Raw genomic sequence first — 57,671 nt, 5'->3', positions numbered from 1 at the left:
TAGTCCCGTCTTGCCTCATACTTTGGGTTAAAGGCTCGGCTTTCAGTTTAGTGCGAGCATGAAAAAGTGTGTACTACTTTCAAGTAGATATGAAGGTAGCCCAGTTTTTATGTGATTTAAGTGAGTATAATTGTAATCCAAAAGCCTTTCCTCAAATTTTTGAGGAAAGGCTTTTTCATTTTAAGCGGGAAGGTTATTCATTTGAAAAGATTTATTAACAAGTTTGTTAAGAAAAAAATCACTAAACCATGGGCACTTCCTGATAATACGCGTGTGTATTGTATTGGTGATATTCATGGTCGAGATGATTTGTTAAAAAACATTCATGATGAAATTCTGGCTGATGCTAGCGATTATTCGGGTAAGGTGGTTGTTATTTATTTGGGGGATTATATAGATCGAGGTCTGCATTCTAAAAAGGTGATTGATCTTTTATTGAGTAAACCATTACCTGATTTTGAATCTATTTATCTACGTGGTAATCATGAGCAAGTATTATTAGATTTTTTGTATGTTGATGCTAATATTGCTACTCAATGGTTTAGTTATGGTGGCCAATCAACGGTATTAAGTTATGGAGTCTCGATGCAGGGGATTCCTTTTGGTGAAAAACTAATCCAGTTACAGCAAGATTTAGCGGATAAAATTCCTACTGAGCATATGTCTTTTTATAATTACCTCCAATATTCTTATGAGGTGGGGGATTACTTTTTTGTACATGCGGGAGTTAAGCCCAAAGTGGCATTAAAGCGTCAATCAGAATTAGTGAAGATGTGGATTCGAGAGGAATTTTTGAATTCTAATTACCGCTTTGAAAAAATGATTGTTCATGGTCATTCGGTTGTTGATGAGCCTGCTGTATTACCGAACAGAATTGGTATTGATACCGGTGCTTATGTCAGCGGTGTATTGACGTGTTTAGTGTTAGAGGGTGAGGATAAGCGGTTTCTGGCAACTACTTCATCTTGATCGCTTGTGTTGTTTGCTATGTAAGAAAAACATAACTTTATCCGAGACTAATGGCTTGTATAATAAAACTTGTATTTAGGAAATCAGGAATTAAAGTAATGCCTACAGTAATAAAACAGCTGGGTTTCATAACTGAAGAAGAATACCTGGTGAGTGAATTAAATAGTGAAGTAAAGCATGAGTATGTTGATGGTCAGGTTATTGCGATGGCAGGTGCGAGTCCTGATCATGGGCGAATTTCAGGTAATATATTTGGAGAATTCCGTACCCACTTAAAAAATACTTCTTGTGAGCCCTTTATCTCTGACATGAAGGTAAAAACGTCATCAGAACAGTTTCGTTATCCCGATGTATTGGTGGTATGTGATAAAGGCTTTATTAATAATGGTTACGTTACTCAGTCGCCTATCATTATAGTTGAAGTGCTGTCCCGATCTACTCGAAAGATAGATGAAAAAGATAAGCTTATAGAATATATCAATATTCCAACGCTAAAGGAGTATGTTCTTATTGAGCAAGATTATGCCGATATTACGGTATATCGTGAAAGTGATGATTGGCGTACAACACACTACTTTTTAGGTGAAAATATATACTTTGAGTCTATTGAGTTTACACTCTCCGTAGAAGAAATTTATCACCGTGTAGAAAATGAGGATGTAGTCAAGTTTTTGGAAAGCAAGGAAGATTAAGGCTATAGTTGGCTTATGAATTATTTTGTTTTGAATTGAATGATTGAGCAAATCCAGCCCCAAGTATAGCGGCATAGATTACTGCAATAGCGGGAATTTGCAGGCTAAAATCAACAAATGCATGGGCAGCGACTAAAACAGTACTTGAGAAACCAATTGCTGGATATATCCAGTTTCGTTGCCTATTCCATATCCCTGTTAAACACTGCAACGTTATTAGAAAAATACTCAGGAATAAGGCGCTTGCCGCTGGAATTCCTAGTTCAAAGAGGTTTTCTAAATAAGTATTGTGTGCCTTGTCATAATTTCCACGTATCTCTTTTGTGCGATACAAGCGAAAAGAGTTTTCATAGGAGCCATAGCCATATCCGAGATAGGGGTTATTTGCAATTCCCTGTAATGTCGCGCTATATACTTTAGGGCGCTCGGCTTTTTCGACTGAAATTTGTCCCATTCGCTCCATTAATTTATCGCTGCTGATACTAAAAAGCGTTATAGCCATTAGAATGACAGCAAAAACAGCGTAACTTAATGACCTGCTTTTTAGTTTTTTGCTGATACTTAATATGCTGAATAGGGTGATAATTGCTAATGTAGTACTCAGGAATCCGCCTCTGGAATGTGTTAAAAATAAGGCGGTGCCGACAGTGAAAAACATAAAAACTGGAAGCCAGGCACGCGTGATAAGAGCCTCTATAAAGAGTTGTTTACCATAGTTGCTATTTAAACCGTATGTTGCACTTTGCTTAAATTGGTGCAGAATATTCGGTATTAAGCAAAGTAGGGAGAGACCTGCGTAGGTAGCATATGAATTTCTGTTAATAATGGTGCTGGTGACATCTTTTTGGTACGAGGTCTTTTCAAACCAAAGTATTTTATTAAAATCACCTAGGTAGATGACTAGTCCATAGGCTGCGTAGACAAAGCCCGCTACCGCAAGCCAGTTAAATAACTTTTGTGCGTTTTCGAATTTCTGGCAGTAATACATGGCAAGTATAAAAACCAAGCCATATGCAAGCAGTCGCATGCTAGCTGTAATAGTTTGTTCTGGAGCGAGGCTAATTCTTGCTGGAATTTCAGTTTCTAAGGCTTGTGCTGTCATTTGCCAAAGCGGATGTCCCCAGCTTTCAGGAATTAGGGTACTGGTTTGAATATAGGCCCAGAGTAGGGTGCTAATAAATAAAATAAAGGGGACTTTTATTCTTGCAAAGTGCAGTTGCATTCTCTTCTCTTTTAGAAAGTAGGAAATGCACCAGCTAATGGTGACTAATGCAATGAGCAAGCTCAGTAAACTCCATGACCAGGGGCGGTTGCTACCAAAGGGTAGAGGGGAAAGTACAAGTAGGGTAAGAAGGGCGTAGAAGGGCATTTTTGCTGCAGATGTTTTATGTTAGTGAGTAATTGGTTTGTTTGGTTCGGTCTGGTCATTAAGATTACCACTATACCAGTGAACGCTATTGGTTTGGAGGGAAATTATACCGATAAATAGTATTATAAGTCAGTGACTAAAGTGATATTGATATTAAGTTGTTATTCCTGAATTCAGGACTCTTAATAGTGTGTAACAAAGCTATTAATATTGTTCAGTAGTAAAATACAGTTTCCTACTTGAATTCAGTCAATTTATACAGATATTCGCAGATATGGCTATTAGCTCAACAATCAATAAAGTTTCGCTTAATATTGCAGATATGGATAGGCATTATTATCACAGTCATGAATTAACTGTGGCACAACACCCGTCTGAAACAGAAATTCGCTTTATGATACGGCTAATAGCGTTTATGGCAAATGCTGGTGAACAGCTTTGTTTTACAAAAGGATTAAGTAGCGATGATGAACCTGAACTCTGGCAAAAGTCGCTCACTGATGATATTGAGCTATGGATTGATTTAGGCCAGCCTGATGAAAAAAGGATTCGTAAGGCGTGTGGGCGTGCTCAGCAAGTCATTATCTACACTTATGATGAGCGTAAGGCAAAGGTCTGGTGGGAACAACAGCAAGATAAATTACAACGCTTTAGCAATCTTAAAGTTGTACATGTTAACGCAAAGGGTGTGGACTGCATGGTAAAACGTACGATGCAATTGCAATGCAATATTCAGGATGGAGACGTCTATTTAAATGATGATAGTTCTAGCCATAGCATTACGCTGGACAGACTTTTTGGTTATTGAGTATGCGCAATGATTAAATGGCAATGGTCATTATTTGATGAACTTTCCTTGCACGACTTATACGAAGTCTTAAAAGTACGCCAGGCTGTATTTGTGGTTGAGCAGGGTTGTGCTTACCAGGATGTCGATGAACTGGATCAAGTTGCGTGGCACTTAATTGGATGGCATGAGGATGCAGGTTTTAAAAAAATTGTTGCCTATTTGCGGGTAGTCTATCCTGAAGAAAAATTTTCAGAGCCATCCATTGGTCGAGTCCTTGTTACACCTGAATTACGCAAATCAGGTTTAGGAAAAAAGCTTATTGCTGAAGCAATAGTCCGCATTTCTGATGAGTATCCAGATTCAGCTATTAGAATTTCTGCGCAGAAGTATTTGGAAGTGTTTTACTCAGACTTTGGCTTTACAACTGTTTCTAGTATCTATGAAGAAGATGGGATCCCGCATATTGAAATGTTAAGGTCTTGAGTAGCTCTCTTTGGTTACAAATTTCAGCGACCACCTGGTCATTTCATAAGTCTCGAATTCATTTATTTTCCATTCGCAAGGTTAAAACCTTCGCCTTTCAAGCGAACAGATTTATTCAAATGTTTTACTTAAGAATTAACATAATTATACCCGAAACTTTGTGTAGCCTGCATGAAACTTGCGTAATGCAGGAATAGCAGTGCATCCACTTTCCCGTATTCCGCAAGCTTCATACAGGCCACATTCTGATGATTTTAAAATAGAATAGGGTGAGCCTAAATAACAGGGCTATTCGCCATGTACCCGGAGTTTAAGTCGCCAAGCTTTCAAACCTACCCGTCTTTCAGCGGGTGGTTGTTTAGTTAGCTATTGAACTAAACTTCCCATATCTTAACAACATCAGTGGCAAAAGTAACAAATTCAATAAGGTTGAGGATACCAACCCGCCTATAATAATAGCCGCCATAGGCCCCATGATTTCCAGTCCGGGGTTATCACTGTTAAACGCTATGGGTGCCATCGCTAGTGCTGTTACTAATGCTGTCATAAGTATTGAAGGTAAACGCTCTTGCGCACCTTTTAGCGCGGTCGCTAAATTCCAGGGTAGGCCCTCTTGCTCAACCAGGTACTGGTAATGTGAGAGCAACATTATGCTATTGCGCACAGTAATTCCGAATAAGGTTATAAAGCCGATAATAGACCCAACCGATAGGGTTGCATCCATTATAATAACGGCGATCATACCGCCGATCAGTGAAAAAGGGATATTTAGTAAGGCAATTCCGACATGACGCAGATTCTGGATGGCGATATAAATAAAAATCAGCACGCCTATACTTGCGAGTAATGCATGTAAGATTAGGTCTTGTTTTGCTTGTGCCTGCTCCACTGCTGCGCCGGTAAATTCCGGGAAGATATTGTCTGCGAAACCAATATTATCTGTGACCTGGGCTTTTAGTTCCTGCAAAAAACTAGCCATATCACGGCCCACAACATTACAGGTTATGCTTTGTCGACGCTGGGCATTTTGATGCAGGATATTGTAACGCCCTGCATGGTGTTGAATATCAACCAATTCACTCAGGTTGATTAATTTTCCTGCCAGAGTTCTTATGGGTAGTTGGCCGATTAATTCTGGCTGCTGGCGAAAATCAGGGCTAAGAGTGACACTGATATTATAGTTACGATTACCCTGTAAATGTTTGCCCACTATTTGCCCGGCATAGGCAGCCTGGATGCTTTGCAGTATTTCTGACTCCTGTACTCCCCAGAATTTTAGTTTTGCCTGATTGATATGTATTTGTATCAATGGCGTACCAGGAGGTGAGCGTAATTGTATATCAGCCGCTCCGGGTATAGACTGCATTAACGTTGCTACTTGCTGTGCTTTTATATCCAGTAGGTTTAAATTATTGCCATACAGATTAACCACGACAGGGGAAGTGTAACCAGAAATGGTCTCATCAACTCGCTCTATTAAAAAGGTATTGGCTTCATATAATAAACCTGGAAAATCTGCCAGGATTTCACGTAGCTGTTGTAATACTTCTTGCTGTTCAGCTCCTGAGAGAGGTTTAAGGCGAACTTCATATTCACTGTAATGGCTGCCATAGGTGTCAGCACCTCGCTCTGCACGTCCGGCCCATTGTGAAACGGATTCAATCTGAGGAATTTGCTTGAACTGTTGCGTTATCAGCATTCCCTGACGTATGGATTCTTGTAGCGATGTACCCGGTATACTGGTGGTGTGGACTATATAATGTCCTTCGCGTAATTCTGGCAGGAATTTATGTCCCAGTGTTGCAAAGCGCATCAACGCAAGTGTTGAAATAATAAGACAGGCAATGATAATTAGTTTGAAATGCGCTGATATGGCCGTTAATAAACGAGTGTATATCGGGTTTAGATAGGCAATGACTGGAGGTGTGCCTGTAAGCTGTGTGTCTTTACTTAATAAGACATAACAGAGCGCAGGTGTGAGAGTCAAAGCCACCAGTAAAGACATTAAAATGGCTAATATATAAGAATACCCTAACGGCGCAAACAATCGTCCAGCAACACCTTCCAGAGTGAGTAACGGGATGAATACCAGCGCTACAATAAAGCTGGCATAGACCACAGAACTGCGCACTTCCATAGAAGCGTCATAGACTATTTTTCTGGTCGGTAACGGCTTGGCTAATAAGCGATTTTCACGTAGACGGCGGAAAATATTTTCGGTATCGATAATCGCATCATCGACAACCTCACCCAGTGCAATGGCCAGGCCGCCAAGTACCATGATATTCAGATTAATTTCCAGCTCTAGCAAAACCAATACTGCGCTGATTAAAGACAGAGGAATGGCAATGGCGGAAATAAACGCTGTGCGTAAGTTGTATAAGAACAGATATAAAATAATCAATACAAATAAGCCACCAAGTAGTAAATGACTAGAAAGATTGCTCAGCGAGGTTTGAATATAGTCAGCAGGTTTGAATAGGTGCGCATAAAAGTCGATCTGCTGTTCTGTGAATAAAGCATCAAATTCGCTTAAGGCGCTTTCTAGCGCATTGGAAACGGTGAGGGTATTGGCATCAAATTGACCAATCACCATCATCACAATGCCAGGGTTACCCATAATCTGGGCAGCACCTATAGGGGGTTCTGCAGCGTACTGAATAGTCGCTATTTCAGCTAACAAAAGTGTCAGTTGATTGCTGGATTTTAGAATGCTTTGCCCTAGTTGTTCAGGTGTTGTCGCTAGGCCGGTAACTTGCAAGGTAAAGCGTTGATTGTTGTTTTCTATAAACCCGCCCCCTTGATAGTCGCTATTTTGCGAGACGGCTGCAATCACTTCGGAAATGGCAATATTGTGGCGCTTGAGTTTAACGGGATCCAGCTGAATTTGTATTTGCCTGATCTCGCCACCAAAGATATTCACATCAGCTACGCCAGGTACTGACAATAAACGTGGAACAAGTAATGTATCGACTATATCCCGGAGTTGCATCAGGTCTTTATTTGCCGAGCTAATCCCAATAGTTAGCACAGTCGCTGATGATGAAGTGAGGGGGACAGGAATAGGTGTGTGAACACTTCCGGGCAATTGCGTTGCAACACTGGAAAGGCGTTCGGTGACTAATTGCCGGTTACGATAGATATCACTGTGTTCATCAAAAATAGCCGTGACAATAGACAGCCCTTGTATGGATTCTGATCGTGTAAGCTGTAAATCCATTAAACCGCTGAGAGATATTTCAATCGGCTGAGTTACTATTACTTCAACTTGTTCAGCTGAAAAACCCGGAGACTCGGTTTGAATAATGATTTGCTTGGGGGAAAATTCAGGGAATACATCTAGCCCGGCATTCGCAAAACGATAACTACCATAGATTAATATTAATACAGCGAGAGCAATCACAACGCCATAGAAGCGTATGGAAAATCTAACTAAATGTGCAAGCATAAGGAAGTCAGGTGGTTGGACGAAGCCGCTATCGCGGAGAAAAACAGCGCATCCCTTAAATTTAAAGTGTAACCTCATTGCCTGTTATATGCATAACAGGTAACTTGTAAGCTCATCCAACTAACAATAATGAGGTTACACTGTTATGACACCATCGATAGAGCTTAAATTCAACCATTATTATATCCAGCACTGTAAGCATTTAAAGCTTAAGGGACTGCAACCCAAAACCATTGACGCTTATTCACGCGCTATTCGCCGTATCGGGGAACACTTTCAGGGGCATCTGGATAACTTAACGCAAGATCAACTGGTGGATTATTTTCATGCTCTTTTAAGCCGCCTTTCCTGGAGTGCCGTGAAACTAGATCTCTATGGTCTCAAGTTTTTCTATACACATGTGCTACAAAAGCCGTGGGTTGATGTGCTAATGATTAAACCACCACGATGTACGCGTATACCCGATATTGTCACTGTGGTTGAAGCACAACAACTGTTTATGTCGACCCGTAATCTAAGCTATCGAGTTTTTTATTTTACGATTTACAGTCTAGGTTTACGTTTGGGCGAGGGCTTAAGCCTGAAAGTAGGTGATATTGATGCGACACGCATGCGGGTACATATTCGCAATGCCAAAGGCAATAAGGATCGGCTTGTGCCTTTGCCTGTGAATACCTTGAAGGTGTTGCGTAAGTTTTGGGCTGTGCATAAAAATCCAGTGCTGGTATTTCCCAACCGTGCCCGGGGTCTAAAAGGTGCACATCTTGCTGAATCCCCCCTTGATCGCGGTGGCATCCAGAAGACAATCCGTCTTGTGACGCAAGAAATGGGACTAAAAAAAAGATTTCCTGCCACTCGCTGCGCCACAGTTACGCCACTCACCTGTTAGAAGCCGGGGTTGATTTAGTTGAGTTGCAGAAGATTCTGGGCCATACCAGTTTAGTAACCACGGCTCGCTATACGCATTTGACCGATATTACCGATGAGAATGCAGAGCTGCACATTAATCAGTTAGTCAATGACTTTTCTATTCACTGGGGGCAGATTTCATGATAACCCTAGCTGCAGTGATTGATCAATTTCAGTCTGACTTTTTAAGCGAGTATCAATCTCGTTTACGCTCCAATCAGATCAGTGCATTACATGCCATGAAGAGCTGTCGGACACAGCTGAGTCCTGTGATGCAGGTTAACTGTGCAGACTGTGACTATCAAACCTTTGTGCCTCATTCCTGTGGCCAGCGTAACTGCCCGCATTGTCAACATCATGAGAGTCAACAATGGATTGAACGACAGGTACAAAAACAAGTCCCTGCTGATTATTTTATGAATACCTTTACCTTACCTGCGCAGTTAAGGTCGTTAGCCAGGCAGCATCCGCGGTTACTTTACAGTATGATGTTTGACTGTGCCTGGGCGACTTTACAGAGTTTTAGTAAAAATGATAAGCAGTTGCAAGGCGATGCCGGGGCGATTGCTGTCTTACATACACACTCACGCGAATTAAATTATCATCCGCATATTCATGTCATTATGCCTGCGGCAATCGTGGATAAAATCAAGAAGCTCTGGCGCACTAAGGAAGGCAAATACCTGTTTCATCATAAAGCACTAGCAAAAGTATTTCGTGCAAAGATGCTAGCGCGTATGAACGAAGAAAAGTTGCCATTTCCCACAGCTATTCCGGAAAAATGGGTGGTCGATTGTAAGTTTGTCGGTGCAGGCGATAAAGCATTGATATATCTGGGTCGATACCTGTATCGTGGTGTGATTCGTGAACAGGATATCTTATCCTGCCAAAATGGCAAAGTAACCTACCGTTATCAAGACAGCAAAACCAAACGCTATCAAACCAAAACGGTATCGGGGGCTAAATTTCTGTGGCTGGTGCTGCAACATGTTTTGCCTAAAGGCTTTCGTCGTGCGCGCAATTATGGCTTTTTACATCCGAATAGCAAGGGTGTTATTAAGTTGATTCACTCCCTGCTAAAGTTTGACCCGACGAAGATATTGCGTGCACTCAAAGTACGGCCGGCATTCAGTTGCAAATGTTGTGGCGGGGCGATGGTTGTTGGGCGTCGGCAAATACCCAGGGTGGAAATAATGTTTCAGCCTTTGCCAACTTAACAATTGGAATCACTAGCGCTTATGTAAATTTAAACACTTCGACCCAGGCTATCAGCGGATTAAATGCTGAGGGAGTTGCTTGGGCTAAAATCGGAGATTAAGGCAGAATTTTGCTCCGATACTTGGACTTTGAGAGTTGACTGCAATGGACAACGCTCAAAGTTCAGTTAAACAGGTAAAAACAGAGGTTCGATTCATCAGTCGGGCTGATCAACAAAAAGCTATTTTCATAGAGCGCATTAAATGAATTCCTACTATCGTGCCGGGCTTGTCCAACAAACGGTTCAGATTGTGGCTCGCTTCGCGATCACAATCTAACCTTATTCGTTATCAATGGTTTGAGTTGTAAGTCAGCCTTGGATTTAGAAAGTAACATTGTTTATTTACCATGAAGGGCATGGAGAACTTGAAGGCCGGTTTTTTTACCTAATGAGTATTGCGAGTTTTGATTGCATAATTGATTTTCTTATTTCTTTCTTCATTTGCTTCATGCCCTTCATGGTAATAAAAAGTTTCCTGATTACGTACAACTCTCAGCCATAAGAGAATAAAACATTAAAAACAGTATATTAAAAAACTCGTCATTCCCGAAGTCTTTTATCGGGAATCTATGCTTAACCTACGAGATTCCTGCTAAAAGCATGCAGGAATGACGGCTACGCACTTAAGACGGGACACCGTAGGCTGGGTTACGTTATCTGCGCTTCGCTAGATAAGCTAACCCAGCCTACATTGCTTTGTCCCGTTTTAAAATGGTAGTTGGAATGACGGAGTCTAGCTGAGAGTTGTGGGTAATCAAGAAAAGTTTTGCTGATTATCAATCGTCATCATCGTCTTCAGCCGGAATCTGGCTGCGGAATTCCTCTGATAAAAGCATTTGTGCACCAATACTAACGAGTTTGTCACCTTGCTGTAATTCTTTGTGGATAAAATAAGCGTCAGAGTGGATGAGTTTTTTCTGGGTGATCTTGATACGTTTGAACTGTTCATCATCTAATTGCAGATAAACATAAGCCTGACCTAGATGCCACACTAAAGCTGATGCTGGAATAATAACGCCTGTAGCTTCTGCTGCATTTAATGGTAGCCAGGCAGTTACACGTTGAAAATGCTCTTTTACAGGCGGGTCACCCAGATAAAAATATGTCGCGCCTGCTTGTTGTAGGTTATTTTCATTAATAGGTGCAGCAGAGACTAAGCTAGCAGTCTCTGCTTTTTCGCGTAAGCCAAGAGGCTGGATAAAAATACGGTTACTGGGTGTTTGGATTTGCGGCGGCAGGCTAACAAGATACAATCCGTGGTCAAGCGTTTTTAGCATATTTTTAGACGGGCTAGCTGAGCTTAAGTACCAGTCACTTAAAATACGCCCCCATTTTACTTGTGCATATAAGAGGATATTATTACTTTGTAGTTGCGCAGCATTAAACGTAGTCTGATCAATTTTTAGCAGCGTTTGTTGTTCGTGCAATTTACGCGTGGAAACGGCTTTATCTCGCTGTAGATGTTGTAAACGCAGTACATTTTTCTGGCTACGCTGCAATTTAATCTGCGCTGTTTGCTGCTTAGCTTTAGCCAGAAAATAGTCTTTGCGCAGATTGATTAATGTACTGAGGTCTACCCGAACAGCAAAGGTTTCTATTTCGGGGTTGTTCTGAGTAAACTGTAATTCCAGGGTTTTTATGCCTGTTGCAATCTGGGTGGCTTCATCAATAACTACGCCAGTATAGGAGTGTTGAATAGCGTCATCATCTGCTAAACCGGGTTGACAAATCAAAGCAAGAAGCAGGAAAAATATGCTAAGAATTGGCAATGGATTAAACATGATGACTTTATAAGGGTTGGGCTGATTATTTGATATGTAATTTATTATAAAGTATTCGGACTATTATCCTAGAAAAATCAGTTGCTCACGGTTTCTAGCACAAGCTATTGATCCCACAGCACTTCCAAGAAATACCCACACACCTAAGGGTGAATCTAAGATTTTTTGAAATCACTGTGAAACCAATATCTTGCACTATAATTCCGCGCTCAACTGATTTTTCTAGGATTATTAGAGGTCAAATGAATAATTTAGGATAAAATATGCGCACTAACAATAATTAAAAAAACAAAGGTGAGACAAGTATGAGCCAGAATCCTGAAGACCTAAAATACGCGGTAACCCACGAATGGGTAAAGTTAGAAGATGACAATATAATAAAAGTGGGCATTACAGATTTTGCACAGGAAGAGTTAGGTGACCTTGTTTATATTGAATTACCAGAAGTGGGCCGTAATTTAGCAATCGAAGAACAGTGTGCCGTTGTTGAGTCGGTTAAGACAGCATCGGATTTATTTAGCCCTGTCGCGGGTGAAGTGATTGCCATTAATGAATCATTGGCTGATGCACCGGAACAGGTTAATGAAGATGCTTTCAATACCTGGTTATTTAGCTTAAAAATTAAAAATGTGGATGATTTAGACAGATTGCTTGATGCTGAGGGTTATGAGCAAGCAATATCCTAAACTTATACTTCGCACGGCCACGTTTGCGTAGCTAGTTATGCGCCTGTTTCACCGCCCCAGTATCAAGTACGGGGCAGGCTTTGTTCTCAACAAAAATCGACTGGTTATAAAATCGGCAACCGTCACAGCGCGAAGTATAATAGCTAATCACTCTTTCTAGGTGCCTTAGATAAAAACTATCCACATTATCTGTGGATAACACTGTTGATAGTTTGCAACAAACATTGTTAAAGGACTGTAATGAATATAGTTTTATTAAATTGACCAAATAATATACATTCATAAAAATCAAAGACTTAAATGCAGCTTAGTCTTTGTGATAACAGAAAATATTAATATAATTTTACTTGACAGGAGTTTGTGGAAAATGGCGGGACAACAAGCAAAAGGTTTAAAACGCATTGTTAATGCATTCTTTTTTTCAATCGCTGGATTTAAAGCAATCTGGAAGCATGAAGAAGCCTTTAGACAAGAGGTGCTTTTACTCTTAGTGGCAGCTCCCATCGCACTGTGGATAACGGATAATAATATTGAGCAGGTGTTACTGATAGGTAGCGTAGTCGGGGTATTATTAGTAGAACTTTTAAATTCAGCTGTTGAAGCAGCAATTGACAGAATTGGCTTTGAGCACCATGAACTTTCAGGGAGAGCAAAAGATATCGGTTCTGCAGCAGTTATGTTATCGTTAACTTTGGCAGCCTTTACATGGGCGCTAATTTTAATTTAATTTGGAAATAATATATGAGTGCATTGATTTGTGGGTCTATGGCCTACGATACAATTATGGTTTTTCACGATAAGTTTAAAAACCATATTCTTCCAGAAAAAGTACATATGTTAAATGTGTCTTTTCTTGTTCCCGCAATCCGCAGAGAGTTTGGCGGATGTGCTGGAAATATTGCGTATAATTTAAAATTATTAGGTGAACAGCCTAAAATTATGGCAACGGTAGGTCATGATTTCGAACCTTATGCGCAATGGTTGAGTCAATGTAAAATCTCATGTGAATATATCAGCAAACTGGATGCTCATTATACCGGGCAGGCTTATATCACTACCGATGAGGATGATAACCAGATTACTGCTTTTCACCCGGGCGCGATGAATGATTCACATACTAATTCAGTGCCTCAGGATACAGATATAGAAGTGGGGATTGTTTCACCTGATGGAAAGCTAGGTATGCAACAGCATGCGCAAGAATTTGTAGAGGCAGGCATTCCTTTTATATTTGATCCTGGTCAGGGCATGCCTATGTTCAGTGGTGAAGAGTTAGTGGAATTATTAGGCTTAGCAACCTGGGCAACCTTTAATGACTATGAATCTGAACTTATGCAGGATCGCACCGGTTTAACTTTGGAGCAAATAGCCGAACAAGTTGAAGCATTGGTTATTACATTAGGCGGGGAAGGCTCTAAGATTTATACTCAGGGGCAATGTATCGATATTCCCTCTGCGAAGGCAAAACAATTAAGTGACCCTACTGGTTGCGGAGATGCTTATCGCGCAGGGTTGTTGTTTGGTATTATGAATGAATATGACTGGCCAACAACAGGGCGTATTGCTTCTTTACTGGGCTCAATGAAAATTGAGCATCATGGCACGCAGAATCATAGTTTTACTATGGAGCAATTTAAAGCGCGTTATCAAGATAGTTTTGGTGAGTCGTTTTAGTCATTGATATTGAGCTTCAATACCGTAGGCTGAGTTAGATTTTTTTTGCGCAGCAATAAAAATGTAACCCAGAAGATTTGCGTATAGACCAAAATTCTGGGTTACGTTATCTACGCTTTGCTTGCTAATCTAACCCAGCCTACAAAGTAATTTATTGATTATGATGAGTTAGCAAACAATTAATATGTTGAATAGCGGTACAACAAAATATATCAATCCAGTCAGATTTTCTACTTCATTGACTGTGATAGCACTCACTCTGCTGTGCATTTCTGTCGCTGTGGCGCATGGTGTTGATGCCAATACCATGCAGTTCCTACAAGCTAATCAAGGTGTTGCTTTAGGTCCGTTTATGTATATCGGTGCCAAGCATATGCTCACCGGTTATGATCATCTATTATTCCTACTCGGGGTGGTTTTCTTTTTATTCCGTACCCGGGATATCTTGATTTATGTTAGTTTATTTACTCTGGGCCATAGCTTAACGCTGTTTTTCGGTGTTCTGGATAATCTATCCGTCAATGCATATTTAATTGATGCAATTATAGGCTTGTCTGTGGTTTATAAGGGCTTCGATAATCTAGGTGGTTTTCAACGACTGTTTGCCAGGCAACCCAATACCAAAATAGCGGTACTGATTTTTGGTTTGTTTCACGGCCTGGGTTTAGCGACCAAGTTACAGGATTTTGATTTGCCTCAGCAAGACCTGTGGAAAAACTTACTGGCTTTTAATGTGGGTGTGGAAATTGGTCAATTTCTGGCTTTATTATTTATTGTCATACTTCTGAATTTCTGGCGACGCTTTAATAGTTATTTAAGTTTTGCTGTACTTACCAATACTTTGTTAATGGCGGCAGGGCTGGTATTGTTTGGCTATCAAATGACGGGGTACTTAGGTAACGCGCAATAAATAACCCACCCATATTGCGTAGGATTTTTGTTTGTCTTTAAGGCGTAGAAATAGGCGCATAGCTAGTTACGTAACTATTTCTACAACGCAGAAGACGGACAAAAAGACCAGCAAGATGGGTGGGTTATTTATTGCGCGTTACCTTTTACTAATAACACAAGACTTATGACTGAAGTAATTGTACCTGTTCAATCCCTGAAGACACTGATTATCAGCATTGTCTGTGCAATTCTGTTGGCTTTATTTATCTTGATTGCATTTGTCGGACCTGCTGAATATGGCATAGATCCAACAGGCCTGGGCAAGAAACTAGGCTTAACTGCATTAGCCCAGACACCACAGGACAATACCAAAGCTGTGATCTCATGTCCGGTAGGGGAAAATCAATCAGACTGGCAGGATATTGTTATCATTACAGTCCCTGCAAAATCCGGCCTGGAATATAAATTTCATATACAGCAGGGTGATGAAATCGCCTATGCATGGCTAAGCGATGGTTCGGACTTATATTTTGATTTTCATGGCGAACCCGCAGGCGATAAGACAGGCTATTTTAAATCGTATCGCGAGAGTACAGCGAGTCACTCAAACGGCTTATTGACGACACCATTTTCGGGAACGCATGGCTGGTACTGGAGAAATGATACCAATAAGGCAGTCCAGATAACATTAAAGACTAAAGGCCAGTATCAAATTAAAGGCTTGATTTAGCAATGCTTGGGTACTTAGGTAACGCGCAATAAATACCCCACCCATATTGCGCAGGATTTTTGTTTGTCTTCAAGGCGTAGAAACAGGCGCATAGCTAGCTACGTAACTATTTCTACAACGCTGAAGACGGATAAAAAGACTAGCAAGATGGGGGGGTATTTGTTGCGAGTTGCCTTAGTGGGTGTGATTAAAAGTGCAGTAATCGTAACAAGCAAAGTTGTAGAGCGGACTTTAGTCCGCTATATTTCAGCATGAATTGCGGACTGAAGTCCGCTCTACAATAATGCAATTCATATTTACGTCACTTTTAATCACACCCATGCTAAGTAGGCTGGCTAAAGCCTACGCCCCATTTTTATGATAGAATCAGTTTTTTTCACCGGCTGCAGTTTGTGAGTGCAGTAAAAAACCCTTATAGAGAGAAATAATGGCAGGACATAGTAAGTGGGCGAATATTAAGCACCGTAAAGCAGGCCAGGATGCAAAACGGGGAAAATTATTTACCAAAGTCATACGTGAGATTTCGGTAGCGGCAAAATCAGGCGTTGCTGATCCTGCAAGTAATCCCAGCTTACGGTCTGCGATTGATAAAGCTCTAGGCGCAAATATGAAGCGCGATACTATCGATAATACGGTTAAAAAAGCAACCGGGGCTATGGATGGTGTTAATTATGAAGAAGTACGCTATGAGGGCTATGGATCGGGTGGTATTGCCGTATTGGTTGATTGTTTAACAGATAACCGTAACCGCACAGTTGCCGAAGTACGTCATGCTTTTACGAAAGCCGGTGGTAATCTTGGAACCGATGGATCGGTTGCCTATATGTTTAATAAGGTCGGTATTATTAGCTATGCTAGTGGTATCGATGAAGATGCCTTAATGGAAGCTGCTTTAGAAGCAGGTGCTGAAGATGTCATCACCAATGATGATGGCTCTGCTGATGTGATGACCGCGTGGGAAGACTATTTGAATGTTAAGGAAGCGATGGTCGTTGCAGGGTATGAACCGGAAGGTGGCGAAGTAACCATGCAGGCAGAAATTTTAAACCAGCTTGACGTTAATGATGCTGAAAAAATATTGCGTTTAGTCGATGTATTAGAAGATCTGGATGATGTACAAAGTGTCTATACTAATGCTGATATTAGTGAAGAAGTGATGATGCAACTTGAAGATGCATTATAAGTGAGCAGAATTTTAGGCATCGATCCGGGTTCACGCTTAACAGGGTTTGGTGTGATAGACACAACAGCCACTGGCTATCAATATGTAGCCAGTGGCTGTTTGCGTATTAAAGGAGATGATTTTCCTCTGCGCTTAAAGCAGATTTTTGCTGGCATTAGCGATATAGTTGAAGAACATCAGCCGACGGAAATGGCGATTGAACAAGTGTTTATGCATAAGAATGCAGATTCCGCTTTAAAATTAGGTCAGGCGCGTGGCGCGGCTATTTGTGCTGTACAGCTATTTGATATTCCAGTATTTGAGTATGCAGCACGTCAGGTCAAACAAGCAGTGGTAGGTAAGGGTTCAGCGGACAAATTACAGGTGCAGCATATGGTAAAAATTTTGCTAGGTATTACGGGTGAATTACAGATAGATGCCAGTGATGCGCTAGGCATCAGCCTATGTCATGCAAATTTTCAACAAACACAAAGACGAATAAATCAGGGCGTGCCTTCATGATTGGATTTATACGCGGTAAATTAGTCAGCAAAAAGCCGCCATTGCTGGTGTTAGATGTGCAGGGTGTGGGCTATGAAATAGAAGCCCCGATGACCACCTTTTATAATCTTCCGGCTATGGATGAAACCGTGCATTTACATACCCATTTAGTGGTACGCGAAGATGCGCATATTCTGTTTGGCTTTTCGACTGAATCGGATAGATTGATGTTCCGTACGCTTATTAAAGTAAATGGCGTAGGCCCAAAATTAGCATTAACCATATTATCAGGGCAAAGCGCAGATGAGTTTCATCGTTGTATTCATGATAATGATACGGCTACTTTAATTCGCCTACCGGGTGTCGGTAAGAAGACAGCCGAGCGTTTGATTATAGAAATGCGCGATAAATTACCCACACTGGATGAAAGCACAAGTGGGAATAATAATGTAGAGCAGGGCAGCGGTCTAACAAGAAGCAGTGCAAAACAAGAAGCCATTAGTGCTTTATGTGCTTTAGGGTACAAAGCGCAAGATGCCAGTAAAATGGTGCAGGGGATCGCGCAAGAAGATAAAAGTTGTGAAGATATTATTCGCCTGGCTTTGCAGGGAAAAACCTAGTTCAAAATGTGCGCGTTATAATTGAAGCTGAAAGGGGCGCGGATCTTTAGTCCGCTCTTTAAAATGCAGGCTAAAGACCTGCGCCCCATATAATGCGAAACAGTTATTCCGTGCGTGTTCCTTAATAAAAAAATTAAAAGATGGCACGTAGACGATATCATAAGAAAAGAAAACTCCCCGAAGATCCTGTAAAAGTCACTATAGAAGCTTTCACCCATGATGGCCGGGGTGTTGCTCATGTCGATGGTAAAGCGGTATTTATAGATGAAGCTTTGCCAGGAGAAGAACTGGAGTTTATTTATACCGATAGCCGCAAAGACTATGCTGAGGGCAAAGTGGAAACCTTGCTTACCGAATCACCGGATCGGGGAGAAGCGGCTTGTGCACATTTTGGCCGTTGTGGTGGTTGTAGCTTTCAGCATGTTAAAGATGAGCAGCAGATTGTTATAAAGCAAGGATTATTAGCCGAGCAATTTCAGCGCATAGGCAAAGTTGCTATTTCAGAATACTGGGAGCCGTTAATAGGTCCACACTGGGGCTATCGCCGCAAAGCACGTATGGGGGTTAAATATGTGGCAAAAAAAGGCCGCGTATTAGTTGGCTTTAGAGAGCGGCGCAATCAATTTCTAGCGGAAATAGAAAGTTGTAAAGTATTGCACCCTATCATCGGTGAGAAACTGATGGATTTATCGGCAATGATAGGCCAATTAAGCATTAAAGATAAAATTCCACAAATCGAAGTTGCCATAGGCGATCAGGACTGTGTGCTTGCTTTTCGCGTGCTGGAACCCGCAACGGATGAAGATAAAGAAATTATGCGTGCCTTTGGACATCAGCACAACATCTCGATGTGCCTGCAATCCAAAGGTCCGGATACCATCGTGCCGATTGATGGCGAACCGGAAGTGATTCCAACCTACTCATTACCGGATCAGGGCATAACTTTTCGCTTTAAACCGGCTATGTTTACCCAGGTAAATTATGAAATTAATCGTCTGATGGTCAACCGGGTCATGCAGGAGATGGATTTTAATGAGCAGGATAGAGTGTTGGATTTATTTTGTGGGCTAGGCAACTTTACTTTACCTATTGCGACCAAAGCAGGGCATGTCGTAGGTGTTGAGGGCGATCAGCCACTAGTCAATCATGCGAAAGAAAATGCATTATTGAATAATCTAAGCAATGTTGAATTTTTTGCGGCTGACTTAAGTAAAGATGTCAGTGATCAAGCCTGGGCAAGACAAAAGTATAATAAAGTGATGTTAGATCCGTCACGAGCAGGCGCATCCGACGTGTTGCATAATCTGAAAAAATGGGAGCCGGAACTGGTGATGTATGTTTCCTGTAATCCCTCGACTTTAGCTAGGGATGCCGGGATTCTGGTGAATGAATTAGGCTACACTTTAGTTAAAGCAGGCGTAATGGATATGTTCCCGCAAACAGGGCATGTTGAATCGATAGCTTTATTTAAAAAATAAAGTTCGCGAGATAAGGAGTTGTAGGGCGTGGCTTTAGCCCGCCTTCAATAAGATTCTATGCAAGCTTGTGCTGAGCCAGTTCCTGTATTTCGCAAGCTCCATACGGAATACATTTAAAACGCTAAACTTCATGTCCTTCATGGTAGAAAGCCGCAACCGTCACCGCGCGAAGTATATACGCCTGTGCGCGAATTAACTTAGAAAAATCAGTTGAGTGCGAATTTATAGTGCAAGATATTGAATTAATATAATACTTTCAAAAAATTTTAGCTTCACCCATAGGTTAAGCGGACATTTTTTGGAAGTGCGGTGGAATCAAAAGCTTGTGCTAGAAATCGTGAGCAACTGATTTTTCTAGGATTAAGAACCCGGCGGGCTAAAGCCGCGCCCTACAATAGAATCTTGAGGAACGATTAGCATGCTAGCTGATACTTTACCCCAACGTTATATCGAAATATGTATCACAACTCAGACGCTGAACCTTATTGAAAATAATACAGTACTACAGAGCTATCCGGTTTCAACCGCTAAAAATGGGGTAGGCCAGGCAATGGGCTCGGAATGCACACCATTAGGCTGGCATAAAATCCGCGCCAGAATTGGCGATAATCAGCCTTTAAACAGTGTTTTTGTTGGTAGACGGGCTACCGGAGAAATATATAGACCTGAAATAAGCCGGCAATACCCTGACCGAGACTGGATCTTAAGCCGGATACTCTGGCTAGGTGGGCTGGAAGCTGGATTTAATCGTTATGGCAAGGTTGATAGCACATGGCGCTATATTTATATTCATGGTTGCCCGGATCAGTTAATGCAAGGTAAACCAGAATCACACGGTTGTATCAGAATGGCGAACGCTGATGTTTGCTTATTGTTTGATCAGATTAAACCGGGTGAAATAGTTTATATTCATGCTTGAACAATTTGACCCAAACAGTTAACTTCAGACCACCTGAACTCTAGGATAATAACTTGATACCAATGATTAACATGTAGGTTGGCGCTGAGTATGCGAAGCCCAACAATCACTGTGCAATATCATGTTGGGCTTCGCATACTCAGCGCCAACCTACGCGCGTTAGTGTCATCTAATTATCTTGTGAAAACGGTAAGCTTTTGATTTCTTTATGTCGAGGTCAGGTGTTCTGAACTTGTGGCTGGATTTAATTTCTATGTACAGGGGTACACTATAATTATGAACCTAACTTCTATAATTTAAGGATCGTAGTTATCAGGCAAACAATATCTATGGCAAAGCCAAACAAGTCCAGCGATAACTCAAGTTAAAGTTTCCAGGTCATAAATGTGTTCACGAAAAAATATCTATAATTTTCAATTCGGGACCTGATCCTATTTTTTGTATGTTATCGCTTTAATCGGTGCTTTCAGCTAGAGGATATGATACCCCGGCTGGGGTATATTGCAGTAAGAACCCCTCCCATGCCTGGGAGGTTATTGAAAATAGATGAAGGTTATGGGTAATCAGGAAGATCTTTGTTGGAGGTAAAAAGTAAAGCAAGTATAATTATGGATGAATGGTGAGCGTTCTACCCTCCCCAATCTCAATTTTTTAAAGGGGTTGTGAACAGTTACGATGAATGTATTTTTAGCTTTCATGCATTAATAATACAATTATGAATATATTAAAAATAGAGTTAATAGGTGATTATCATGAATATTGATGAGATGTCAGTCGAGGTTTTGGGGTTGAAACCACATGATCGAGCAACACTAGCCGAAGTAATTTGGGAAAGCCTTGAAGCCCCATTTAAATTACCAAAAGATATATCAGATGACGAAGCAATTATTTTATCAAAAATTAGAGATAGAGAGATTGAGTTTGGGAAAGTCACTCCAATTTCACACAATGAACTAATGAATAACCTAAGAAGTGAGAGTTGAATATCATCCTATAATTGAAGAAGAATTAAGGAATATAATTAAATATTATGATCAATGTTCTTCGGGATTAGGTTCAGAATTTTTAAATGAGTTTGAAAAACAGATAATAAAAATATCTTCAATGCCAGATATGTGGGTTATGGTTGAAGCTGGTATACAACGTTCTTTAATGGAACGTTTTCCGTATGTGATTTATTTTCGAGTCATTGATAATGAAATACTTAGAGTTACTGTTGTTAAGCATCAACGTAGACATCCTAGTTTTGGTAGAGATAGAAAATAATGCGGTTAACTTGGCGCGTCATCGAACCTAAAAAATGCTTGCACTCGGAAAAAATAAAGCTGCGTCGCTTCGCTCTGCAACTTTCATTTTCCGGTGAAGTAGGCGTTATGTGTAAATGATCATGCCTGAATTTGGGCTAGGAGCATTTTCAACAGGTACGCTTATTGGGCTTATGCTCGGGGCTTATCTTGGCCATGCATTTGCCATTCGTAGAGGAAAGATACAATCTAGGCACAATGCAGCCATAGAACTTAAAAAGGCATTTCGCCGTTGTACCTTACAAATAGAAAATGGTGAAAATCCAACCATTATGGTTTCTGCTGAATATCATAAGCAACATGAAGCCGCGATGGATTACTCAGCAACTCTTAATGGCAGAGCTTTAAAAAAATTTAATCGTTCGGTCAACGAATATACTGAGTGGTTCAAGGTGGTTTGTAATCGTACAGCGGCTCAAACACTATATGAGCAAGATGATCCTGAGTATTTAAAAATCAAAAATAAAGACCCTCTAGAATTAATCAATGGCATGCTTAAATATGCAAACACATAGCAAACGCATCAAAGATCAGCCGCAAAAAACACGCGGCTTGGACTTCCTTACGCTGCGCTTCAGTCAGCCCTTTATGCGGACGTTATGTGCAGAACCAAAATTGGAGGTTGGTGTGAATTCAAGGTTAATCCCTATAACAACAGCTATCGTATCATTAGCTGTTGCTGTATTTTTCATTGTTTATTTCGATAGCCTTTGGCGCTGGGTAATTGCTAGCCCAGTTTTAGTATTTGTTACTTGGCCTTCCATTAAAATAGGGTAAGCGCTCAACGAAGCACGTACTTGCCCTATTCAGGCGTATCTGATTTTTTAATATTCCAGGGCAACAAAGCCTCCACTTTATCAACCGTATCAGCATAAGGTAAAGCAGTGAGAACCTGCTTAAGATATGCATAAGGCTCCAGCCCATTTGCTTTAGCTGTTTCTATCAGGCTGTAATGTATTGCACTGGCACGAGCACCCGCAGGGGTATCAGAAAATAACCAGGCTTTGCGCCCTATCACAAACGGGCGAATCGCATTTTCTGCCAGGATGTTGCTAATATTGAGTTCACCATGGGTGCAATACACATTGAGTTTTTCCCACTGGTTACTCAGGTAAGTCATTGCCTTTCCTGTCAGGCTATCTTTAGGTACTTTATGCTGGTTTTCTTCCAGATAGGCTTTGAGCTGGCTCAATACAGGAATGCTCTTCTCCTGGCGCTGCTGATATTTTTCATCCACTGACAGGTCTTTAATTTCTCGCTCAATGACATACAGTTTATTGATCAGGCTCAGCGCTTTACCTGCTTTTGAGGGTTTGTTATTTTGTCCCTTTTTGCGTTTAGGCTGTGCATTCTGGGCATCTTTAAAATAACGACGCGCATGATCCCAGCACCCCAGCTGGGTGATGCTGTTTTTTTGGCACACGGCATTGTACCCCGCATAGCCATCGGTTTGCAGATAGCCACTAAAGCCGTCAAGCAGGCGCATGGGGACGTCTCCACTACGAGAGGGATCGTATTCAAACAGGATGCTTTTTTCACCCGGTGGCCCGCCAAGCGTCACCCACATATATTTATCTGAGGTCGCTGGCCGCCCCGGTTCTTTTAATACCTGAACCCGCGTTTCATCAGCGAGTATGACTGCCCCTGTGTGTTGATGCTCTCGCATCAGATTAATCAGGGGCTGAAGTTGTTTAGCCAGTGCGATCATCCAGTTTGCTAATGTCGCTCTGGAGATGTCACCCCCATAACGAGACAAGATGCCTTCTTGCCGATATAAAGGTAAGCCGTCAGCATACTTGGCGATAATAACAAAGCACATTAAACTGATGCTTCCCATTGCTCTGGCAATAGGGTGTCTGGGCATTTGTGCGGCTTTAACCTGGCGTTGTTTTTCGCCTTCAATCTGTTTGATAAAGACCGCTTTTTCCTGCATGTATTCAAGAACACGTACTTTAGCAGGAATAATATCCAGCTCTTCTTTCACTTTAGTAAAGAAAGTATCAATAGCACCTTCTTTTTCTTCATCGGTTAAATAAATAAAAATTTGCTCGCGGGGTAACTTATCCGAAAAGGGTTTGCGTCCCGGCTTTTTCTTCGTGCCAGTAGAACTTGTCTGCTTATCGCCCTCAGGTGCTTCATCAGCTTCCTGGTCTAATTCCTCGCTGCTATCTGCTTCATTCTCTGCTTCATCAAACAAAGAGGATTGATGAGATTGTTCACTCGATGACCCAAAGCGTTTTATTTTAGATAAGCGTAGTACCTCTTCCAGAATAAGGATGCGTTTTTTCTGTTCGGAAATCACCCCAGACTTAACTTCAATCACACGCGTCAGTTCATCAATAGCCTCTTCTTTTTCAAGCAACAAAGCAACACTCTCCGACAGCAAAGAACCGGCTTTATCTTGTTGTTTTATATTTGAAATATCGGCTAAAATCATGGCTTTATTATAGCATTTATAGTGGCAATAATGAACACAAAAACAGCTAAAAAACAGACTCATATTGAAGTTTTTTATGACCCTTCATCGCGCTAATATCAAAGCCATCCAGCAACCAGTTTAACGGCTGTCCTGTTAAGGTTAATGTCTCTTCATCACCTTTAGGCCACTTAAATTTGTCTTCTACCAATGACTTGTAATAAAGGACAAAACCATTATCTTCCCAGAACAGACATTTAATCTTATTCCGCTGTTTATTCGTAAAGGCATAGAGAGCCCCCTCAAAAGGATTATGCCCTAACTCACATTCAACAATCGCCGATAGCCCTCGGTGTGACTTACGAAAATCAATGGGACGCCGATACAGATACACCTCCGTTAAAGACAGGGATGGACGCATAACAACCGTCACCGCAACAGCTCAAGCAGTGGTTGAATACACGACATAGTGTCCTGCGTAATACCTTCCAGACGTGTGCCATCATTAAATCGTAAGGATAATCCAATAGCTAGATCCGGTGAGATACCCTCGTCAACCCGAATGCGCGTAAATCCTGTAGGGGAAGTAGTAGGCTTTACAGTCGATTTACGTTTCCAGTAGCCGAACTTTTGCGGGCATAAATCATGTTGCCGACAATAAGCTGCCTGTGATTGGCCTGATGCCTGCCAGTGCTCTATGTGAATAGGCCAGAAAGTCTTTTCCTGTATTTTTTCTAACGCTGCCATTTAAAATTCCCCGTGGTATTTAACAATGGGGATAGTTTGGCATTAATCTGAGTTGCCGTGAAGTACGCTGACTATTGAGCGCTTACAAAATAGGTTTGTTCTCATCACAAAAAGACGTTGATAAAATGACGGGAGCCGATAAGCTTTATGATGATTCAACAGTGTCTGAGCATAATGAGTCTGATCGTGTTTGGGGGGGAATTAGCGCCGATAAAATTAATACCTAAATCCTGCAAGCATTATACATAATAATCCACAAAACTCCTTATTAAACAATGATATAATATCATTTTCCTGATTTCACTATCTCATTGTTTTAATGAAGCCCTCTAAAGTATCAAAATCCTCATCTCACGTAAGAAACCGTACCCGAACGGTAAAAATGACATCTACAGCACATGGATTGACAAGCCAGGCGGGACTGATTCCCGTCGTGAAATATTTAGACAGGATAGGTTTTGAAAAAACCGTAAAACAAAGCGTTCCACATCGGCGGGGTGAAAATGCAGACCATCACTTATCTGATGTGGTTCTATTGACGTTGGTTGGCATGATGGGGGGAGCAACATCAATGGCAAAGGTGACGACCGTATGGGCAGATAGCGTACTGCGCAAAGTAGCTGGCTGGATAAAGATTCCTGTTGAAACCACAATTTTACGGATCTTTAAAGAAGTAAGTGATAGGCAGATAAGCCAGTTTGAAACGCTCACGCATACTTTGCGTGGTCAACACTGGCGGCGATTGCTTCGTTCCGGAAAATCGAAAACTGGCATACAATCCGTCCAGTGGGTCGATGTCGATTCAACTGTGGACACCGTTTGTGGTCGACAAGAAGGAAGTGCCAAAGGCTTCAACCCCAAAAAGAAAGGTGCCCGTTCATACCATCCACAACTCGCTTTTCTAGCGGAAACAAAAGAAATTTTACAAGCCTGGTTCCGGACAGGCAATGCCTTTACAAGCAATGGTGTTGTAGAATTTACCAAACAGTTACTTGCACACTTGCCCAATCGGATGCGCATTATTTTTCGCGGTGACAGTGGTTATTTTGTCGGTGATTTGCTTGAATTTCTCGATACCAGAGGGCATGGGTATCTAATAAAGGTTAAACTTAAGAATTTGAACGCATTGCTGGCCAAACAGGCCTGGACAGCCATACAAGGCCGACCCGGTTGGGAGCAGAGCGAGTTTCAATATCGTTGTGGTGGCTGGTCTCGCTCTCGTCAGTTTGTCGCGGTCAGGATAAAGCAACCTAAACAAGTGACAGGACCTCAGTCCGAGCTTTGGGATACGGCAGAATATGACTATTTTTGTTATGTAACAACTGAACCTCTATCGCCTTGGCAAACACATAAGAAGTATGGTGAACGAGCGACGTGCGAAACATGGATTGAAGAAGCAAAATCACAAATGGGTTTAGGTAAAATCAGAACGAATCAATTTCTGGCTAATGCCGCATTATTTCATTGCGCCGTTCTTGCCTACAATACCGTGCGCTGGATGGCTCAATTGAGTGGCAACAAAACGTTGTGCCAATGGGAGCCGGATACACTTCGTACTTATCTGATTCGGGTGGCTGGAAAATTACTCACAGGCAATAATCAGCTGAGAGTCAGAACACCTGCAGATCCGCTCTATCCACAGGAATGGGATGATTGGGTTAAGGTGGGGTTACTCGCTTAACATTAACCGAAGTTAAGTCACTTTGATTAAAAGGTCATGGCACGTTGGCAGGGTGTTTATTGCCTTGGGCTCGGGGGATATCCATACGATACAAAAAATTTCCTCTATTTATGATTTAAATCTGGATATTTTGATCGGTTGGACAAAGAGGGCTGGCAAAGCGGCAGTAAAAACCTAATAACCACTTAGCTAGACAGGTTAATGAGAGTCAAAATATGGGCTTGCAGGATTTAGGTAATAAAGTTCGGGAAGGCTTTATTAGGGTTTGCTTGAAAGGTAAGCGATCAATTCTCAACGTAATTCCCAGTCACTTACATTAATGCCACACTATCCCCATCGTTAATTACAAGGGGATTTTAAATGGCAGCGTTAGAAAAAATACGGGCGAAGACTTTCTGGCCTATCCACATAGAACACTGGCAAGCCTCTGGGTAATCACAAGCGGCTTATTGTCGGCAACACGACTTATGCCCACAAAAATTCAGTTACTGGAAACGCAAATCGAGAGTAAAACCGACGGCCCCTTCCGGTTTTGCGCATATTCGGCTTGGTGAGGTTCCTGCGGCTGCTCCAGGCACTGGATTATCCTTACGATTTAATGATGGTACATGCCTGGAAGGTATTTTCCCGGGCAATATACAGTTTATTCAACCCTTGCTTGAGTTGTTACGATGACGACCGTCGTTATGCGTCCATCCCTGTCTTTAACGGAAGTGTATCTGTATCGGCAGCCTATTGATTTTCGTAAGTCACACCGCGGACTATCGGCTATTGTTGAATGCGAGTTAGGCCATAATCTTTTTGAGGGGTATCTGTATGCCTTTACGAATAAACGGCGGAATAAGATTAAATGTCTGTTCTGGGAAGATAATGGTTTTGTACTTTATTACAAGTCATTAGCAGAAGAAAAGTTTAAGTGGCCTAAAGGGGATGAAGAGACAATAACCTTAACGGGGCAGCCGTTAAACTGGCTGCTGGATGGCTACGATATTAGTGCGATGAAGGGTCATCAAAAACTTCAATATGAGTCTGTTTTTTAGGTGTTTTTAGGTTCATTATTGCCACTATAAATGCTATAATATCAGCATGATTTTAGCCGATATTTCAAATATAAAACAACAAGATAAAGCCGGTTCTTTGCTGTCGGAGAGCGTTGCTTTGTTGCTTGAAAAAGAAGAGGCTATTGATGATCTAACGCGTGTCATTGAGCTTAAATCTGGCGTTATTTCCGAACAGAAAAAACGCATCCTTATCCTGGAAGAGACACTTCGTTTATCCAAAATAAAACGCTTTGCGCCATCCAGTGAACAATCTCATCAAAGCTCTTTGTTTGATGAAGCTGAGAATGAAGCGGATAGCGATGAGGAATTAGACCTAGAAGCTGATGTAGCGTCTGAGGACGATAAACAAACAGGTTCAGCGGGTACTAAGAAAAAGCCAGGACGTAAACCTTTTTCAGATAAATTACCACGCAAGCAAATTTTTTTTCGTTTAACGGATGAAGAAAAAGAAGGCGCTATTGATACTTTCTTCACTAAAGTGAAAGAAGAGCTAGATATTATCCCTGCTAAAGTACGTGTCCTTGAATACATGCAGGAAAAAGCCGTTTTTGTTAAACACGTTGACGGCGAAAAACAACGCCAGGTTAAAGCAGCTCAAATGCCCAAACATCCGATTGCCAGAGCAATGGGAAGTATCAGTTTAATGTGCTTTGTCATTATCGCCAAGTATGCAGACGGATTACCTTTGTATCGGCAAGAAGGCATCTTGTCTCGTTATGGGGGTGAACTCTCCAGAACCACATTAGCAAACTGGATGATCGCACTGGCCAAACAACTTCAGCCCCTGATTAACCTGATGCGAGAGCATCAACAGGCAGGGGCAGTGATACGGGCCGATGAAACGCGGGTTCAGGTTTTAAAAGAACCGGGGCGGTCAGCGACATCCGATAAATATATGTGGGTGACACTTGGCGGGCCACCCGGTGAAAAAAGCATTTTATTTGAATACGATCCTTCCCGAAGTCAGGAAGTACCCCTGCGCCTGCTTGATGGCTATCGTGGTTATCTGCAAACCGATGGTTATGCAGGGTACAATGCCGCGTGCCTAAAAAACGGCATCACTCAACTGGGGTGCTGGGACCACGCGCGCCGTTATTTTAAAGATGCCCAGAAGGCAGAGCCAAAAGCCAAAAAGGGAAAAAACAACAAACCCTCAAAAGCCACCAAGGTGCTGAGCTTGATTAATAAGCTGTATGCCATTGAGCGAGAAATCAAAGAACTGCCAGTCGATGAAAAATATCAGCAACGCCAGGAAAAAAGTGTTCCTGTACTGAGCCAGCTCAAAGTTTATCTGGAAAATAACCAGCACAAAGTCCCTAAAGATAGTTTGACAGGTAAGGCAATGACATACCTGAGTAACCAGTGGGAAAAACTCAATGTGTATTGTACTCATGGTGAGCTCAATATTAGCAATATCCTGGCAGAAAACGCGATTCGACCGTTTGTGATAGGACGAAAAGCCTGGTTATTTTCTGATACCCCAGCAGGTGCTCACGCCAGTGCAATACATTACAGCCTGATAGAAACAGTAAAAGCAAATGGGCTGGAACCTTATGAATATCTTAAGCAGGTTCTCACTGCTTTACCTTATGCTGATACGGTTGATAAAGTCGAAGCTCTGCTACCCTGGAATATTAAAAAATCTGATATTTCTAAATAGGGGTAGTACGTGCTTCATTGAGCGCTTACCTTGAAAGAGAAGCTAGAACAGTACTTATCTTCAAATGATCTACCAAGTTCAGTGCTAGAAACAGTATCAGAGGTTACAAACGAAATTGCCGGTAAAGCTGGAATAAGTCCAGCTTTTATCCCTTTAGTTGTGCATCAATATGTTGATTCAGACCATATGTTAAGGGTTATGCATCGAGATAATTGGGCAGAATTCATGATGTCACGGCCGAGCATAGCTCCTCAGCCTGAGTCATATCTTGAGTATTTAAATGAAACATATTTCAATGGCCAGGCTGGCTAATGTACGAATCAAGTAAAACCAATGTAAAAGGTAATATTTTCAATCGAGTCAGCCCCTTTTTCTTTGCTTTTGCTTTGACCCTTTTGTTTTTACAAAACAATACTTAGCTTAGGTGTCAAAAAATGATTAAATTAGACCAAGAAGAGAACGAAATTCTGGAAGCGTTTGAGTCAGGAAACGTCAAACAAGCTAAGAATGCATCTGAAACTCAGAAGAGACACAAAGAATACGCTAAAACGATGTTTCAGAAAGATGCAAGAATCAATATTAGACTTCCGTCTAAAGACCTTCGCGGATTACAAAAACGAGCACTCTCTGAGGGTATTCCGTATCAAACGCTGGTAGCCAGCATCCTGCATAAGTATGTAGAAGGCAGATTACATGAAAATGGCAGCTAACAATAAAAACATACTCGGAAAAAACAAAGCGCGAGTCGTGCCTCCTTCTGCTTTGTTTTCCCGGTGATTTTAGCCGTTAGGACTCAAGAAAGGTAGAAGATTATGCTCGGAGCACCAGTAGAAACTTATGTGGAATTGTTAGGTTATGTTATCTAGTGCCTGAACGAAAAGTCAGTTTTTTAAAAAAACATCACACCCAATCTACCATAATATTTTCCGATTTGGCTTAGTTGAGATAACAATCCACCCATTATTACGAATTTGCTCAGCACAATGCTATTGTGCCACTTTTCAGACATACTAATCCCTCAGTAAGGCCACTTTCTTTAAAAAACTTAAGCGGCTTTCTTTTTTTCTTTGGCCAATCGTTGTCGTTCCATATCTCGTTTAATTGCGCCCACTTTTTGTATGTTCCTTGATAATACAGCCAGTGCGGTATAGCGTTCAAAACCATCAATTCCATGGTCCCGACATTGACTCAATCCATGAACCTGCAATGCATTAATGGCCGACTCAACAGCTGAGTGTTTCTTTTTGGCCTGTTTAAATTGATCGGCATATTCACGTTCCTTGTCCTTGACCGATAATTTCCCTTTTTTCGGCAAAGTCACTTCATCAAGTATCTCTTTCAGCCCACTTTGATTGCTCTTGCTATGAAAGCCTTTGTCAAAACTACACGCATTGAACGCTGGAAATTTCGCTTGTGTCGCTTCAACCATACCTATGGCTATTTTATCATCCGTTTCTTTTTGCATGACCTTATGATGCAGTATGAATCCGTGGTAGTCTTCAACTATACAGACGCGTATACCTAATTCAACGGGAACCCCTGCCTTGCCTTTGCTAATCCATTCGGTATGTGGCTGAAACAGGGAAAATACTTTTTCATCATGAGGGATGGTTTCTCCCTCAATCACGCGTCGTCTGATCTGATCGACTTGTCGATCGCCATGCTGGAGAAAGGTTTGCATCTTAAGCAATAGGACTTCTGGAACCTTATAGGTGCTTATTAATAACGCATAACTTTGAGTGACTCGGTTCAGGTACTTTTGAGCTAAATCAATATAAACCTGATGTGCGTTACAAATGAAATCGGCCTGAGCCCGTTTTTTCTTTTCGTCCTTCGAGGTGGAATGACGCAGCTTTTGAATCCGTCTATATTGTCGTTTGAATTCAGTGAGGTTATGTTTATGCTGCCGCCAATCGGGAAGGTCGTGTTCCTGGCACCAGTAAACACACTGACGGAATAAGACCCTCATCACATCGTAAAGCAAGTTAATGTCGGTTGGAAAGTGAACATCGGTTTTTAAGACAAATGAATCGCAACGCCCCTGAATGGATGCAGTGGACTCTAAATTAAGCAACTGATAACCCGAGCGAATGACTTCAGTATTAATGCGATCCATGATCTCAGGTGTAAATAACTTTAGATTATCTCTTAGGGTTTGTAAGCGATAGTTTTTGTCATCAAAAGTACCGTGCCCTAGCATCATTCTGAGCGTTCGATGTTCGTTGGCGAGTTCCTGGATACGATCGAAGTCAGCACCGAGTGCTACCCGTAAGGTGCCTAATACCAGAATACGCCACTGTTCCATGCCGGGACGACCTTTATTTGATGAGACGGCAGCTGTTTCATCACTGCCTTTTTTGTTCTTGCGCGGGATGACTTCTTGAAGAATTTTGAAAACAGCTTCTTTTAAAGGGCCAGTTGTATAGATGTGTTGCAAGCCCAGCAGGATGAGTGGAATATCATCGCGTGATGTGACATCAATGACGATGTTGGCAATATCGACTTGTCCTATTTCCAGTTGTGATGATATGACATTTCTCATGGTTTTTTTGCGGCGAAGTTTTGCTAATAGAGGGCTGATATTGAAGGCTCAGTATTTGCTAATGCACTTTTTGGATAACAAGACCTATTTAAAAACAGTGACTTATGTGTTTTGTATGAAAAATACTAAAATGGCGGTTTTTGAATCTTCAATCGTTTTATTAGCTGTTATTATAGCATAGTTAGCTGATTTTAAAGGGGATTTAGTTATTTCCGTTCAAGCACTAAGTAAGCAGCGTTAAGGGCTGATGCTATTTTGCATCAAAATCATAACGAAAATACACACCTTCTGCATCATAAGGGTTTTCATAAAAATCAATATTGGCACTTATCGTCTGTGTGCCCACCTGTATTTGATGAAATGTGATATTCAATGACTCATCAATAGTGACTGGCAAAGCCAACATTAATCTAGCCTGTTGAACGTTTTCATCATGAGCTTCGATCATTGCGACCCGCCAATACCAGGCATCTAAACCGTCAGGATGATTGTATCTCTGCAGTATGACACGGTAAGATTGACCTTGCAGATAGATTTCAGGAATATTGATAGCGTAACTTTGTGCAATATCAACTGAAGGAATTTTGTCACCTCTTAAATCACAATAATCTTGATGCTTATAGGTATCCTGTAATAGTTCCGCGGTTGCTTCTGATGCCAGTGGGCTTAAACAATTATGCTTAAGATTAGGCTCCCATAAGCGTGGTAATTGCAAGAGCTCTGCAGGAATCTGGCCAGTAAAATAATTATTACTCAGATCCAGTGTACTCAAACCACTCAGTAAGCTCATTTCCGCTGGAATCGCACCGCTTAGAAAGTTATGATCCACTCTAAAAGTATCGAGCCCTGCAATACCCGTTATTTCAACAGGGATAGTGCCACTAAGCTGATTATGGCTGACATCAAAAAAGACCAACCTGGCCATCTGCCCAAACTCAACGGGAATGCTCCCGGTTAGCTGGTTATCATTCAAATATAGCTCCCTTAAATATTCCGGCTGTGCTAATTCAACAGGTATAGATCCCCCTAGTTGGTTATGACTAAGGACTAATCGAGATAACTCGCTTAACTTTCCCAGTTCAGCAGGAATTTCACCGCTTAGCTGGTTATTATCGAGATCAATTGTGGTCAGTTTAGCAGCGGCTGATAATTCGCTTGGAATAGACCCAGTGAGTGCGTTATTATCCAGTTGTAAACGCGATAATTGGTGCAACTGGCCTAGTTCTTTTGGCATAGCACCTGTTAACTGATTATCACTCAGCCACAGAAATTTTAGCTGTTCCAATTGACCTAATTCAGCTGGAATCGACCCATTCAATTGGTTGTGGTTCATCTTCACTGAAGTGAGTGCTTGTAGCCCCCCAAACTCAGCGGGAATATTACCCACAAGCTGGTTATTATTTAACTGTATATCGGTTAAGTTAGTAAGTTGTCCTAATGTAGCAGGTAGACTACCTGATAATTGATTATAACCAAGATAAAGCCTTGTTAACTGGCTCCAGTCGCCTAGTTCGGCAGGAATATTGCCTGTCAATTGATTAGAAGAGAGACTTAAAAAAGATAATAAGTTCAACTCTCCCCACTCAGTAGGGATATTACCCGTAAATTGGTTGTTTCCCAGCGATAGTCTGCGTAAAGAAATTAATTGAGCTAGCTCTGGGGGTAAATTTCCAGTTAATAAATTGCGTTCAAGAACCAGGGTTTGCAGTTTTGTTAATCCCTGTAATTCAGCAGGAATAGAGCCTGTCAATTGATTTCTATACGCTTCAAAAGACCAGAGCTGAAATAACTGCCCTAACTCGGTTGGTAGATTGCCGCTTAATTGATTGCCATTCAGATACAGTTTGCTTAGCTGAGACAGTTCTCCTATTTCGGAAGGAATACCTCCTGTCAGTTCGTTTCCGATTAATGATAAATACTGTAACTGCGTTAATAATGCAATATCAGATGGTAGTTCACCTATTAAATTATTTTGCGGTAGATCAATGGCCAATACGCTGTTGTTATGACAACTCACACCAAACCAGTCACATTCTGTCCCAGCCTCTCCCAGCCAGCCTTCATTATAGTTCCATTCATCGCCACCTGTAGACTGATAAAAGCTTATTAAGGCCGAGCGCTCAGCATCTGAAATAAGATTCGTTTGTTGAGCGCAGGCATCATCCAGACTATTGTAAGAATCAATCAGCGTATCAAGTAGTTGCTGAGCCTCAGGCTCAGGAAGGGTCAAGCAGTTATTAAATAGAGTCAGGTTTCTTAAGCCAAACACAGGCTTATATAATTGGCTCAGTTCAACGGGAACATCACCACTAAACAAGTTATTATCAAGATTCAGTGTACGTAAATGCAATAAATTGGCCAATTCCTCTGGAATTTGGCCGCTCATCTGGTTGTGACTAAGGTCTATCGCTCGTAGCGAGGAGGCTCCCACTTCAGCAGGGATAAGACCTGTTAATTGGTTATAACTTAGGTCTAGCCCAGATAGAGTGTTTATTTGACTTATTTCAACTGGGAATACCCCTTTTAGACCATTATGAGGTAATGCAATGCTGATGCTTATACCATGCCTTGATTCGCTACATTTAATACCAAACCATTCACATTCAGTGCCTTCTTCACCTAGCCAGCCAGTATTTTGTTTCCAGTTTGCACCATCAGTTGCCTGGTAAAGCGCGACCAATGTAAGACGTTCTTCTGTTGATAGGCGTACTTCAGACAAGCTAGCGCTAGAAGCTGTCATCAAAGCGAATGTAAAAAATAATTGGATTAATTTATTGTGCATGTTCTCTCCTTGAATTATAAAAAGTTAAATTCCCTTTTGACCCGAATAAAGTCAATTACATAGTATTTGGAATGAATATCTTTAAAGAAATTAAAAATATACCATAAACTCATGCACTATACCATGCGGCAAAAAGTCTCGGTTTGGTGAATTATTTGATAAGACAAGACTTGCGGAGGGGGGTGAAATCGGTTCTACAATACAGTTAAAGTATCCAGGTCATAAATGTTCCTGATTACCCATAACCCTCAGCTATACTTCGTCATTCCTGCATGTTTTAAGCAGGAATCTAGTCGGATAAGCATAGATTCCCGATAACAGACTTCGGGAATGACGAGGTTTTTAACATACTGATGTTTCAAGCTTTATTCTACTATGGCTGAGAGTTGTACGTAATCAGGTAAATGTTTTCACAGAAAATAACTATAATTCGCACCGGGATCTGGCCCTATTCGGCTTGGCCCTATATTTACTTTCCATTTCTTGTCCTTTAAGTAAAATTAGTTTATCCTTTAAGAAAGTTCTTTTCTTAAAGGATAAACTATGGCTTCTAATAAAGAGCGTGGGGAGATAATTAGGCGTCAAATACTAAGAGACGTTAAACATCACCCAAAAGATATTGCAAAACATATTTCAAATATTTTTTCTATTTCTCCGCAAGCGACGTATATTCATTTGAGACGCTTGGAGTCAGATAGTTGGCTGTCCTCTCAAGGAAAAGGCAAAGGCAAACAATACTTTTTAGGGGATAGGCGAAAATATCAATCGTTATTTGAACTATCTGAAGCTTTTACTGAAGATAAAGTTTGGAGGGATCATTTCGCATTTATCTTCGAAGGTTTATCTGAGGATTTAATTGACATATGCCATTATGGATTTACAGAAATGGTCAATAATTCGATTGATCATTCTGAAGGGAAAACTGTATATATTACTGTAGAAAGGGATCTAGAAAATGTAACTATGCTCATTATAGATGATGGAGAAGGAATCTTCAGTAGGATTAAGCGCTTATGTAATTTAACCGATGAAAAACAAGCTATTTTAGAACTTTCAAAGGGTAAGTTGACAACTGATCCTGATAATCATTCAGGTGAAGGTGTGTTTTTTACTTCTCGAATTTTTGACTTGTTCGAAATTGATTCTACGGGATTGAAATTTAGTCATCAAGATAAGCTAGAATTTGATTTTTTAGTTGACTCAAACTTATTACAAGAAAGTTCTGGAACCTTAGTTTACATGAAAATCAATAGGAAATCAGACAGAACTATTAAGGGTATTTTTGATGATTTCACAGCGGGTCCTGATGATTTTCAATTTAATAAGACTGTAATCCCTGTGAAATTAGCAGCATACGAAAATGAAAAACTGGTTTCCCGCTCTCAAGCGAAAAGGCTTCTGATTAGGGTTGAGCGATTTACTAATGTGATTTTTGATTTTTCAGATGTACTATCTATTGGTCAAGCTTTTGCAGATGAAATTTTCAGAGTGTATGCAACCAAGCACCCTAATATTGTATTATTACCAGTTGAAATGAGTGACGCAGTTGAAATGATGGTCAATAGAGCCATTGCAAACAAGACCTAACGAATATGGATAGATTGTGAGAGCGCAACGAACCACAATCTGAACCGTTTGTTGGACAGTGCCGATGGAGCTTTGGCATTTTGACACTACAAACGCTCTCCATGACTGGCAGCGAGTGGCTGCATTTTTTAAGCGGATGCCATTAGCGGCTGTAAGTATTCTTTACACAAATATTTTATGATTTTTGCTTAAGAGCCCATACTACATGTTCTCTGACTAACTCAGATGGGTGGTTTTTCTTAAGCTTTAAAGCCTGTCGAATAAAAGTCGAGGCAGGTGCATTACCCAGTGCAACTGCAATATTGCGTAACCATTGTTGATAGCCTATGCGTCTAATTGCCGAACCTTCGGTTTTATGTAGAAACTCAGATTCTGCCCAGTTAAATAACTCTATCAGGTGTTGTGCATTCAGGTTATGCCTAGGGCTAAAATCAGCTTCATTACTGAGTTTGGCAAAACGATTCCATGGACAAATTAACTGGCAATCGTCACAACCATAAATACGATTGCCCATTAAAGGTCGTAGCTCTTCAGGAATTGAACCTTTTAATTCTATGGTTAAATAGGAAATGCAACGTCTGGCATCGACCTGATACGGTGCAACAATCGCCTGGGTTGGGCAAATATCAATACAGGCGACACATTGACCGCAGTGGTTATCGCTAGGAACATCACTGGGTAGCGCCAAAGACGTATAAATCTCACCCAGAAAAAACCAGGAGCCTGCCTTTTTATTAATAATATTGCTGTGCTTGCCTATCCAGCCCAGTCCTGCTTTTTCGGCAATGGCTTTTTCAAGCACAGGTGCAGAGTCCACAAAAGCGCGATAACCAAAGATGCCTACTTCCTGCTCGATACGCTGAGCCAATTTTTGTAAACGCTTACGTAACACTTTATGATAATCCCGACCTAGTGCATAGCGAGAAATAAAGGCAGCAACCGGATTGTTTAAAGTCGTTTCCATAGGCTCATGAGCTTCCGGTAAATAATCCATGCGTACCGAAATAATACTCAGGGTTTCCGGCTGTAATAGAGCAGGGCGGCTACGCTTTAAACCATGCTTATGCATATAATCCATATCTGCATGGTAACCTTGTGCCAGCCAATCTTGAAGGCGTTTTTCTGCCTCTTGTAAGTTGGTATCTGTAATACCTACTTGCTGAAACCCCAGCTCATAGCCCCATTGTTTAATTTGCCGGGACAGATCATTGATTGTTGTATCCATTCTAAATTTGGGTATTGATATTTTTGTTTTTACCATGAAGAGCATGAAGGTATGCTGTGCATACATTTGAGTGGTCTCATAATAATTTTTTCTTCATGCTCTTCATGTCCTTCATGGTAAAAAATATGCTATAAACTGAATAAAGAATTAATCAAACGCTGTGTTACATTAGCACAGCTATACTACAATTCATTTGAATATACATTGACCTTGATATGCACACAATTCCCACGCAACTGTATTCAGCACAACAGGCCAGAGACATTGATCGTATGGCTCAGGAGCTGCCTAGTATAACAGGCTTTCAATTGATGACTAAGGTGGCAGAAGCTGGTTTTAAAGCTATACAGGATCATTATCCAGCGGCTAAACGCTTAACTGTCGTTTGTGGTGCTGGTAATAATGCTGGGGATGGTTATTTGATTGCAGCCATAGCTTTAAAAGCAGGGTATAGCGTGCAATTGTTATCTTTAATAGCAGAAATAAAACTACAAGGTGATGCAGCACTGGCAAAACAGGCATATATTGAGGCGGGTGGGTCGATTTTTCAGGAGTTGCAAAAACTAGATACTACGACTGATTTAGTAGTTGATGCATTATTAGGTACAGGACTGGATCGTGCGGTGAGCGGAGTATTTGCCCAGACAATTGCCTATATTAACACCCTGGCGGTACCTGTTTTAGCCGTTGATATTCCATCGGGTTTAAATGCGGATACCGGTAATATTATGGGCTGTGCCGTAGTGGCAGATTTAACCATCACCTTTATCGTCTATAAACAAGGCTTATTGACAGGTCTGGCGGCAGATTATTGTGGTACGCTGATTTTTGCAGATTTAGAAGTTCCAGATAGTATTGTCCAGATGGCATTGAGTTCAGTGCAATTAATAGCTCCGCCTAAACTCGCAGAGCGTAAAGCAAGTGCGCATAAAGGTCATTTTGGTCATGTCTTAGTCGTAGGGGGAGATTATGGCTATGCGGGAGCCGTGCACCTAGCTGCTGCAGCTGCGTTAAACAGTGGCGCAGGGCTGGTTAGCGTTGCCACACGTAAAGAACACGCTTTACAAACGCATTTATTTAGCCCTGAATTAATGGGGCATGGCCTGGAACATACTTCAGACATTGCCACATTACTTAAAAAAGCAACCGTTCTGGTGCTAGGCCCTGGTATGGCTCAAGGTGACTGGGCAAAGAAAATCTGGCCTAGGTTAATTACACTGGATTTGCCGCGAGTGATTGATGCGGACGCTTTGAATTTATTAGCTAGGACTCCGGCTTATTCAGACAACTGGATCCTGACACCACACCCAGGCGAAGCAGCACGTTTATTGCAGTGTTCTACCTCTGACATACTACAGAATCGATATGCCGCTGTACGCAAGATACAAAAGCAATATGGGGGTGTTTGCGTGTTGAAAGGAGCCGGTACTTTAGTCTGTGCAGGTGATAAGGTTTATGTTAATACCACGGGTAACCCAGGTATGGCCTCGGGGGGCATGGGTGATGTATTAGCGGGACTGATTGGCAGCATACTAGCGCAGAACTATTCTTTGTTAGATGCCGCACAGCAGGGGGTGTATTTGCATGGTTTAGCTGCTGATAAAGCAGCAACTAGTCAAGGACAAAGAGGGTTGCGCGCCAGTCAAGTCTTACAGTTTTTAACTGAAGTGGTTAATTAACCTCAGACCACCTGAACTCTAGGATAATAATTTGATACCAATGATTGACATGTAGGTTGGCGCTGAGTATACGAAGCCCAACAATCACTGTGCAATATCATGTTGGACTTCGTATACTCAGCGCCAACCTACGCGTTTTAGTATCACCTAAATCCTGCAAGCATTATACATAATAATCCACAAAACTCCTTATTAAACAATGATATAATATCATTTTCCTGATTTCACTATCTCATTGTTTTAATGAAGCCCTCTAAAGTATCAAAATCCTCATCTCACGTAAGAAACCGTACCCGAACGGTAAAAATGACATCTACAGCACATGGATTGACAAGCCAGGCGGGACTGATTCCCGTCGTGAAATATTTAGACAGGATAGGTTTTGAAAAAACCGTAAAACAAAGCGTTCCACATCGGCGGGGTGAAAATGCAGACCATCACTTATCTGATGTGGTTCTATTGACGTTGGTTGGCATGATGGGGGGAGCAACATCAATGGCAAAGGTGACGACCGTATGGGCAGATAGCGTACTGCGCAAAGTAGCTGGCTGGATAAAGATTCCTGTTGAAACCACAATTTTACGGATCTTTAAAGAAGTAAGTGATAGGCAGATAAGCCAGTTTGAAACGCTCACGCATACTTTGCGTGGTCAACACTGGCGGCGATTGCTTCGTTCCGGAAAATCGAAAACTGGCATACAATCCGTCCAGTGGGTCGATGTCGATTCAACTGTGGACACCGTTTGTGGTCGACAAGAAGGAAGTGCCAAAGGCTTCAACCCCAAAAAGAAAGGTGCCCGTTCATACCATCCACAACTCGCTTTTCTAGCGGAAACAAAAGAAATTTTACAAGCCTGGTTCCGGACAGGCAATGCCTTTACAAGCAATGGTGTTGTAGAATTTACCAAACAGTTACTTGCACACTTGCCCAATCGGATGCGCATTATTTTTCGCGGTGACAGTGGTTATTTTGTCGGTGATTTGCTTGAATTTCTCGATACCAGAGGGCATGGGTATCTAATAAAGGTTAAACTTAAGAATTTGAACGCATTGCTGGCCAAACAGGCCTGGACAGCCATACAAGGCCGACCCGGTTGGGAGCAGAGCGAGTTTCAATATCGTTGTGGTGGCTGGTCTCGCTCTCGTCAGTTTGTCGCGGTCAGGATAAAGCAACCTAAACAAGTGACAGGACCTCAGTCCGAGCTTTGGGATACGGCAGAATATGACTATTTTTGTTATGTAACAACTGAACCTCTATCGCCTTGGCAAACACATAAGAAGTATGGTGAACGAGCGACGTGCGAAACATGGATTGAAGAAGCAAAATCACAAATGGGTTTAGGTAAAATCAGAACGAATCAATTTCTGGCTAATGCCGCATTATTTCATTGCGCCGTTCTTGCCTACAATACCGTGCGCTGGATGGCTCAATTGAGTGGCAACAAAACGTTGTGCCAATGGGAGCCGGATACACTTCGTACTTATCTGATTCGGGTGGCTGGAAAATTACTCACAGGCAATAATCAGCTGAGAGTCAGAACACCTGCAGATCCGCTCTATCCACAGGAATGGGATGATTGGGTTAAGGTGGGGTTACTCGCTTAACATTAACCGAAGTTAAGTCACTTTGATTAAAAGGTCATGGCACGTTGGCAGGGTGTTTATTGCCTTGGGCTCGGGGGATATCCATACGATACAAAAAATTTCCTCTATTTATGATTTAAATCTGGATATTTTGATCGGTTGGACAAAGAGGGCTGGCAAAGCGGCAGTAAAAACCTAATAACCACTTAGCTAGACAGGTTAATGAGAGTCAAAATATGGGCTTGCAGGATTTAGGTATCATCTTAATTATCTTGTGGAAACAGTAAGCTTTTGATTTCATTATGTCGATATTAGGTGTTCTGAACCTAGAAAAATCAGTTGCTCACGTTTTATAGCGCAAGCTCTTGATTCCTCCGTACTTCCAAAAAATGTCCGCTTAACCTATGGGTGAAGCTAAAATTTTTTGAAAGTATTATATTAATTCAATATCTTGCACTATAAATTCGCGCTCAACTGATTTTTCTAGGATTAGGGCAGGTGGAAACAAATAATCATCCAATCTCTCTTGTCTTTTTTTCCCTGTTTAAATCTTCTCAATCGTCGCGTAGAATAACTAAGTACCCAAGCATAATTAATTTAACAAATTTTACGCAGAATTTTTTTTCATTTTCAAGGCGCATAAGTAGGCGCATAGCTGGCTACGCAACTATTTATGTAACGCTGAAAATGAGAAAAAAGACAAGTAAAATGTTGGATTAATTATGCTTGGGTACTTATGCTCCTCTTGAGAAGATTTAAACAGAAACAAAAGTCCTGTGTGATTTTTGGACGATTATTTATTACCAACTCCCTAAGTATGCAATTTTCATTAAACACGCCCGAAGAAACTGAAGCTTTCGGTGCGAAGTTATTCCACGTTCTGCCTGAAAAATGCGTGGTTTTCCTACTCGGAGATCTAGGCGCAGGAAAAACCACTTTAGTGCGTGGATTTATGCGTGCTGCGGGGCATCAAGGCACGGTAAAAAGTCCCACGTATAATATCGTTGAAGAATATCATCTGCAAGATCGATTGTTCTTTCATTTTGATTTGTATCGCTTGACCGATCCGGAAGAACTGGAATGGATCGGTATAAATGATTATTTACAGGAAAAAAGTATCTGTTTTTTTGAATGGCCAGAAAATGGCGCAGGGTATTTAGGTGATGCAGACCTTATTATATCCTTAACAACGACAGACAGTGGACGGATGTTAGGCATTGAAAAAATGCCCGAGGGAATAGAAATTCATTAACCACGATTTGCGTATATTAGATGGCTACCATCAACGCTCAGAAGTTCTGCTGAGAGCGCCACTAGTTATGCTAACTAGTGTGCGAGTGAAATTCTTGATTAATTTTCTCAGATAAGTATATTTTTAATAGTGACTGATAAGGAATGTCACGCTTATTAGCTAGTACTTTCAATTCTTCTATCATAATCTCAGGCAACCTGAGAGAGATTTTTTTTGTTGAAGGCTTGAGATTTGGTAATATCATTTTTTTTGATTGTGACCAATCTATATATTCTGCTGAATCAGATTTAGACCAAAATTCTCTTTCTTCATCTTCAGTAACAAAATTGGGTATTATTTTCTTCATTTATAATATACCTCTCTTTCTTTTTTACTCATGTCTCGAGCAGAAATTTCACGAATTAAATTTTCTCTGATTGTGCAAACAATAAAAAGTGGTCTACCACTATCTGTTTGCCCAAGAGTATAGTACCTTGTTTCAATTATTGAGTGCTTCTCATCATTGCCTATAATAAGAGGTTGATTAAAAAATATTTGTTCGCATTCTGATTTAGCGGCTTGGTGCGAAAGCCAGTTTTTTTCTGAATTCCCCTTATCCCAGTGGAAGCCTATACAGCTTAATATTTCGTGATCCATAAGCTATATGTAAATCATGAGTGTATACATATTTCAAGAAAATGATGTGGTGTTTCTGGCATGTTAGTCAGTTAGCGGGTGGACCTTCAGTCTGGGAAGATGCTTTAATCTCAAAACTCTAGCTGATTATGTACAACTTTCAGCTACAGTAGAATAAACCTAGAAAATCAGCATGTTAAAAACCTCGTCATTCCCGAAGTCTTTTATCGGGAATCTGTACTAAACCCATGAGATTCCTGCTAAAAGCTTGCAGGAATGACGGAGAATGGCTGAGAGTCATGGGTAATCAGGAAACTCTAAACCGGATAACATGTGTTTTTTGCAAGATTATCAAGTATGGTTAACATTCAATTTTATAAACCATAAAGCGGCTAAATTTTTGCATCCGTCAATATTTGATCATTGTGGTGCTCTGCCATCTAGGCCGTAATAGACAAACTACAAACAAATACCCCCAATCAAGCTCGAGTTTATACAGCTGAATATTCCATGTTATTTGCAAATTTATGTCATATCCGCGAAAAATAAAATATACTGCAAATATATCAAATAATAATAACGACGACGGGTGCGGCACTATGAATAACACTATAAATACTAAAGTCTCTATCCTTTTAATCGTTCTTATCCTTATCAGTGGTTGTACCACTATATATCATAAAGTCCAGGCACCTGATTTTGAGGCTTTATATGGAGCATCCCAGCCTATACAGCGTGAGTTAGCGCAAGATACTAAACTGGCAAAAGGTGCAATTTCCTATCACAAAGCTATCAAGCCCATTCTCGATACACGTTGTGTTGCCTGCCATGCCTGTTACGATGCGCCGTGTCAATTAAAGCTGGGTTCTACTGCAGGACTAGATAGGGGGGCTACAAAAAGGGTCGTATACGGTGCGAGACTTAAAGCGACTGACCCAACACGTTTATTTATAGATGCAACGACAACAGAAGGTTGGCGGGAAAAAGATTTTTACCCGGTTTTAAATGAACGCGCAGATACAGCACAGGCTAATATTAATAATGCTTTGTTGGCTAAATTTTTACAATTGAAACGTGATAACCCTTTGCCTGAATCCGGCAAGCTAGCGGACTCTTTTGATCTTAGTCTGGATCGGGAATTATCTTGTCCAACGATTAGCGAATTTCCTGCTTATCAACAGAAGCACCCTAATTGGGGTATGCCTTATGCTATGCCAGGCTTATCTTTAAAGCAGGAATATACGCTGATGCAATGGTTACAACAAGGCGCAAAATTTGACGCAGGCCCTGTACCCTCCAATGATGCCGTGAAAGCAATTGCAGAATGGGAGACCTTTTTTAATGGTGCATCACTAAAGCAACAGCTGGTTTCGCGGTATATTTATGAGCATCTGTTTCTAGGGCATATCCATTTTAAGAGGCATCCACATAGGGAGTTTTATCGTTTGGTTAGATCGACCACGCCAACGGGTGAACCAGTGAATGAAATTGCCACGGTACTTCCCTATGACGATCCGGGTGCCGCAGAATTTTATTATCGTTTACGGCCTGTGGAAGGGGTTATCGTCGATAAAACGCATTTTGTCTATGAATTTAGCAAGCAAAAAATGCAACGTTATAAAGAGTTGTTTTTACAAACAGATTATAGTGTCACCCAGCTACCTTCATACCAACCGCAAATGGCTGCAAATCCATTTTCGGCTTTTGCTGAGCTACCAAAAAATTCACGCTATCAGTTTCTGCTGGATGATGCTCAATATTTTATTTCAGGATTTATAAAAGGCCCTGTCTGCCGAGGGCAAATTGCTCTAAATGTCATACGTGATAGATTCTGGGTGGTTTTCTTTAAACCCGGCGGACGCGATGCCAAGTCCGGGTTTGATAAGGAATTTAACACTTTCCTGAAGAACGAAGATCCTGTATTAAGTCTGCCAGGTGCCGCGGGTGATCAAATAGGTTTATTAGGCTGGCATAAATATAATAAGCTTGCAAAAGAATATCTAAAGAATAAGGATGAATTTGCTAATCGGGTGATTGATGAATATGGCGGTTTTACCATCGATGATATCTGGAATGGTAAAGGTGTTAATCAAAATGCCTCGCTGACAGTTTTCAGGCATAAAGATAGCGCCACCGTGGTTAAAGGGTTGGTGGGTGAGACTCCTTTAACCAGTTGGATTCTTGACTACCCTCTGTTTGAACGGATCCACTATTTATTAGTTGCAGGTTTTAATGTTTATGGTTCTATGGATCATCAACTGGCCACTCGCTTGTATATGGATTTTTTACGTATAGACGGTGAAGATAATTTTCTTAGATTGCTACCTGCTGATCAGCGTAACCAAATACATGATAGCTGGTATAAAGGTATTAGTGGCGATATTGCCAAATATCTTGATACACCCTATTACAGCTCGGGATATCCAACTGGGGTGGTTTACAAAACCAGTCATTATAAACAAGAGTTTTTTGCTCAGGTAAAACAGCGTCTGGGAAACGCGGTGAGTGAGAAAAATTCTTTGAATCCCTGTGAGCAGGAAGCCTGTAAAAAGCGAGAGTTTTCAACATTCAGGAAAAAAACAGATCGTGTCATGGCTGAACTTGCTAAGCTTAAAGGGCAAGAGTTAGATCTGTTACCGGAAATGTCTATAGTGAAGATAAGCAGCAAAGCAGGGAAGAGTGAAATGATTTACACTCTATTATTAAATAAGGCACTGGAAAACGTTGCTATTATGATTTCCGAGGATTTACGCCGCGAACCAGAACTAGATACTTTAACCATTGTGCCTGGTTTTCTGGGGAGCTATCCGAACTACTTTTTTAATGTAGAGCAAGAACAGTTAACTGAATTTATTCAAGGAATTAAGTATGCGCGTAACGACGAAGAAATAGAAGCGTTTTACAGTCAATTCGGTATCCGCCGCACAAACCCTACAATCTGGGAATATGTAGATTGGTTTAATGCCGAACATCTAAAATACCGAGGATTGCAAGCGGGCTTATTTGATTTAAACAGATATAATAATCTTTAAACCTAGAAAAATCAGTTGCTCACGGTTTCTAGCGCAATCTATTGATCTCACAGTACTTCCAAAAAAATGTCCACACAGCTGTGTGTGAATCTAAGATTTTTTGAAAGTATTATATTAATTCAATATGTTGCACCATAATTCCGCGCTCAACTGATTTTTCTAAGTTAAATGAATGCGTATAGTTTTACTTGAATTAAACCCGCCTGCCAGTTAAATATACATTGCTACCTAAATCCTGCAAGCATTATACATAATAATCCACAAAACTCCTTATTAAACAATGATATAATATCATTTTCCTGATTTCACTATCTCATTGTTTTAATGAAGCCCTCTAAAGTATCAAAATCCTCATCTCACGTAAGAAACCGTACCCGAACGGTAAAAATGACATCTACAGCACATGGATTGACAAGCCAGGCGGGACTGATTCCCGTCGTGAAATATTTAGACAGGATAGGTTTTGAAAAAACCGTAAAACAAAGCGTTCCACATCGGCGGGGTGAAAATGCAGACCATCACTTATCTGATGTGGTTCTATTGACGTTGGTTGGCATGATGGGGGGAGCAACATCAATGGCAAAGGTGACGACCGTATGGGCAGATAGCGTACTGCGCAAAGTAGCTGGCTGGATAAAGATTCCTGTTGAAACCACAATTTTACGGATCTTTAAAGAAGTAAGTGATAGGCAGATAAGCCAGTTTGAAACGCTCACGCATACTTTGCGTGGTCAACACTGGCGGCGATTGCTTCGTTCCGGAAAATCGAAAACTGGCATACAATCCGTCCAGTGGGTCGATGTCGATTCAACTGTGGACACCGTTTGTGGTCGACAAGAAGGAAGTGCCAAAGGCTTCAACCCCAAAAAGAAAGGTGCCCGTTCATACCATCCACAACTCGCTTTTCTAGCGGAAACAAAAGAAATTTTACAAGCCTGGTTCCGGACAGGCAATGCCTTTACAAGCAATGGTGTTGTAGAATTTACCAAACAGTTACTTGCACACTTGCCCAATCGGATGCGCATTATTTTTCGCGGTGACAGTGGTTATTTTGTCGGTGATTTGCTTGAATTTCTCGATACCAGAGGGCATGGGTATCTAATAAAGGTTAAACTTAAGAATTTGAACGCATTGCTGGCCAAACAGGCCTGGACAGCCATACAAGGCCGACCCGGTTGGGAGCAGAGCGAGTTTCAATATCGTTGTGGTGGCTGGTCTCGCTCTCGTCAGTTTGTCGCGGTCAGGATAAAGCAACCTAAACAAGTGACAGGACCTCAGTCCGAGCTTTGGGATACGGCAGAATATGACTATTTTTGTTATGTAACAACTGAACCTCTATCGCCTTGGCAAACACATAAGAAGTATGGTGAACGAGCGACGTGCGAAACATGGATTGAAGAAGCAAAATCACAAATGGGTTTAGGTAAAATCAGAACGAATCAATTTCTGGCTAATGCCGCATTATTTCATTGCGCCGTTCTTGCCTACAATACCGTGCGCTGGATGGCTCAATTGAGTGGCAACAAAACGTTGTGCCAATGGGAGCCGGATACACTTCGTACTTATCTGATTCGGGTGGCTGGAAAATTACTCACAGGCAATAATCAGCTGAGAGTCAGAACACCTGCAGATCCGCTCTATCCACAGGAATGGGATGATTGGGTTAAGGTGGGGTTACTCGCTTAACATTAACCGAAGTTAAGTCACTTTGATTAAAAGGTCATGGCACGTTGGCAGGGTGTTTATTGCCTTGGGCTCGGGGGATATCCATACGATACAAAAAATTTCCTCTATTTATGATTTAAATCTGGATATTTTGATCGGTTGGACAAAGAGGGCTGGCAAAGCGGCAGTAAAAACCTAATAACCACTTAGCTAGACAGGTTAATGAGAGTCAAAATATGGGCTTGCAGGATTTAGGTGCTATATTTAGCGCGTTAGGCTATATTTTTTTCTGGCTTTATATCTATTCAATTTTATACAACATGAAATAAGGAGATTTTAATGCAACACACTATTTTAAAAACAACGAGTATGCTTTTGCTAGCTGGAATAACACTATCCGGATGTGCAATGATAGAAAAAAGTAATGCAACCAGTGATGAACAAAAGCTGGCTGCTGCCGGGTTTAAAGTCAAATTTGCTGATACGCCCGAAAAGCTGGCGCATGTTAAATCGATGAAACAGAGAGAAGTCGTTAGCCACATTCAAAATGGAGATGTTTTTTATGCCTATGCTGATGCAGAATTCTGTAAGTGTCTGTATATGGGGACGCAAACAAACTATCAAGAATATGAAAAACTCACTATCGAACAGCGCACGGCGGAGATGAATAGGGATGCTGCAATGAACTGGAATGCCTGGGGTGGTTGGGGAGCCTGGTATTACTAAGGAACGCGCACGACACACTTAAGCAACTGGCTGGTCTTTTTATCCGTCTTTTGCGTTGTAGAAACTGTTACGTAGCTGGCTATGGGAGCGGCCGACAAGGCTGTAAATCTTGGAGGGTGAAAGTCCTTTCACCGTCAGTTGCCCGATAACGGACGGTTAGTATATCCCCTGTTCAGCGAGGTAACAGACTGAAATATGCGGGGAAGTAAAAGCCCTGACTGCCTGGAGTTGAGAAATTCTGCGGTAGGAGCAATTTGGGGGGCGAGCAAATCTGCGGGCAGGAACATTAGAGAATGACTGCAGCCTCGAAAACTACGCCACACAGAAGTTGCAGTGTGGGTTATTGCCAAGCGCCGACCAGTTCATAGCGCTGGGAAGGCCGTTGTCTTGTGGGAAGAAACGGGTAAATGCACCATGAGAGCAGCCGGGGTAGGGGTCCTTGCACGCAGAGAAAGGTTTGTAGAGATAACGTCGGGAAGATCCTACTTCCAGCAGGGGTTGACAGCAACCTGCAAAGACCTTATGTTCAAGGTTAATTCCGTAGGCATAAGGAGGATTTAGGATTGTCGCATGAGTTCGTATGAGCGATGAAGGCAGGGTAACTCCTGCTGACGGGGTGCTGGATGCCTCGGTGTGAAAGATAACGCCTTGAACATGCAAAGGGACTCTGGGCGCTTGATAGCCTCTTGAGTACTCGGACAATGTAAGGCCGAGGAACATATTAGAGGTAACCTTGGAAGTAAATCAAGGAGCAGAGGGGTGTATGTGAGTCAACACTTAAGCTTCATGCTCTTTGGGAAGGCGACTGAAGGTATTAATCAAGGTCAGAACCGGACTCGGGAAAACCGACCGTCCGGGATCGTAGGCAATGTCATTCACTTAAATACAAAAATAACAAAAAAAAATAAAGTGATTAAAACTCATAAGCTTAAGCAACACTTTCCTCAGTTACTTTTTGCCTTGACTATATCCATCTAATCTGCCAACATAAGCATGGATAATTTAATTTTTGCAGGCAGGCAACATAATGACAACAGCTATTACCCAACCCCTTACACTTTCTGCTCGTTATTTTTCTAAAAAAGAACTCGCCTACGTTCAGCAAACCGTTAACACGTTCCCCAACTTAAGCCTGACCGAACTTGCCGAAACGCTATGCGAACATTTGCACTGGGTCACGGCAAAAAAACGCAATAAAATTAATGCCTGCCTAAGCGCCTTAGCTAAGCTGGAAAAATTGGGCTATATCAGCTTACCGGTAAAACGCGTTCAAAAGAAACGCGAATCAAAACCGATCATCTGGACATCACAATCGGTTCCTGGTGTACCTATTGAATGTGAGCTCAGTTCCTTGGGGCCTATAGAATTAGAGGTTGTCACAGATAAGGCGGATGTCGCGCTTTGGAATGAGCTCGTTGATCGGCATCATTACCTGGGTTATCGTCATCCTATCGGTGCGGCCTTAAAATACTTTATCATCTCCAATACACCGACACGACAAATCCTGGGTTGCCTGCAGTTTTCAGCCTCTGTCTGGCACCTGGCTGACCGTGATCACTGGATTGGCTGGCAAACGAAAGATAGGGAGCAACGCTTAAACCTGATCATTAATAACACCCGTTTTTTGATTTTACCCTGGGTCAAAGTCAAAAATTTAGCCAGTCACGCCTTGTCTATCGTGACTCGTCAAATTGCAGATGATTGGGATAAAACGCACGCTTACCGTCCCGTCTTGATTGAAACCTTTGTGGACACCACGCAATACCACGGCACCTGTTATCTCGCTGCTAATTGGTCACATATCGGTGAAACCAGTGGCAAAGACTGGCAAAAAGCGACGGATAATAAAGAGGGCACCATTAAGAAGTTGTTTGTTTTTCCGCTTAATCCACACTTTAGAGCCGTATTGAAAAATGAACCTGTCAGCCAAAAAAAATCGATCATTGATGACGACTTTTTAAACTTATGGGGCAAGGTTGTCAATATCATCTCTGAGGTGGCTCTTGCCTACGATGCCACCTGGCAAAAACGCAAACGGGTGATAGACTCATTATTACTGGTTTTTCTTATTTTTCGCCTGGTTTTTTCAAAAAACACACAGAGCTATGGCACCACCATTACCGAATTCTGGCACAATTGCCATCGGATGAAGTTTCCCTTGCCCCAAAAACAAGCCATTTCAGCCTCATCCTTTACCGAGGCACGTAAAAAACTGAATGAATCCATTTTTATCGAGTTGAACCAGCGCATTATCCAGGCCTGTCCTGAGAAAACATCAGAACGCTGGTTGGGACATCGCCTGTTTGGAGTGGATGGTAGCAAGATCAATCTGCCCCGAGAATTAATCAAAGCAGGTTATGCCACACCACAACAAAACAGCCATTACCCACAAGGCCTGCTCAATTGCTGCTATCAACTTAAATCAAAAATCCCCTATGATTTTGATCTGGTCAGTCATGGCAATGAACGCAAGTGTGCTTTGGCGCATTTACAAACACTAGAGCCAAATGACGTTTGCGTCTATGATCGCGGTTATTTTTCTTACGCCTCTTTATCCCAGCACATTCAAGCGGGCGTACACCCTGTTTTTAGAATGAAAAGACAAGCAGGGAAAGCGATTGATGCATTTATCGACAGTGATAAAATAGATGAAATCATCACTCTGATGCCAACAAAAGCGCGCCAGAGAGAGATCAAAAAAGAATTTCCTCAGATGATCTTTGTACCGTTAAAGATACGTCTCATCAAATATGTCATTGATGGCACGAGTTATTGCATTGGCACCACGCTGATGGATAAGCAATACACTATCCCCCTATGTCAACATACCTGTCGCCTGTAAAATTTTATTTTAGGAGACAGAAATGGCATTATATAATCAGGAATTCAAAGTACAATCTGTAGAAAAAGCATTATCCAGACGATCTGATCAAACGCTTAACACTATTGCCGATGATTTACGTATTGGTTATTCAACACTTCAAAGATGGATCCACTTAGCCAAGAAGAATAAATTAGAGAAACCCGAAACAAGTATGTCAAAAGAAAAAAGCCCTCAGGATTGGGCTAAAGCACAACGTCTTGAGGCCGTAATGGACTGCCACAGCCTGAACGGCGAGCAGCTTCAGACATCTTGATTCGCTATCCTGAAAGAAATCCATTAAAACTTAAACTAGGCAATATAATTAAAGGGTTAGGGAATTATTGTCAAATGATTGATATTTTCAGCTAAAGAAATGAAAATGGTACTCATTTAGGTTAAACTAAGCCCTCATATCATACGAGGTATTCAATTAATGCAGCAACTCATGCTCCCAATAATTCCTCAGGGTACGACTATTATAAATGGTCAGGTCAGTGTTGATAACCGAAATGATGAGTGGTTTTATTTCCTCGGCGGTATCCCGATCTATTCTCACCAGGCTGACAATAAGAGATTATTTAGACTTCACACCTCTCAACTCATCAATACCGGTTCCTGTCGTTCAATCGATATTATTACAACCTTTGGTGTCTCTAAAAGTAGTGTTATGCGCTCATTAAGGCAACTACGAGAAAAAGGGGCTGATTCGTTTTTTGAACCTCGCCCGACTCGCAAGGGAGGACCACTCTTTACGCTTGAGGTTTTGCAGCAAGCTCAGGAATATCTGGATCAAGGTATGACGCCTAACGAAGCCGCTAAAGAATTAGGCATCCGGGCAGATACCTTTCGCAAGGCGATCAGTGATGGACGTTTAAAAAAAAGTCTGCCGCATCAATAGACCCCAATGATGGCAGTACCAAATCAGCCCGTGATATTATAGATGCCAATGCAGCCGATGTGCTTGGTACGGCCTGCACTCGAGTAGAAGAGCGAATCCAGGCTGCTTTGGGTGAGCAGGAAAAGGGAGCCTCAATCGAATTCGAATCCTGTTTAGATGTTCCTAAAGGCGGTGTGTTATGTGCATTGCCCGCGTTACTTGGCAATGGCTTATTAAATGACATTGAGCGCCACCTGGGCAAACTGACAGGTTACTATCAAACCTTTCATATTCTATTGCTACTCGCCTTTATGGGGCTATGTCGCATCAAAAATGCCGAACAACTTCGCGAGCATGCACCGGGTGAATTCGGAAAACTACTTGGCCTGGATCGGGCTCCCGAAGTGCGTTGTTTAAGATCCAAAGTAAAAGGACTGGCTGAACCAAAATCAGTCGAAAGCTGGGCGGCCGACCTCAGTCGACAATGGATGGAAAATGAACCAGAGGCAGCAGGAACACTCTACATAGATGGTCATGTCCGTGTCTATCATGGACACTTGACTAAACTTCCCAAACGGCATGTTTCACGCGAAAAACTCTGCTTACGGGGTATCACCGACTACTGGGTTAATGATGGTACGGGGCGTCCCTTCTTTGTCGTTGAAAAAACGGTGGATCCGGGCTTACTAAAAACGCTGGAAGAAGATATCGTCCCCCGATTACTCAAAGACATTCCGAATCAACCGAGTGCACAAGCATTACAGCAAAACAAACAAGCCTGTCGTTTTATCCTGGTGTTTGATAGAGAAGGCTATAGCCCCGCATTCTTTAGAAAGATGTGGGACAAGCATCGTGTCGCTTGCATGACCTATCATAAATTTCCCACCGAAAATTGGCCACTGGACAATTTTTCCAGTCAGGAGATCACCCTACCGAGTGGTGAAAAAGTCATCATGAAACTCGCCGAACGAGGCAGTCTGGTTGGAACTGGAAAACAGGCGATGTGGATGAGAGAAGTGCGCAAGTTGACTGATTCTGGTCACCAAACCAGTATTATTACCACAGCCTATGAACTAGAATTGACGGCTGTTTCTGGGCGAATGTTTAGCCGGTGGTGCCAAGAGAACTTTTTTAGATATATGAAGCACCACTATGGGCTAGATATGCTACAGGAGTATGGAATAGAGCCACTATCCGATACCCAAAAGGTGGTCAACCCTGATAGGCGCCAACAGGAAGGACAGCGTAATTCGATACAATCCAAACTCAATTACCGTCTATCTCGATTTGCAGCGATGGAACTTCATCCGGTGATTAAAAAAGATGAAACGGAAGATGTGAAATACAAGAAATGGGAAAGAAAACGAGCAGAATTACTCGAAGAAATAGAGCATTATGAAAATGAACTAAAAACCATCAAGGAAAAACTAAGCCAAACGCCCAAACACATTACCTGGCAAGAGTTGAGAGACGAAGATAAGTTCGAACAGCTTCTGCCAGGGAAAAAGCGGCTGATAGATACTGTCAACATGATCGCTTATCGGGCAGAAACAGCAATGGCCGCTCTGCTAACCTCACCGACAATCGACTTTCCGATGGCAAGGCAACTATTACAAACGCTGTTTGTGACAGAAGCAGATATATTACCCGATGAAGTAAAAAAACAACTTCGGATACGTGTGCATAGTACTTCCCGACCTGCAAGTAATAAAGCAATAGAAAAGTTATTTGAACAACTCAATCAAACGGAACTCAATTATCCAGGAACCGATCTGCGCTTAATTTATGAGCTGACTTCATCCGCAAAAAATTAGGAAATGGTCTCAAATTAGTTTCGTCTGAATCAAGATGTCTGAGCTTAGCTCATATTGCCGAGAAAATGGAATTTACCCGCATCATGTGAAGGAGTGGAAATCAGATTTTTTATCAGAAAAGCAAGCATCTAATTCTGTTTCCAGGCAAGAACAAAAGAAACTTAAACAAGAAAACAAACGCTTACAGAAAGAGCTCAATCGCAAGGATAGAGCGCTCTCTGAAACAGCCGCCTTACTGGTATTATCAAAAAAGTGCCAAGCGATCTGGGGGGAAAAGGAGGTCGCTTGATCTCCTACCCAGATCGCAAGCAATACTGTGCATTCATTGACGAGGCGGTACAAAATGGCGCAAGACAGCATCTGGCTTGTGAGCTTGTTGGCATTGCATCTCGTACTTATCAACGGTGGAACCAGGGGAAGAAATTATCAGAAGACCAAAGAATTTACAATGATTCTCCTGCGCACAACAAGTTATCAGATGTTATTAGGCAAGACATACTAAGGGTTATTAATTTGCCTGAATATAGCACATTAACCCCTTACCAAATAGTGCCTACTTTATTAGACATCGGTGAATATATTGCATCAGAATCAACATTTTACCGAGTAATGAAAGAGTATAATCAACTTAAACACAGAGGTAAAGGGACAGCAGCTCAGCGTAAGAAACCCCGGTCACTAAAAGCGACTGCAGCCAATGAAATCTATTCCTGGGATATTACCTATTTATTAAGCCCGGTAAAGGGGCAATACTACTATTTGTATATGGTGATGGATATTTACAGCCGGAAAACAGTCGGCTGGCAGGTTCATGATTGTGAATCAAGTGCTCATGCCGCTGATTTGATAGAAGATATTGCCTGCCGAGAAAAAATAGATAAAAACCAGTTGGTGATTCATTCTGACAATGGAAGCCCGATGAAAGGTGCAACATTGAGAGCAAAAATGATTGATTTAGACATCAGTCCTTCGTATAGCCGGCCGCGCGTTAGCAACGACAACCCTTATTCGGAGTCCTTATTTAAAACCGTCAAATATCATTATACCTTCCCAGAAGATCCGTTTACATGTTTAAAAGAAGCAAGAGATTGGGTGGAAGGATTTGTGGATTGGTATAACGATGAACACCAACACAGCGCGATTAAATTTGTAACACCTAATCAACGTCATAATGGCTTAGATAGGGCAATACTGGAGAACAGAAAGAAAGTTATTGAACAAGCGAAGGTGCGTCATCCTGAGCGCTGGAATGGGCGTAATACAAGGAATTTAAGTCCCATAAAGACTGTTTTTCTGAACCCTGACAAGGATGATATTAACTCGGAAGAAAACGAATTAAAGTTGAAAAATGTAGCTTAAGCGAACAATAAAGCAAAAGGCGACATGGGCCGCCTATTACCGTTGACGGTCATCGGCTCCTCAGCCTGTACCGTAATGGAATTATATCATTACCGTTGTAAAAATACCTTGGGGGTTTGGGGGCAAAGCCCCCATGTACTTGCACAGCAAGTTTTATATCACAATAATGCGACAGGTTGGTTGACATTTAGCGTTTATGCCCGCAAAAGTTCGGCTACTGGAAACGTAAATCGACTGTAAAGCCTACTACTTCCCCTACAGGATTTACGCGCATTCGGGTTGACGAGGGTATCTCACCGGATCTAGCTATTGGATTATCCTTACGATTTAATGATGGCACACGTCTGGAAGGTATTACGCAGGACACTATGTCGTGTATTCAACCACTGCTTGAGCTGTTGCGGTGACGGTTGTTATGCGTCCATCCCTGTCTTTAACGGAGGTGTATCTGTATCGGCGTCCCATTGATTTTCGTAAGTCACACCGAGGGCTATCGGCGATTGTTGAATGTGAGTTAGGGCATAATCCTTTTGAGGGGGCTCTCTATGCCTTTACGAATAAACAGCGGAATAAGATTAAATGTCTGTTCTGGGAAGATAATGGTTTTGTCCTTTATTACAAGTCATTGGTAGAAGACAAATTTAAGTGGCCTAAAGGTGATGAAGAGACATTAACCTTAACAGGACAGCCGTTAAACTGGTTGCTGGATGGCTTTGATATTAGCGCGATGAAGGGTCATAAAAAACTTCAATATGAGTCTGTTTTTTAGCTGTTTTTGTGTTCATTATTGCCACTATAAAGGCTATAATAAAGCCATGATTTTAGCCGATATTTCAAATATAAAACAACAAGATAAAGCCGGTTCTTTGCTGTCGGAGAGTGTTGCTTTGTTGCTTGAAAAAGAAGAGGCTATTGATGAACTGACGCGTGTGATTGAAGTTAAGTCTGGGGTGATTTCCGAACAGAAAAAACGCATCCTTATTCTGGAAGAGGTACTACGCTTATCTAAAATAAAACGCTTTGGGTCATCGAGTGAACAATCTCATCAATCCTCTTTGTTTGATGAAGCAGAGAATGAAGCAGATAGCAGCGAGGAATTAGACCAGGAAGCTGATGAAGCACCTGAGGGCGATAAGCAGACAAGTTCTACTGGCACGAAGAAAAAGCCGGGACGCAAACCCTTCTCAGATAAGTTACCTCGCGAGCAAATTTTTATTTATTTAACCGATGAAGAAAAAGAAGGTGCTATTGATACTTTCTTTACTAAAGTGAAAGAAGAGCTGGATATTATTCCTGCTAAAGTACGTGTTCTTGAATACATGCAGGAAAAAGCGGTCTTTATCAAACAGATTGAAGGCGAAAAACAACGCCAGGTTAAAGCCGCACAAATGCCCAGACACCCTATTGCCAGAGCAATGGGAAGCATCAGTTTAATGTGCTTTGTTATTATCGCCAAGTATGCTGACGGCTTACCTTTATATCGGCAAGAAGGCATCTTGTCTCGTTATGGGGGTGACATCTCCAGAGCGACATTAGCAAACTGGATGATCGCACTGGCTAAACAACTTCAGCCCCTGATTAACCTGATGCGAGAGCATCAACACACAGGGACAGTCATACTCGCTGATGAAACGCGGGTTCAGGTATTAAAAGAACCGGGGCGGCCAGCGACCTCAGATAAATATATGTGGGTGACGCTTGGCGGGCCACCGGGTGAAAAAAGCATCCTGTTTGAATACGATCCCTCTCGTAGTGGAGACGTCCCCATGCGCCTGCTTGACGGCTTTAGTGGCTATCTGCAAACCGATGGCTATGCGGGGTACAATGCCGTGTGCCAAAAAAACAGCATCACCCAGCTGGGGTGCTGGGATCATGCGCGTCGTTATTTTAAAGATGCCCAGAATGCACAGCCTAAACGCAAAAAGGGACAAAATAACAAACCCTCAAAAGCAGGTAAAGCGCTGAGCCTGATCAATAAACTGTATGTCATTGAGCGAGAAATTAAAGACCTGTCAGTGGATGAAAAATATCAGCAGCGCCAGGAGAAGAGCATTCCTGTATTGAACCAGCTCAAAGCCTATCTGGAAGAAAACCAGCATAAAGTACCTAAAGATAGCCTGACAGGAAAGGCAATGACTTACCTGAGTAACCAGTGGGAAAAACTCAATGTGTATTGCACCCATGGTGAACTCAATATTAGCAACATCCTGGCAGAAAATGCGATTCGCCCGTTTGTGATAGGGCGCAAAGCCTGGTTATTTTCTGATACCCCTGCGGGTGCTCGTGCCAGTGCAATACATTACAGCCTGATAGAAACAGCTAAAGCAAATGGGCTGGAGCCTTATGCATATCTTAAGCAGGTTCTCACTGCTTTACCTTATGCTGATACGGTTGATAAAGTGGAGGCTTTGTTGCCCTGGAATATTAAAAAATCAGATACGCCTGAATAGGGCAAGTACGTGCTTCGTTGAGCGCTTACCCCTTTGATGGTGAAACTGCAACTCATTATGCAAAAATCATTGCCTTTACAAAAGAAAAAGGTCGGCCAATGAGTGTTGAAGATGCGCAAATTGCAGCGATTGCAGTACAAAACTCTGCATTGCATGCTACGCGCAACACTTCTGACTTTGATTTTTTGGAAAATTTAAACCTTGTCAATCCATGGCTATACACAGCGTATTAAAACAGCGCGAAAATTTCAGGGGCTTTGATTTATGATTCTTAACAATATTACTGATTGAAATATAGTCATAAATCATAGACCACGCCGTCTTTATTCTATTTCAAACTGTTATACGTCCACCTGTATCTGAAAACAAATAGGTTCGAGTAAACGTAAT

51 protein-coding genes and 3 pseudogenes are annotated in these 57,671 nt (G+C 41.6%); 43 read left to right on the top strand and 11 right to left on the bottom strand.

Annotated elements, in window-relative coordinates:
• The first annotated feature begins 201 nt into the window (after positions 1-201).
• Together ACQY3F_RS15835 and ACQY3F_RS15830 are read left to right on the top strand one after the other, a co-directional pair.
• Positions 202-969: a metallophosphoesterase family protein gene (locus ACQY3F_RS15835; RefSeq protein ID WP_428355908.1), complete on the top strand. Its 768-nt coding sequence runs from the start codon at positions 202-204 to the stop codon at positions 967-969.
• A gap of 98 nt (positions 970-1,067) precedes the next feature.
• The gene (locus ACQY3F_RS15830; protein WP_428355906.1) at positions 1,068-1,661 is read left to right on the top strand and encodes a Uma2 family endonuclease; all 594 of its coding nucleotides are present in this window, start codon (positions 1,068-1,070) and stop codon (positions 1,659-1,661) included.
• A gap of 13 nt (positions 1,662-1,674) precedes the next feature.
• Here ACQY3F_RS15830 and ACQY3F_RS15825 read toward each other — a convergent pair whose 3' ends face one another.
• Entirely contained in the window at positions 1,675-2,883 is a 1,209-nt protein-coding gene (locus ACQY3F_RS15825) for an O-antigen ligase family protein (protein ID WP_428355905.1), read from the bottom strand.
• 421 nt (positions 2,884-3,304) lie between these two features.
• On the opposite strand from ACQY3F_RS15825, the gene ACQY3F_RS15820 reads away from it, so the two are divergent.
• The gene (locus ACQY3F_RS15820; protein WP_428355904.1) at positions 3,305-3,838 is read left to right on the top strand and encodes a YaeQ family protein; all 534 of its coding nucleotides are present in this window, start codon (positions 3,305-3,307) and stop codon (positions 3,836-3,838) included.
• Positions 3,839-3,847: 9 nt separating this feature from the next.
• Positions 3,848-4,303, top strand: coding sequence for a GNAT family N-acetyltransferase (locus ACQY3F_RS15815; RefSeq protein WP_428355902.1), 456 nt, complete (start codon positions 3,848-3,850; stop codon positions 4,301-4,303).
• A gap of 358 nt (positions 4,304-4,661) precedes the next feature.
• Here ACQY3F_RS15815 and ACQY3F_RS15810 read toward each other — a convergent pair whose 3' ends face one another.
• Positions 4,662-7,751 (bottom strand): efflux RND transporter permease subunit, encoded by a 3,090-nt coding sequence (locus tag ACQY3F_RS15810; protein ID WP_428355901.1) that lies wholly within the window; start codon positions 7,749-7,751, stop codon positions 4,662-4,664.
• Between the two features lie 145 nt (positions 7,752-7,896).
• On the opposite strand from ACQY3F_RS15810, the pseudogene ACQY3F_RS15805 reads away from it, so the two are divergent.
• Both ACQY3F_RS15805 and ACQY3F_RS15800 read left to right on the top strand, forming a co-directional pair.
• A pseudogene (locus ACQY3F_RS15805) lies at positions 7,897-8,804 on the top strand (tyrosine-type recombinase/integrase).
• The gene (locus tag ACQY3F_RS15800) at positions 8,801-9,877 is read left to right on the top strand and encodes an IS91 family transposase (protein ID WP_428352924.1); all 1,077 of its coding nucleotides are present in this window, start codon (positions 8,801-8,803) and stop codon (positions 9,875-9,877) included. Before ACQY3F_RS15805 ends, ACQY3F_RS15800 begins: the two are co-directional and overlap by 4 nt.
• 817 nt (positions 9,878-10,694) lie before the next feature.
• Here ACQY3F_RS15800 and ACQY3F_RS15795 read toward each other — a convergent pair.
• On the bottom strand, positions 10,695-11,699 hold the full coding sequence (locus ACQY3F_RS15795) for a hypothetical protein (protein ID WP_428355899.1): 1,005 nt from the start codon (positions 11,697-11,699) through the stop codon (positions 10,695-10,697).
• 305 nt (positions 11,700-12,004) lie between these two features.
• Between ACQY3F_RS15795 and gcvH the strand changes: the two genes are divergently transcribed.
• From gcvH to ACQY3F_RS15720, 15 genes and pseudogenes are all read left to right on the top strand, one after another.
• Positions 12,005-12,385 carry a glycine cleavage system protein GcvH gene (gcvH, locus tag ACQY3F_RS15790; RefSeq protein ID WP_428355898.1) on the top strand — a complete coding sequence of 127 codons (381 nt, stop codon included), beginning with the start codon at positions 12,005-12,007 and terminating at the stop codon, positions 12,383-12,385.
• A 367-nt stretch (positions 12,386-12,752) separates the two neighbouring features.
• Positions 12,753-13,112, top strand: a complete 360-nt coding sequence (locus tag ACQY3F_RS15785; protein WP_428357704.1) for a diacylglycerol kinase — start codon at positions 12,753-12,755, stop codon at positions 13,110-13,112.
• Between the two features lie 14 nt (positions 13,113-13,126).
• Positions 13,127-14,059, top strand: a complete 933-nt coding sequence (locus ACQY3F_RS15780; RefSeq protein ID WP_428355897.1) for a carbohydrate kinase family protein — start codon at positions 13,127-13,129, stop codon at positions 14,057-14,059.
• Between the two features lie 184 nt (positions 14,060-14,243).
• Positions 14,244-14,969 (top strand): HupE/UreJ family protein, encoded by a 726-nt coding sequence (locus ACQY3F_RS15775; RefSeq protein WP_428355896.1) that lies wholly within the window; start codon positions 14,244-14,246, stop codon positions 14,967-14,969.
• A 165-nt stretch (positions 14,970-15,134) separates the two neighbouring features.
• Positions 15,135-15,680 carry a hypothetical protein gene (locus ACQY3F_RS15770; RefSeq protein ID WP_428355895.1) on the top strand — a complete coding sequence of 182 codons (546 nt, stop codon included), beginning with the start codon at positions 15,135-15,137 and terminating at the stop codon, positions 15,678-15,680.
• A 427-nt stretch (positions 15,681-16,107) separates the two neighbouring features.
• Positions 16,108-16,863 (top strand): YebC/PmpR family DNA-binding transcriptional regulator, encoded by a 756-nt coding sequence (locus ACQY3F_RS15765; RefSeq protein ID WP_428355894.1) that lies wholly within the window; start codon positions 16,108-16,110, stop codon positions 16,861-16,863.
• Positions 16,864-17,364, top strand: coding sequence for a crossover junction endodeoxyribonuclease RuvC (ruvC, locus tag ACQY3F_RS15760; protein ID WP_428355893.1), 501 nt, complete (start codon positions 16,864-16,866; stop codon positions 17,362-17,364).
• On the top strand, positions 17,361-17,963 hold the full coding sequence (gene ruvA, locus ACQY3F_RS15755; protein ID WP_428355892.1) for a Holliday junction branch migration protein RuvA: 603 nt from the start codon (positions 17,361-17,363) through the stop codon (positions 17,961-17,963). Before ruvC ends, ruvA begins: the two co-directional genes overlap by 4 nt.
• Before the next feature lie 140 nt (positions 17,964-18,103).
• A complete protein-coding gene (gene rlmD, locus ACQY3F_RS15750; protein ID WP_428355890.1) occupies positions 18,104-19,441 on the top strand; it encodes a 23S rRNA (uracil(1939)-C(5))-methyltransferase RlmD in 1,338 nt (445 codons plus the stop codon).
• Between the two features lie 418 nt (positions 19,442-19,859).
• Positions 19,860-20,360 carry a L,D-transpeptidase family protein gene (locus ACQY3F_RS15745; RefSeq protein WP_428355888.1) on the top strand — a complete coding sequence of 167 codons (501 nt, stop codon included), beginning with the start codon at positions 19,860-19,862 and terminating at the stop codon, positions 20,358-20,360.
• Positions 20,361-20,806: 446 nt separating this feature from the next.
• Positions 20,807-20,923 (top strand): annotated as a pseudogene (locus ACQY3F_RS15740) (IS1595 family transposase); the annotation flags it as partial.
• Between the two features lie 189 nt (positions 20,924-21,112).
• Complete coding sequence (locus tag ACQY3F_RS15735; RefSeq protein ID WP_428355887.1) at positions 21,113-21,343, top strand: addiction module protein; 231 nt, start codon at positions 21,113-21,115, stop codon at positions 21,341-21,343.
• Positions 21,333-21,626, top strand: coding sequence for a type II toxin-antitoxin system RelE/ParE family toxin (locus ACQY3F_RS15730; RefSeq protein ID WP_428355886.1), 294 nt, complete (start codon positions 21,333-21,335; stop codon positions 21,624-21,626). Before ACQY3F_RS15735 ends, ACQY3F_RS15730 begins: the two co-directional genes overlap by 11 nt.
• A 115-nt stretch (positions 21,627-21,741) precedes the next feature.
• On the top strand, positions 21,742-22,179 hold the full coding sequence (locus ACQY3F_RS15725) for a hypothetical protein (protein ID WP_428355885.1): 438 nt from the start codon (positions 21,742-21,744) through the stop codon (positions 22,177-22,179).
• Complete coding sequence (locus ACQY3F_RS15720; RefSeq protein WP_428355883.1) at positions 22,166-22,441, top strand: hypothetical protein; 276 nt, start codon at positions 22,166-22,168, stop codon at positions 22,439-22,441. Before ACQY3F_RS15725 ends, ACQY3F_RS15720 begins: the two co-directional genes overlap by 14 nt.
• 25 nt (positions 22,442-22,466) lie before the next feature.
• Here the strand turns inward: ACQY3F_RS15720 and tnpC (ACQY3F_RS15715) are convergent, their stop codons facing one another.
• From tnpC (ACQY3F_RS15715) to tnpA (ACQY3F_RS15705), 3 genes are read right to left on the bottom strand one after another with little or no spacing between them, the layout of a single operon-like run.
• Positions 22,467-24,101 (bottom strand): IS66 family transposase, encoded by a 1,635-nt coding sequence (tnpC, locus tag ACQY3F_RS15715; RefSeq protein ID WP_428355881.1) that lies wholly within the window; start codon positions 24,099-24,101, stop codon positions 22,467-22,469.
• A 46-nt stretch (positions 24,102-24,147) separates the two neighbouring features.
• A complete protein-coding gene (gene tnpB / locus ACQY3F_RS15710) occupies positions 24,148-24,501 on the bottom strand; it encodes an IS66 family insertion sequence element accessory protein TnpB (protein ID WP_428353775.1) in 354 nt (117 codons plus the stop codon).
• An 8-nt stretch (positions 24,502-24,509) separates the two neighbouring features.
• Positions 24,510-24,827 carry an IS66 family insertion sequence element accessory protein TnpA gene (gene tnpA, locus ACQY3F_RS15705; RefSeq protein ID WP_428353774.1) on the bottom strand — a complete coding sequence of 106 codons (318 nt, stop codon included), beginning with the start codon at positions 24,825-24,827 and terminating at the stop codon, positions 24,510-24,512.
• A 319-nt stretch (positions 24,828-25,146) separates the two neighbouring features.
• Here tnpA (ACQY3F_RS15705) and ACQY3F_RS15700 point away from each other — a divergent pair, with 319 nt between their 5' ends.
• The 6 genes and pseudogenes from ACQY3F_RS15700 to ACQY3F_RS15675 all read left to right on the top strand — a co-directional run bounded on the left by ACQY3F_RS15700 (position 25,147) and on the right by ACQY3F_RS15675 (position 29,939).
• Entirely contained in the window at positions 25,147-26,508 is a 1,362-nt protein-coding gene (locus ACQY3F_RS15700) for an IS1380 family transposase (RefSeq protein ID WP_428352972.1), read from the top strand.
• A 447-nt stretch (positions 26,509-26,955) separates the two neighbouring features.
• Positions 26,956-27,183 (top strand): annotated as a pseudogene (gene tnpA, locus ACQY3F_RS15695) (IS66 family insertion sequence element accessory protein TnpA); the annotation flags it as partial.
• A gap of 11 nt (positions 27,184-27,194) precedes the next feature.
• Positions 27,195-27,548 (top strand): IS66 family insertion sequence element accessory protein TnpB, encoded by a 354-nt coding sequence (gene tnpB / locus ACQY3F_RS15690; protein ID WP_428355880.1) that lies wholly within the window; start codon positions 27,195-27,197, stop codon positions 27,546-27,548.
• Positions 27,549-27,594: 46 nt separating this feature from the next.
• The gene (tnpC, locus tag ACQY3F_RS15685; protein WP_428355878.1) at positions 27,595-29,229 is read left to right on the top strand and encodes an IS66 family transposase; all 1,635 of its coding nucleotides are present in this window, start codon (positions 27,595-27,597) and stop codon (positions 29,227-29,229) included.
• A 30-nt stretch (positions 29,230-29,259) separates the two neighbouring features.
• Positions 29,260-29,541, top strand: a complete 282-nt coding sequence (locus tag ACQY3F_RS15680) for a hypothetical protein (protein ID WP_428355877.1) — start codon at positions 29,260-29,262, stop codon at positions 29,539-29,541.
• A gap of 122 nt (positions 29,542-29,663) precedes the next feature.
• Complete coding sequence (locus ACQY3F_RS15675; RefSeq protein ID WP_428355876.1) at positions 29,664-29,939, top strand: antitoxin; 276 nt, start codon at positions 29,664-29,666, stop codon at positions 29,937-29,939.
• Positions 29,940-30,274: 335 nt separating this feature from the next.
• Here ACQY3F_RS15675 and ACQY3F_RS15670 read toward each other — a convergent pair whose 3' ends face one another.
• Both ACQY3F_RS15670 and ACQY3F_RS15665 read right to left on the bottom strand, forming a co-directional pair.
• Positions 30,275-31,771: an ISNCY family transposase gene (locus ACQY3F_RS15670; RefSeq protein ID WP_428355875.1), complete on the bottom strand. Its 1,497-nt coding sequence runs from the start codon at positions 31,769-31,771 to the stop codon at positions 30,275-30,277.
• A 250-nt stretch (positions 31,772-32,021) separates the two neighbouring features.
• Positions 32,022-34,511 (bottom strand): hypothetical protein, encoded by a 2,490-nt coding sequence (locus ACQY3F_RS15665; protein ID WP_428355873.1) that lies wholly within the window; start codon positions 34,509-34,511, stop codon positions 32,022-32,024.
• 585 nt (positions 34,512-35,096) lie between these two features.
• Here ACQY3F_RS15665 and ACQY3F_RS15660 point away from each other — a divergent pair.
• Positions 35,097-36,140: an STAS-like domain-containing protein gene (locus tag ACQY3F_RS15660; protein WP_428355871.1), complete on the top strand. Its 1,044-nt coding sequence runs from the start codon at positions 35,097-35,099 to the stop codon at positions 36,138-36,140.
• 175 nt (positions 36,141-36,315) lie between these two features.
• Here the strand turns inward: ACQY3F_RS15660 and queG are convergent, their stop codons facing one another.
• The gene (gene queG, locus ACQY3F_RS15655; protein WP_428355870.1) at positions 36,316-37,365 is read right to left on the bottom strand and encodes a tRNA epoxyqueuosine(34) reductase QueG; all 1,050 of its coding nucleotides are present in this window, start codon (positions 37,363-37,365) and stop codon (positions 36,316-36,318) included.
• A 215-nt stretch (positions 37,366-37,580) separates the two neighbouring features.
• Here queG and ACQY3F_RS15650 point away from each other — a divergent pair, with 215 nt between their 5' ends.
• The 3 genes from ACQY3F_RS15650 (at position 37,581) to tsaE (ending at position 41,880) form a co-directional block, all read left to right on the top strand.
• Positions 37,581-39,044, top strand: coding sequence for an NAD(P)H-hydrate dehydratase (locus tag ACQY3F_RS15650; RefSeq protein ID WP_428355869.1), 1,464 nt, complete (start codon positions 37,581-37,583; stop codon positions 39,042-39,044).
• A 243-nt stretch (positions 39,045-39,287) separates the two neighbouring features.
• Positions 39,288-40,649, top strand: coding sequence for an IS1380 family transposase (locus ACQY3F_RS15645; protein ID WP_428352972.1), 1,362 nt, complete (start codon positions 39,288-39,290; stop codon positions 40,647-40,649).
• Positions 40,650-41,445: 796 nt separating this feature from the next.
• A complete protein-coding gene (tsaE, locus tag ACQY3F_RS15640; RefSeq protein ID WP_428355868.1) occupies positions 41,446-41,880 on the top strand; it encodes a tRNA (adenosine(37)-N6)-threonylcarbamoyltransferase complex ATPase subunit type 1 TsaE in 435 nt (144 codons plus the stop codon).
• A 70-nt stretch (positions 41,881-41,950) separates the two neighbouring features.
• On the opposite strand, the gene ACQY3F_RS15635 is transcribed toward tsaE, so the two are convergent.
• Together ACQY3F_RS15635 and ACQY3F_RS15630 are read right to left on the bottom strand one after the other, a co-directional pair.
• A complete protein-coding gene (locus ACQY3F_RS15635; RefSeq protein ID WP_428355866.1) occupies positions 41,951-42,226 on the bottom strand; it encodes a BrnA antitoxin family protein in 276 nt (91 codons plus the stop codon).
• The gene (locus ACQY3F_RS15630) at positions 42,223-42,516 is read right to left on the bottom strand and encodes a BrnT family toxin (protein ID WP_428355864.1); all 294 of its coding nucleotides are present in this window, start codon (positions 42,514-42,516) and stop codon (positions 42,223-42,225) included. The genes ACQY3F_RS15635 and ACQY3F_RS15630 overlap by 4 nt, the downstream gene beginning before the upstream one ends.
• Positions 42,517-43,094: 578 nt before the next feature.
• Between ACQY3F_RS15630 and ACQY3F_RS15625 the strand changes: the two genes are divergently transcribed.
• From ACQY3F_RS15625 to ACQY3F_RS15570, 12 genes are all read left to right on the top strand, one after another.
• Complete coding sequence (locus ACQY3F_RS15625) at positions 43,095-45,527, top strand: fatty acid cis/trans isomerase (RefSeq protein WP_428355863.1); 2,433 nt, start codon at positions 43,095-43,097, stop codon at positions 45,525-45,527.
• 324 nt (positions 45,528-45,851) lie between these two features.
• Positions 45,852-47,213: an IS1380 family transposase gene (locus ACQY3F_RS15620; RefSeq protein ID WP_428352972.1), complete on the top strand. Its 1,362-nt coding sequence runs from the start codon at positions 45,852-45,854 to the stop codon at positions 47,211-47,213.
• A gap of 318 nt (positions 47,214-47,531) precedes the next feature.
• Positions 47,532-47,918, top strand: a complete 387-nt coding sequence (locus ACQY3F_RS15615) for a hypothetical protein (protein ID WP_428355862.1) — start codon at positions 47,532-47,534, stop codon at positions 47,916-47,918.
• 1,027 nt (positions 47,919-48,945) lie between these two features.
• On the top strand, positions 48,946-50,760 hold the full coding sequence (locus ACQY3F_RS15610; protein WP_428355861.1) for a Druantia anti-phage system protein DruA: 1,815 nt from the start codon (positions 48,946-48,948) through the stop codon (positions 50,758-50,760).
• Between the two features lie 22 nt (positions 50,761-50,782).
• Positions 50,783-51,055: a hypothetical protein gene (locus tag ACQY3F_RS15605; RefSeq protein ID WP_428355860.1), complete on the top strand. Its 273-nt coding sequence runs from the start codon at positions 50,783-50,785 to the stop codon at positions 51,053-51,055.
• A gap of 159 nt (positions 51,056-51,214) precedes the next feature.
• Complete coding sequence (locus ACQY3F_RS15600) at positions 51,215-51,679, top strand: hypothetical protein (RefSeq protein WP_428353027.1); 465 nt, start codon at positions 51,215-51,217, stop codon at positions 51,677-51,679.
• Positions 51,680-51,738: 59 nt separating this feature from the next.
• A complete protein-coding gene (locus tag ACQY3F_RS15595) occupies positions 51,739-53,472 on the top strand; it encodes a putative transposase (RefSeq protein ID WP_428355181.1) in 1,734 nt (577 codons plus the stop codon).
• Between the two features lie 34 nt (positions 53,473-53,506).
• Positions 53,507-53,761 carry a transposase gene (locus tag ACQY3F_RS15590; RefSeq protein ID WP_428355858.1) on the top strand — a complete coding sequence of 85 codons (255 nt, stop codon included), beginning with the start codon at positions 53,507-53,509 and terminating at the stop codon, positions 53,759-53,761.
• Positions 53,758-54,831, top strand: a complete 1,074-nt coding sequence (locus tag ACQY3F_RS15585; RefSeq protein ID WP_428355856.1) for an IS3 family transposase — start codon at positions 53,758-53,760, stop codon at positions 54,829-54,831. The genes ACQY3F_RS15590 and ACQY3F_RS15585 overlap by 4 nt, the downstream gene beginning before the upstream one ends.
• Before the next feature lie 415 nt (positions 54,832-55,246).
• Positions 55,247-55,600, top strand: a complete 354-nt coding sequence (gene tnpB, locus ACQY3F_RS15580) for an IS66 family insertion sequence element accessory protein TnpB (protein WP_428353775.1) — start codon at positions 55,247-55,249, stop codon at positions 55,598-55,600.
• Entirely contained in the window at positions 55,584-57,281 is a 1,698-nt protein-coding gene (gene tnpC, locus ACQY3F_RS15575) for an IS66 family transposase (protein WP_428355854.1), read from the top strand. The genes tnpB (ACQY3F_RS15580) and tnpC (ACQY3F_RS15575) overlap by 17 nt, the downstream gene beginning before the upstream one ends.
• A gap of 17 nt (positions 57,282-57,298) precedes the next feature.
• Positions 57,299-57,514 (top strand): hypothetical protein, encoded by a 216-nt coding sequence (locus ACQY3F_RS15570; protein ID WP_428355853.1) that lies wholly within the window; start codon positions 57,299-57,301, stop codon positions 57,512-57,514.
• Positions 57,515-57,671 lie beyond the last annotated feature (157 nt).

The sequence above is a fragment of the Methyloprofundus sp. genome (genome assembly GCF_965251085.1).
Lineage (GTDB): Bacteria > Pseudomonadota > Gammaproteobacteria > Methylococcales > Methylomonadaceae > Methyloprofundus.
Note: the sequence above shows the minus strand (reverse complement) of the source record. Positions and strands in the feature narration are given on the sequence as shown.

Bases quoted from the DNA above. Each gene is read 5' to 3' on its own strand.
- ACQY3F_RS15830 (WP_428355906.1), top strand. From the start codon at position 1,068: ATGCCTACAGTAATAAAACAGCTGGGTTTCATAACTGAAGAAGAATAC.
- ACQY3F_RS15825 (WP_428355905.1), bottom strand. From the start codon at position 2,883: ATGCAACTGCACTTTGCAAGAATAAAAGTCCCCTTTATTTTATTTATT.
- ACQY3F_RS15820 (WP_428355904.1), top strand. From the start codon at position 3,305: ATGGCTATTAGCTCAACAATCAATAAAGTTTCGCTTAATATTGCAGAT.
- ACQY3F_RS15815 (WP_428355902.1), top strand. From the start codon at position 3,848: ATGATTAAATGGCAATGGTCATTATTTGATGAACTTTCCTTGCACGAC.
- ACQY3F_RS15810 (WP_428355901.1), bottom strand. From the start codon at position 7,751: ATGCTTGCACATTTAGTTAGATTTTCCATACGCTTCTATGGCGTTGTG.
- ACQY3F_RS15800 (WP_428352924.1), top strand. From the start codon at position 8,801: ATGATAACCCTAGCTGCAGTGATTGATCAATTTCAGTCTGACTTTTTA.
- ACQY3F_RS15795 (WP_428355899.1), bottom strand. From the start codon at position 11,699: ATGTTTAATCCATTGCCAATTCTTAGCATATTTTTCCTGCTTCTTGCT.
- gcvH (WP_428355898.1), top strand. From the start codon at position 12,005: ATGAGCCAGAATCCTGAAGACCTAAAATACGCGGTAACCCACGAATGG.
- ACQY3F_RS15785 (WP_428357704.1), top strand. From the start codon at position 12,753: ATGGCGGGACAACAAGCAAAAGGTTTAAAACGCATTGTTAATGCATTC.
- ACQY3F_RS15780 (WP_428355897.1), top strand. From the start codon at position 13,127: ATGAGTGCATTGATTTGTGGGTCTATGGCCTACGATACAATTATGGTT.
- ACQY3F_RS15775 (WP_428355896.1), top strand. From the start codon at position 14,244: ATGTTGAATAGCGGTACAACAAAATATATCAATCCAGTCAGATTTTCT.
- ACQY3F_RS15770 (WP_428355895.1), top strand. From the start codon at position 15,135: ATGACTGAAGTAATTGTACCTGTTCAATCCCTGAAGACACTGATTATC.
- ACQY3F_RS15765 (WP_428355894.1), top strand. From the start codon at position 16,108: ATGGCAGGACATAGTAAGTGGGCGAATATTAAGCACCGTAAAGCAGGC.
- ruvA (WP_428355892.1), top strand. From the start codon at position 17,361: ATGATTGGATTTATACGCGGTAAATTAGTCAGCAAAAAGCCGCCATTG.
- rlmD (WP_428355890.1), top strand. From the start codon at position 18,104: ATGGCACGTAGACGATATCATAAGAAAAGAAAACTCCCCGAAGATCCT.
- ACQY3F_RS15745 (WP_428355888.1), top strand. From the start codon at position 19,860: ATGCTAGCTGATACTTTACCCCAACGTTATATCGAAATATGTATCACA.
- ACQY3F_RS15735 (WP_428355887.1), top strand. From the start codon at position 21,113: ATGAATATTGATGAGATGTCAGTCGAGGTTTTGGGGTTGAAACCACAT.
- ACQY3F_RS15725 (WP_428355885.1), top strand. From the start codon at position 21,742: ATGATCATGCCTGAATTTGGGCTAGGAGCATTTTCAACAGGTACGCTT.
- ACQY3F_RS15720 (WP_428355883.1), top strand. From the start codon at position 22,166: ATGCAAACACATAGCAAACGCATCAAAGATCAGCCGCAAAAAACACGC.
- tnpC (WP_428355881.1), bottom strand. From the start codon at position 24,101: ATGATTTTAGCCGATATTTCAAATATAAAACAACAAGATAAAGCCGGT.
- tnpB (WP_428353775.1), bottom strand. From the start codon at position 24,501: ATGCGTCCATCCCTGTCTTTAACGGAGGTGTATCTGTATCGGCGTCCC.
- tnpA (WP_428353774.1), bottom strand. From the start codon at position 24,827: ATGGCAGCGTTAGAAAAAATACAGGAAAAGACTTTCTGGCCTATTCAC.
- ACQY3F_RS15700 (WP_428352972.1), top strand. From the start codon at position 25,147: ATGAAGCCCTCTAAAGTATCAAAATCCTCATCTCACGTAAGAAACCGT.
- tnpB (WP_428355880.1), top strand. From the start codon at position 27,195: ATGCGTCCATCCCTGTCTTTAACGGAAGTGTATCTGTATCGGCAGCCT.
- tnpC (WP_428355878.1), top strand. From the start codon at position 27,595: ATGATTTTAGCCGATATTTCAAATATAAAACAACAAGATAAAGCCGGT.
- ACQY3F_RS15675 (WP_428355876.1), top strand. From the start codon at position 29,664: ATGATTAAATTAGACCAAGAAGAGAACGAAATTCTGGAAGCGTTTGAG.
- ACQY3F_RS15670 (WP_428355875.1), bottom strand. From the start codon at position 31,771: ATGAGAAATGTCATATCATCACAACTGGAAATAGGACAAGTCGATATT.
- ACQY3F_RS15665 (WP_428355873.1), bottom strand. From the start codon at position 34,511: ATGACAGCTTCTAGCGCTAGCTTGTCTGAAGTACGCCTATCAACAGAA.
- ACQY3F_RS15660 (WP_428355871.1), top strand. From the start codon at position 35,097: ATGGCTTCTAATAAAGAGCGTGGGGAGATAATTAGGCGTCAAATACTA.
- queG (WP_428355870.1), bottom strand. From the start codon at position 37,365: ATGGATACAACAATCAATGATCTGTCCCGGCAAATTAAACAATGGGGC.
- ACQY3F_RS15650 (WP_428355869.1), top strand. From the start codon at position 37,581: ATGCACACAATTCCCACGCAACTGTATTCAGCACAACAGGCCAGAGAC.
- ACQY3F_RS15645 (WP_428352972.1), top strand. From the start codon at position 39,288: ATGAAGCCCTCTAAAGTATCAAAATCCTCATCTCACGTAAGAAACCGT.
- tsaE (WP_428355868.1), top strand. From the start codon at position 41,446: ATGCAATTTTCATTAAACACGCCCGAAGAAACTGAAGCTTTCGGTGCG.
- ACQY3F_RS15635 (WP_428355866.1), bottom strand. From the start codon at position 42,226: ATGAAGAAAATAATACCCAATTTTGTTACTGAAGATGAAGAAAGAGAA.
- ACQY3F_RS15630 (WP_428355864.1), bottom strand. From the start codon at position 42,516: ATGGATCACGAAATATTAAGCTGTATAGGCTTCCACTGGGATAAGGGG.
- ACQY3F_RS15625 (WP_428355863.1), top strand. From the start codon at position 43,095: ATGAATAACACTATAAATACTAAAGTCTCTATCCTTTTAATCGTTCTT.
- ACQY3F_RS15620 (WP_428352972.1), top strand. From the start codon at position 45,852: ATGAAGCCCTCTAAAGTATCAAAATCCTCATCTCACGTAAGAAACCGT.
- ACQY3F_RS15615 (WP_428355862.1), top strand. From the start codon at position 47,532: ATGCAACACACTATTTTAAAAACAACGAGTATGCTTTTGCTAGCTGGA.
- ACQY3F_RS15610 (WP_428355861.1), top strand. From the start codon at position 48,946: ATGACAACAGCTATTACCCAACCCCTTACACTTTCTGCTCGTTATTTT.
- ACQY3F_RS15605 (WP_428355860.1), top strand. From the start codon at position 50,783: ATGGCATTATATAATCAGGAATTCAAAGTACAATCTGTAGAAAAAGCA.
- ACQY3F_RS15600 (WP_428353027.1), top strand. From the start codon at position 51,215: ATGCAGCAACTCATGCTCCCAATAATTCCTCAGGGTACGACTATTATA.
- ACQY3F_RS15590 (WP_428355858.1), top strand. From the start codon at position 53,507: ATGTCTGAGCTTAGCTCATATTGCCGAGAAAATGGAATTTACCCGCAT.
- tnpB (WP_428353775.1), top strand. From the start codon at position 55,247: ATGCGTCCATCCCTGTCTTTAACGGAGGTGTATCTGTATCGGCGTCCC.
- tnpC (WP_428355854.1), top strand. From the start codon at position 55,584: ATGAGTCTGTTTTTTAGCTGTTTTTGTGTTCATTATTGCCACTATAAA.